Raw genomic sequence first — 55,187 nt, 5'->3', positions numbered from 1 at the left:
TGTCTGCGTGAAGACCTTCCGCCTCACCTGATGCGGGACGACGGTATGCCGCTCGGCTGGCCTGACAAATCAAACCGCCCTACATAATCGTAAAGATCAGCTCTCCCCTGTCAGTCATCGCCATGCCGTACTTGAGTCTGCCCAAGTACTGCTCGTGCATTGAGTAGACCCAGTCATCGATGATTCTGAAAATCATCGTTGTTTCCGACCAGATATTGCCGTCCACCGCCCGCCTGCCGAGCCTGGCATTGCGCGGACCGTAAACCTCATCCGCCGTTGTGGTGCATTTCATGACCTCTCCTTGGTGATGCCCCAGCTCCTGCTGGCTGCGTGGACCATAGCAGCGATCAGAGGCAACTGCCTGATATCCCCTTCCCTACAGAGCCTGCCGGCGATCGGCGGGCGAGGACTACACATGCCTACCATGCAAATGGCCTACATCATCCCTGCTGCGATCAAGTGTCCGAACTGCGATTGCAAGGGGCACGGCCAGCTTATTACGACCCGCGCCGTTTACTGCCCTCAATGCTTCGACGACTTCATCCGTCAGCACGCACCCGTACTTGTGCCAGACCCCGATGGCAAACCGTTCGACCCCAACAGCCTCACCGTCAACCTATAACCCCTTCCGCCGCCCAGCGCGGCCCGCATTCATTTCATATCTAAAAATGGCAGTCCTGAGCGGACTGCAGGAGCTACTAATGGACGAAATTCACTTTCTGTCGCACGAAGAGGTATGCACCCTGACCGGTGCCAAAACGAAAGCCGGGCAAATAACAGTGTTAAAGCGAAACGGGATTCGGCACACGATTAAAAGAAGTGGTTGGCCGTGCGTCATTGCATCGGCGCTGACTGGCGAAGCCGTGACCACCACGACTGCAGGCAAACCTAAATGGCAGCCACGGCTGGTGGGATAAATGGGAAGAAAGCCGATTAATCCCGACAGCGTCACACGGCTCAGAAAGCGTAAACAGCGCAGCGGGGTCGTCTATTACTACTATGACATCGGAGGTTCACCGCGAAAGGAAATCCCACCTGGCTCTGACTATGGCATCGCGATCGTCGAGTACGCCAAGTTAGAGAAAAGCCGAACATCCTCGGCTCTCGTGCAGCAGGTACTGACCTTCGCGTACGTCGCGGAGAAGTACATGACTGAGGTCGTGCCCACCAAAAGCCCGGCAACACAGAAAGACAATGCCAGGGAGCTGAAGCAACTTATGAAGTTCTTCGACGATCCGCCAGCACCGCTGGAAGCGATCGAGCCTCAACACGTCGTGCAGTACCTGCGCCAGCGCGGCAAGACTGCCCCTGTACGAGCAAACAGGGAGAAAGCGCTACTGAGTGCTATCTGGAATTTTGCAAGGAGCGCCGGCTACACGGCGCTGGCCAACCCATGCGCGGGCGTCAAGGGTCACAAGGAAGTTGGGCGAGACCATTACATAGAGGACGAAATGTTTGCTCTGGTTTACAGCCACGCAGAACAGCCGTTGCGCGATGCTCTGGACCTATTCTATCTGACCGGGCAACGGATCGCGGACACGCTGAAAATGGATGAGCGCGATATACGAGACGGCCGGCTATGGGTTCAGCAAGGCAAGACGGATGCAAAAAGGAGGATTGAAATTACAGGTGAGCTGAAGGTGGTCATTGACCGCATTATGACCAGAAAGGAAGGACACAGGATCCGCACATCGAGGCTGATCGTCATGGATAACGGCCAGCCCATGACGAGCAGTATGTTGCGGGGAAGATTTGACGCGGCACGCGAGGCGGCCGGTGTGGAGAAGGGAGAATTTCAGATGCGAGACCTGCGAGCGAAAGCCGGCACGGACAAGGCTGAGTCGAGCGGCGATATCCTTCAAGCCCGCGATCAGCTCGGGCACACCACCGTGGTGATGACCGAGAACTACATTCGCAAAAGGATCGGGAAAAAAGTCACTCCAACCAAGTGAATTCTGCACCGCAATTATTTTTACCCCCTTGAATTTAAAGGGCTGCAAGGCAGGTAACTAACGTGTCATGCGGTGCAGGATTATTGCTAACCATCTGTTTATAAAGGATAAATTTACGGACTTAAAATCCCTCGTCCTTTGGACGTGCCGGTTCGACCCCGGCTCGGGGCACCACATATATGAAGGGCTTACCGGGTATTTTGCCGGGTAGGCCCTTTTTGTTTTGATCCGCAACAACAGTCGTGGTCCGCAATTCACACGTGCATTGCCATCCTTCAGCGTGGGCACCTGTACCTTACTCACCATTGACGGTATACGTCAGCGGCACCTCAGCCGGATGAATGATGCGCTCTGCCGTTGTCTTTCCATCGCATACGATTGTGACTGTTCTTCGCTGCGAAGACTGCGCAACATTGATATGAAACGCGTTCATGACCGTGCTTCTGATGCGGTTATTATCGAGCTTGAAGCGTAGCGTTTCTGTAGGCGATGCTACCCACAACTGGCAATCGGTAGTGGTAAGCGTTGCGCTGTCGTCTGCGTAAAGAAATCCATAGGCGCCGTGCAAGGCAGGGTAAACGTAGCTCCTTAATTCTGTGTGTGGGTCGTAATAGCCGACGATTGTCGTGACCGGAACGCCAAAGGCCTGTGGCGACCGTTCGATACTGGTGTCAGCGAGCTGAGTATAATAATTCCACCGTAAACCGTCCGACATAAAATACAATACGGTGCCTTTAAGCACCGGGGTTAGTAAACCGTTTATTGTAAGCTCGGTGGCATACGTCGCTTGCTGGTCAACAATGATGATGCATTTATTATTGGTCTGTGACGCAGGAGGAACCTGAATGGATGCAGCCCAGTTCCCGTCCCACATTGCGATACTTACCACGTGGTATTTATTCAAGAAGCCCGTCAAATCCGACTGACTCAATTCACTATTGGGGACTGTCACACGACGCATCTCACCGTCCAGCAATATACATTCATTCCAGGCATAGCCGCTGGACAGGTAGGTTTTTGCAAAACCACGCGAGACGGGGATTAACTGCCCGTTGATAGTGAGCTGGCTGCCATATCCAGCGTTGCTGTCGATAGCAACAATACTTTTTTTGTTGGACGGTGACGCCCGTGGTATATGAATGGATGGGCTCCAGTTACCATCCGCCATAGAGACCTTCACCAGCATGCTTTTGCTAAGCAGCATTGAAATAGTCTCCTCACTTAAATCGTCGTTGGATGCCAGTGTCGGCCTGACTATGTCCACCCTGTGAGAATAGGGCACCATACATTTGCTATCAGGGTCCCACTGACGAAAACCGGTGGATGAGTCCTGAGCGAAGACGGGTTTACTCTCGAGAAACTTTTGTGTGATGGCCGCCGTGTAAGGCGTGTGTAACGTAAACTGATTTAGCAACGACATGGGGGATCCACTGGCCATTGTATCCGTTCCGAAGGATCGTCCGAAAAATGGTGCTTGGCATCTGCCCTCAAGGCATGTTTCTGCGTGGCTGATATCAGGTCTGAAATTAGGGAAAAACAAGTCTAGATCCATGTCCCAGCCCCAGGTTGAATTGGGACCGTCGGCGTCCTGGTGCACTGAGCCGTCAAAGCCTCCGGGATAATGCCCTAACCCGTAATTGTGCCCCAGCTCATGACTGAATTCATTACCCGTTGAGCTATCGAGAGTGACCATCCCTGCCCCGCCCGACCCGCCGTGCACCTGGATACCGTTAGCGTATTTTCCACGGCTGTTATGCGCGGTAAGTTGAGCAGTGACGTAAGGCGTCCACTCCGCCTCACCTTCAAAACAGTTGATGCCGTAGTTGGCATGGTTGATGCCCAGTGAGACCAACTCCTTGCCGATTCTCTGGCGCATCGTACCGGTATGCCATCCTCCTTCGCTCGGATCAAAATCGGTCAGCAACGTACCGTCTGGCAACATGACCTCGCTCAAGTAAAGCGATTCATAATTATTAACCACCATGCGCGTGACCGGAATGGTCTGGAAATACTCTCGGTGCAACTCAGGTTTAACGGCAAATGGGTAGTTATTACGTGGCACGACCAGCATCCCGATGTCGATGGTGTTGATCAGAAGCTCGGTAGTTCCACTGACCTGTAAAGTCGTCAACCTTCCGCTGGCGTGGTCACTTTCAAAGTGCATGGTAATACCCGGCTTGATCCACTGTGCCGGAATCACAACGCTCCAGGTATTCTCTGCATAGACAAGTGCTTTGTTTCCCCACTCGACGTCGCTGATCCACGCCCCTGAGAAACATTTGAATCGACAGGACTCGCCTTTCTGGACGGATAATCGCCGCCCACTGAACAATACGGTCAATGGACCGTCCGCAGTTGAATGGACGTTGACTACGCTCCCATTAAAGGTCGTGCAGGCGGGCAGATAAATCTCATCCACCCGACTACCGTCTTTGGTTTCAATATCAATCTGTTCATACTGTTGCAGTTGCTCGCGCAGAAATGCACCTGAAGGGTCACTCAGCTGACTGATCTCACTGCATTCTTTCAGTACGTGTACGGCCCCTGTCGAGGCGTTGAAATCCAGGTCACGTGTGGGTGACTCAGCGTGATAGGCTGTTACGGGCAGCTGATGGGGCTTGTTCAAATTTAAAGAGCCCAGCACACCACCGTCACTGTCAAGAACCGTCACCTTCAAGGCAGTGATGCTGCCTTGCGGCTTTACCATCAGTAACGCTTTCCGCTTCGCCGTTAGATAAGGCTGGCTATCACCAGCCCTGGGCGTGGCAGGAAAAATCTGACTCTGGGCAAATTGAACACTGGCTTCCAGTGAGCCGTGTAGATCGTTTAACCTTTCGCGAGTATTGAACACCTGACTGAACTTGCGAATACCCGTTGAGCCATCCCCCTGATACACCAGGTTAAACCGCTGAGCCAGGTCACCCTCGACGAACGCCTTGGGTTGTATGCCTGAATCTGTCATTTCGATAACAACAGGATAGTATTTGCTATGAAAGACGCACGAGCCATCAGAATAAAATTTCATAACAAAAGATTGAGCCTGATTACCGACGTAGGTGGATGCCCAGATGCTGGATGTCGTCATGGAGACCACCACAGCTTCATATTGATTTCGAATACCCACAGAACCATCGCCCTGCAGTAAAATATTAAAACTTTGCGTCGGCAACCCGGCATAAGGCCTGGCTTGAAACCCGCCCGCCACTAGTGTGAACACGATGTCATCACTCATACACTGACTTCCTGTCTGGAAAGTTACGGATGAAGGCACATGCCGAGCTTCAAACTTCATTACTTGCATCGAGCAATTCACGTGCATGTGCCAGGCATAACCGGGAGAGCATAAAACTCTAATGCTGCCTTATCTAACCGATAGAGATTTTACGCTACAAAATCGACATCAAACGCCTGATAAAATGCTTTATCGGTTTCGGCTACGATCCAGACAAGAAGAATGACATGATGCCCGCGCTTACCTTTAGGTAGTCTTGCTGTTGTAATGACTTTCGGCTGAAGCTTATCACGGTGCTGATCGAAAGGACTCAAATCCGAGATATCGCTCCACATCAACCCGTCCTGACCGTCTGCTGTGAAGTGCTTATCAATGACATGGTTCTTTTCCTTGAAAGACTCCCGGGTAATACGCTTGCTATCGTCCCAGCCTTCCTTGGTAATAAACCATCGATATCCGCGTGTCACATGCTCGGCGGCATAATTCCACGTTACTGTAAATTCTTCCCCGCCGCTCACAGGCTTTCGGGGCCAGCCGGTGGATTTCGTTGTCGGTTTCAGGATTTTTATTTCTTCAACGATCTCACTATCCGTGTAATTCAAGCATTTCCGCCGATCACCTTGCCCTCCACACAGTATGAGCCCGTCTTGTGGCGGGTCAGCCAGCGGCGGCGCCGACGGAAGCGGATCGAGATTAATAGGCTCATCGATGCCAGGGAAGTCGTGTGCAAGACCAAATGTCGGGTCTGGAAAGTTTTTGCCTCCTTCCATAGCGACCACCTCCCATTCCAGCAACAGCCCTTGCGATATAGCATAAGAACCACGGGACTCAGGTTTGATTACCATACCGTGTTTGGGTTGCGCGTCAGCAGATTCACTCATGTCCCTATCCTCAATTATTAAATCAGGCATACCTTGCCTGTTACCCAATTGAAGACCTGCTTTCATGAACGGAATAGCTAGCAGTTCAGCGAGTAGATTTTTCCGTAAAACCCTGAAACAAGGGTGCGGGAAGCTAGCCCGCTCGCCACTCCATACTCGGCAGCAGCGTTTCAGAGCATCACGTTTATGCGAAAGACGTTCTGCTCAGGGTCCAGCAGCACGGCCTGATACCAGTTGTAATAGGTCAGGTACGGTTCCTTGATCAGTTTCGCGCCCTGCGCCACTGCCAGCGGCACGAGTCGGTCCACCTCGGCTTGGTCGGACAAGTCGATGTTCAGCAAAAACCTGCACCCCGTGCTGCCTGCAAATGCTTCCAGGCCAAGCAGCTCGTACGCATCCAGTGCGTTGAAACCAATGCAGGACTTGCCGGTGTCCAGCCCGCGAAAGATTGGTGACCTGATAGCCTCGATTTCGCGAAAGCCGAACAGGTTCGAGTAGAACGTGCTCAGGCGGACGATGTCCTGCGCGAACACATTGACGTAAGACAATGAGTTCATATCAGGCCACCTTGCTGCCGCCAAAAGTGGTCTGCTTGACGAACTTGGACAGCAAATGATCGCCTGATGTGACCGGCGCATGCCGAGGCGTGGCGCCAGGCTGCAGGCAGCCTGGCAGGCATTGAATCAACGTGTCGTAGTTGGGTTGATGGAAGAACACCAGAGACTGTCGACGGTTGTCCTGCTCGCTGGTCATCGGCGGGTTGACCACTCGATGCAGCGTGGAAATCCACTGGTCATTGGTCCACTGCATCATCAGGTCGCCAATGTTGACCACAAAACCATTCTCGACATACGGCACATCGACCCACTCGCCTTGACGATTACGTACTTGCAAGCCGCCCAGCGCGTTATCGGGGCGCACGATGGTCAGGCTGCCGTAGTCGGTATGCGCACTCGCGCGTAACTGGCCAGCCTCGACTTCGGTCTTGATATCCGGATAACTCAGGCTGCGGAACATGCTGATATGCCGGTCGATCTTGTCATCGAAAAAACACTCATCCAGTTCCAATGCCAGGGCAAACAGGCGCATCAGCGATTGGGCCAATTCGCTCATGGCATCGAAATAGGCCTGATAAGCCTCCTTGAATCCGGGCAGCAGGTTTTGCGCAGGCCAGACATTCGGTGCGAAGTGCGAGCCGGCCTGGGCATTGTGATAATAATCTTCATCCGGCACATCGCTCGGCCCGATGGAGAAAGACTCCTTGAGATCCCCCGGCGCACTTTCCTCCAGAGAATAGGAAAGGCTCTCCTCGGCCACCGCACTGTACCCCCGCACCATCTCCGGGCTGGGCCGATCTACCTTGCGCTTTTCCGCCAGCGGCAAATCAAAGAATTGGCGGGTCAAACGCGAGACCCTGTCGATAAGCTCTCCGGGAATCTGATGCTCGGTGATGACCAGAAACCCGATGTCCCTGCACGCCTGATTGACTGCTTTGGCTACAGCGGCCTTGCCGTCCGGGTCTTCTGAAAAATAAGGGGCCAGGTTGATAATGGGCACATAGTGCAGAGTCATACGGCTGTTTCCTCTCGCTGACACGCTGCTGAAAAGGCTCACCTACAAGGGTGAAGATCAGCGAGGCAAGAGCAGAAAGCATGCCACTGGAAGAATTCATCGTTCATACAAGCAGTTAGCTGGTTCGACGGTTAAAGCCGGATCAAATGGTCTGAAACAGAACGCATGGTTTGAATGCACAGGTATGAAAAAACGGGCCAGAATTGCGCACATTCGACCCGCTGTTTTCAGGCGCTTGCAATACGCTCGATGACGTCGGCGGTCGTCGTTACCTCGCCGAACTCATAGGCAATCGTCGTCAGCGATATTCGCTGTACCTCTTCGGCTGAAACAGCGCCGAACCCGACGTCCGGGTAGTCCATCGCAGCATTCGCGTCGCTCAGGGCGATGACTTTGTATTCTCGGTGAACCCCGTCCCTGATCGTGGTTTCACAACACACATTGGTGACCGTACCGCAGACAATGATCGTATCGACATCCCGCGCACGCAGCACGGTGTCCAGGTCCGTGTTATGAAAGCCGCTGTAAAACAGCTTGTCGACAATCACGTCACCGGGCCGAGGCGCGAGCGCTTCGATAACCTCAACGTCCGGATCATGCCGTGCCAGTATCTGGTCCACATTCGGATAAAGATCACGCATGCGCCCGGTATCAGAACCATCGCCGCGCACGATATGGCGAAGATAAACCACCGTCACCTGCGCAGCCCGCGCGGTTTGCAGCAGCTTCTGGATAGGCTGGATGATGTCCGCAGTACTTTTTACGTACAACGCCCCGGTGGGCTCACAAAATACCTTTTGCATGTCTACAACGATGACCGCCGTTCTGCGCGGATCGATCGGCCAGCGGACAAGGGGTTTGCTCATGGGACTTACCTCGATTGAGCCTGACAGGCTGGATAGCCTTGCCAAGCAATAATCGTGCTGTAGGTCTCCATAGCATCTGCAGGGAAGAACTATGCACCGTTCACACGGCACTGCAACGTATGTGCCTCATGCGCCTGAACTGCCGTCCTAAACGCATCGAAAATACAAGGAACGTTGTTATGAAGCCGAGTTTCGTAGAGCAAAAACCGTCAGGCAGGTTTCATCTGAAAACCCATGGCATGCTACTGCTGGCACTTGCCTTGACCGGATGCGGAACGATCAACACCACGTTTAGACCCGATTCCGTCGCAGGTGAAAAGCTCACTGACTGGAAATCAAATTGCTCCTCCATTCCGCGCGTTTACAGCGGAGTTATGCTCGATTTCTGTGAACTGAACGCCGAGCCCAAACAGAGTAGTGCTTATCAGAAGACCAATGCGCCTGAGTGGGTTTTACTGGACATGGGCTTATCAGGCATCGCAGATACATTGCTCCTGCCCTACACGATTTATCAGCAAAACCAATACGGCTACATCAACGCAAGCCGCTTTAAATAGCGGCTGAGCTCGGCTTTCGGAACCCATCACTTTCATCGCGCCCGATAAAAAACCCCGCAGACGTTAATCTGCGGGGCTTTTGAATGGTGGGAGCACAGGTGGGAATCGGATCTGCAGAAACGTGTCAATTGCGCAAAAAACATCAAACGAAAGCTCAGGAATCCTTGAAGTTCTTCAACTCCATTTTGGCATTGGCTATCAGGTCAGGCGTCATTGGCCTTCCCTGCCTGTCCAGAAGTACCGGGGTGCATGCGCATCGACAGCGCACGCGGTTATCACCTTCTGCCCACCAATCGAGCATCTGCTGCCCCGTGAATAACTCGCCATGTCGTTCGATATGATGCTCCCGACTGGTGGTCGTCAGGGCGGACAGGTGCATGAATTTCACAGTCATCCCGAGACGCTCTGAATCGGCGATGTCGTTCTGCAACTTGCGAATCCGCATTTCATGAAGTTCGGAATCAGAAATTCTACCGACCAAGGCTGAGCCCTCGTTAAAACACACATGAAATTAATAGACCACTCAAGCAACTCGCGCCACTTTCCAATCGTGTATGAGCCAGTTCTTTTCCTGGCTGAGCGCGGTGCCTATGAATGATTTCAGTGTCCCGGAGTTGTCCTGATCAGATGGAAAAATACAAATCTGCGCCCAATAAAAAACCCCGCAGACGTTAATCTGCGGGGCTTTGAATAGTGGAGGCCGAGGTCGGAATCGAACCGGCGTAGGCGGATTTGCAATCCGCTGCATAACCATTTTGCTACTCGGCCTCAAACGAAAGATGCTTCACTTGAACATCAAACGTGTTTTGATTTCGCGGGAAACCTGTATTTCTTTGGCTTCCAACCCATTGAATCTAAAGGGTTTTTTTCAATTCCTCGCTCAGGAATGGACGCAATTCTGTACTGGTTCGCATGCCATGTCAAGAACGAGGAGAAAATAATTCGCCCACGCTGTATCGCTGCAATAGCTACTGCGCCTGATGTTCCAGGGGCGTATAGGGTTTGAAGAACCCGCTGCCCATCCATTGTGGTGTTTTTTCTGTGGTCAGCGGCTGGGCGCGCTGGTAGCTGTTTGCGTTTTTCGCGTAGCCCTTGTGGTCGTACTCGGCCATGAACGGGTACGGGAAGACCTTGCGAGTACGTCCGCGATTGCCCACGTTTTCCTTGACCATGGACGCCGGCAGTGACTGTGCCAGCGGTCTCTGCCTGTTGCCGGCCTTGTCGGGGCCTGCCTGTCGGACAACTATGGCGTCCGGGGCCCGGCTTTTTTCGACCCAGGCCATGATCGGTGTCAGCAGATCGACCAGGCTTGGCCCTTCCCCGCCGCCGCAGTGATAGACGCCGGGCAGCATGTACAGCCTCGAGAATGCCTCGGTGCGGCTCTTGCCCATCTCAGCCTCAAGCGCCTCGTGATACGCCAGGGTGTTGAGCGGTGAGACGTTCGGGTCGGCCCAGCCGTGCCAGAGGATCAGCTTGCCGCCGCGGCTGGCGAATGGCGAGAGATCGGGGTTGGTGGCGTCGTATAGCGCATGCAGCGGGCGTAGCTGATCAAAGGTTTTCTCGTCGAAGTTCAGCGCATTCAAATCGAAACTTGCAGGCGGGTTCTTCTCGAACACGACATTGCGAATGGCCTCCAGCGCCGCCTTTTCGCTGTACACAGTCTGATCGGCGCTGATCGGCACGAACACGCCAGCCCAGGCCAATTCCGAGCCCGGCTGCGGGCCGCCCTGGGTCAACCGCTCGCCACTGGCTGCGTCTTTCGGGCCTTCGTAAAAGCGTCTGACCGTGGCCACCTCCTCTGCGCTCAGGCACGTGGCGGGGTCGGCCGACGCCTTGCATTGCAGCGCGGCGGGATCGAAGTGGCAGATACGCGGATCCGCTATCAGGCCGTCAATCTGTCCGTCCAGCACATCGCATTGGTCAAGTACGGCCTTGTGCAGCAACGGCAGTCGTGAGGCGAGCAGGATAGGCTTGCCGTCTGCGCCGCGGTTGGAGCGCGCCATCCAGCCGTGATACAGGGTTTTCTGCACTTGAAAGTTGAGCGCCGGGGCTCCGGCAATGATGCCGTCGAAATCGTCCGGATAACGCTGTGCTTCGATCAACGCCTCGCGACCGCCGTCCGAGCAGCCACTGAAGTAGGCGTATTCTGCTTTGCGGCCATAGAACGCGGCGATCAGTTTCTTCGAGGCCAGCGCAGTGAGGTGCACACCACGATGGGCGAAATCGGCGCGCTTTTGCGGGTCATCGCCAAAATGCTCGTCTGCCGCCTGATGGCCCATATCGGTGGACGCCACCGCGAATGCGCCAGTACTCAGGGATGTGCAGCCATCAGCGGCGCGCACGGTCGAGTTGACGTTGCCACATAATCCGCCGCAGCCGACTTGGAGGTAACGCTGCTCCCAGGTGCCGGTTGGCAGCTCAAGCCTGAAATTGATCTCCGGCGCCAGCTGGCCTTCCACGGCGCACACCGCAACACCATCACGGGTCGACTCACTGGCCGCCAGCACACGACTGCCCTGCCCGCCGATGTCACTGAGTTCCACGCTGCTCAGTGCAGCACAATTGCTGACCGGTTTGACCACTGCAAGCCGGGCTGTATTGTCGGCGGTCGCCGCGGATGCCATACGGGCCAGAGCCGGCGTCTGAATGCTGAGTGAAGTGACCAGCAGCAACAAGGCGTGGGCGTACTTCGGCTGGGAGGGTTTCATGAGAACTCCTGTTCATGAAGGATCAAAACCACAGTGCAAACCTGAAAGTGGCCGCACTGTGGGCAAGGGTAAAACGTTTAGGCCCGGCGATTATTCAAAGGCTAGTAGAAAATACCATCACCGATTCCATCCGCCGCCCATGACCTTGTAGAGCGTGACCCGGTTGCTTTGCTCTGTCAGGCGCAGGGAAATCAGGTCCTGCTCGGCACTGTACAGCGAGCGTTGCGACTCGAGTGCCTCCAGATAACTCTGCGACCCGCCGCGGTACAGGGCGTCGGCCAGTTCGTAGCTTCTACGACTGGCATCGGTGTAGGCCTGCTGCGCGGCAAGCCGCTCATCCAGCGTGCTGCGCACCGCCAAGGCATCGGCCACTTCCTTGAATGCAGTCTGGATCGTCTGCTGATAGGTCTGAATCTGGATCTGGTTCTCGACCTTGGCCGAGTCAAGCGTGGCCCGATTGGCGCCGCCGTCGAAAATCGGCACGCTGATACTCGGCGCAAAGCTCCACGCGCCGGTTCCGGACTTGAACAGACCTGAGAGGCTGGTGCTGGAAGAGCCTGCACTGGCAGTCAGGGTGATACTGGGGAAGAACGCCGCACGCGCTGCACCGATATCGATGTTCGCGGCTTTGAGTGTGTGTTCGGCACTCAGCACGTCCGGGCGACGTTGCAGGAGGCTGGAAGGCAGGCCATCCGGCACCTGCACCAATTGCGCCACCGACTGCATGTCGGCATCGGGCAGCAGCTCCTCCGGCAGATCGCTGCCGACCAGCAGACGCAGGGCATTACGGTCCTGAAGAATCTGGCTTTTATATTGCGCCACATCGCCCCTCGCCGATTCGACCGTTGTCTGCGCCTGGGCCACTTCCAGCCCGGAAGAACCGCCCAGCGCATGACTGTTTCTGGTCAGGTCGTAGCTTTTCTGCTGGCTGGCCAGCGTGTCTTCGGCAAGTTTCAGAAGCTGGTTGTCGGCGGCCAGGGTCAGCCAGCCGGTCGCCACTTCGGCGATCAGGCTGATCTGCGTACTGCGCCGTGTTTCGGTCAACGCAAGGTAATCTTCGAGCGCCTCGTCCTGAAGGTTCTGGATACGCCCGAACACATCCAGCTCATAGCTGCTCAAGCCCAACTGCGCGCTGTACTCGTGGCTGATCGACGACTTTCCGGTCATCGAGGTCGATGACGGCGTGCGTGTATGCGTGCCGCTGCCACTGGCATCAATGGTCGGCAGGCTCGCCGCTCGTTCGATGCGATATTGCGCCTGCGCTTTCTCGACGTTGAGGCTGGCCAGGCGCAGGTCGCGGTTATTCACCAGCGCCAGGTTCTGCAGGCGCACCAGGCGGTTATCGATGAAAAAATTCTGCCATTCGATATCCGTGGGCACACTGCCCGACGCAGCCGGTTGGCCAGCCTTCGCTGGCAGCCATTGGCTTGAGACCGGCGCTTCAGGGCGCTGGTAATCCGGGGCCAGGTTGACGCAGCCCGCAAGCAGCGCCGTGACAGCCAGCGAAGGCCAGAAGAGACGCATCATGCTTCACCTGTAGATGTGGGTTGAGCCGCCGGAGCATTGCCTGACGAACGACTGAAGCGGCGACGCACTTCCACGAAGAACAGCGGCACCAGGAAAATCCCCAGCACGGTGGCGCTGAACATGCCGCCCAGTACGCCCGTGCCGATCGCGTTACGCCCGGCCGAGCCTGCACCGCTGCTGAGGGCCAGCGGCAGCACACCGAACATGAACGCCAGCGAAGTCATCAGAATCGGACGCAGTCGTTGCCGGGCGGCAAGAAGGGTCGCTTCATGCAGGCTTTTGCCCTGTTCCTGAAGATGTTTGGCGAACTCGACGATCAGGATCGCGTTTTTCGCCGCCAGTCCCACCGTGGTCAGCAAGCCCACCTGAAAGTACACGTCATTGCTCAAGCCACTGATCCGCGTCGCCAGTACCGCGCCGACCACACCCAGCGGCACCACGAGCATGACCGAGAACGGCACCGACCAGCTCTCGTACAAGGCTGCCAGACAGAGAAACACGAACAGCACTGAAATGGCGTAGAGCATTGGCGCCTGGGAGCCGGACAGGCGCAGTTGGTAGGACTGCCCGGTCCACTCGTAACCGATGCCTTCGGGAAGTTGCTTGATGATGGCTTCAACGGCATCCATTGCCGTGCCCGAGCTGACACCTGGCGCAGGATCGCCCACCACTTCAAGTGACGAGCTGCCGTTGTAACGCTCCAGCAACGGCGAACCATAGCTCCAGCTGCTGCTGGCGAACGACGAGAACGGGACCATTTCGTCATTGCTGTTACGTACGAACCAATGGTCCAGATCGGCTGATTGCATGCGCGAAGCAGCCTCGCCCTGCACATAGACTTTCTTCACTCGCCCCTGATTGAGGAAGTCATTGATGTAGCTGCCGCCCAGCGCAGTGGACAGGGTCGAGTTGATGTCACTGGTGGACAGGCTCAGCGCTCCGGCCTTGCGGTCGTCAATGGTCACTTTCAACTGCGGAGTGTCGTCCAGGCCGTTGCTGCGCACGCCCAGCATGCTCGAGTCCTTTCTCGCCAGCTCGATAAACTGCTCGCGTGCCGCCACCAGTGCCTCATGCCCCACACCGCCAAGGTCCTTGAGTTGCACATCGAACCCCGAACTCTGCCCCAGGCCCCGTACCGCAGGGGGCTGCATGACAAACACACTGGCGTCGCCGATGCTCGCCAGGGCCAGCGTCGCGCGCTGTGCCACCTGCGCCGCACCCTGCTCCTTGCCGGACCGCTCGCTCCAGTCCTTGAGCTTGATGAACGCCCTGGCGGTGTTCTGACTGTTACCGCCCATCCCCAGCCCGGAAATGCTGATCAACGCCTCGACTTCCGGCTGTTTGAGCATGTAAGCCTCGAACTGCCGCATCACCGCTTGCGTACGGCTGTCGGTAGCGCCCACCGGCAGCTGGATCTGCGCCATCAGCGCGCCCTGGTCTTCATCCGGCAGGAACGAGGTGGGCAGGCTGACGTAACCCACCGCCATGACCACCAGCACCAGCGCATACACCAGCAGGCCCCGTCCGCGATGTTCGATGACTCCGCCCACGCCTCGCTGATAGCGATCGGCGCTGCGGTCGAACGTGCGGTTGAACCAGCCGAAAAAGCCACCGCGCTTTGCGTGCAGTTGCGCATCCGAGGCTTTGAGCATCGTTGCGCACAACGCTGGCGTCAGGGTCATTGCAACCAGCACCGAGAGCAGCATGGCCGAAACGATGGTCACCGAAAACTGCCGGTAGATAATCCCGGTGGAACCGCTGAAAAAGGCCATCGGAATGAACACGGCGCTCAGCACCAGCGCGATACCGATCAGCGCGCTGGTAATTTCATCCATTGATTTGCGGGTCGCCTCCAGCGGGCTCAGGTGCTCTTCGCCCATGACCCGCTCGACGTTTTCCACCACCACAATGGCATCGTCGACCAGCAGGCCGATGGCCAGGACCATCGCGAACATGGTCAGCGTGTTGATCGAATAGCCGAACAGCGCCAGCACGCCGAACGTGCCCAGCAGCACCACCGGCACGGTAATCGCCGGAATCAGCGTGGCGCGCAGGTTCTGCATGAACAGAAACATGATCAGCACCACCAGCGCGATCGCCTCACCCAGCGACTTCACCACCTCCTTGATCGACAGGCTCACGAATGGCGTGGTGTCATAGGCAATGACTGTTTTCAGTTGCATTTGCGCGGGGTAGAACGGTTCGAGTTCCTTGAGCTTGGCCTTGATCGCTTCACCAACGCTCAGCGCGTTTGCGCCTGAGGCCAGCTGAATACCCATCGCCGCAGCAGGCCTGCCATTGAGCGCCGAGTTGATGTCATAGCTTTCGCTGCCCAGCTCCACCCGCGCCACATCGCGCAAGAGCACGACCGCGCCGTCACTGGAAGATTTGACGACCACGTTCTCGAACTGCTCGGGCGTCTGCAGCTTGCTGCGGGCACTGATGGTCGCATTCAACTGCTGACCTTCCACCGCGGGCAAGGCCCCCAACTGGCCTGCCGAGACCTCGGTGTTCTGCGCCTCCAGGGCCGAGCTGATGTCGGAGGGCATCAGTGAGTACTTTTCCATCTTCGCCGGGTCCAGCCAGATACGCATCGCGTACCCCGACCCCAGGGTCTGCACGTCGCCGACACCATCCACACGGCTCAGTTGATCGAGCAGCGTGCTGGAAATGTAATCACCGATCTGCGTACCGGTGACGCTTTCGTTATCGGAGGCCAGGGCGACCAGCATCAGGAAGTCGGAACTGCCCTTGGTCACCGTCAAGCCTTCGCTCTGCACGCTTTGCGGCAGGCGCGACTCGGCCTGCTGCAGCTTGTTCTGCACCTGCATCTGCGCCACGTCAGGGTCGGTGTCTGCGGCGAAGGTCAGGCTGATGCTCGCACTGCCCGCAGAGCTACTGGAGGCAGACATATAAGTCAGCCGGTCCAGCCCCTTCATCTGCTGCTCGATGACCTGGGTGACGGAGTCTTCGACCGTCTTGGCCGATGCGCCGGTGTAGGTGGCGGAGATCTTTACCGTCGGCGGCGCGATATTGGGGTATTGCTCAAGTGGCAGCTGGCTGATGGACAGCCCGCCGGCGAACATGATGCAGATGGCAATGACCCAGGCGAAGATGGGCCGATCAATGAAGAAACGAGCCATGTTCAGCCCTCCTTCACGGTAGCGGCAGTGGCCGCAGTACCAGACGCTGGCGAATCGGCGTTGTCAGCGCTCTGCACGGTAACCTCGGTGCCTACAGGGGTTTTCTGTCCGCCTTCGACCACCACCTGATCATTGGCCTTGAGCCCGCTGCTCACCCACCACTGGTTGCCCACCGTGCGGTCGACGCTGATCACCCGCTGCTCGATCTTGCCGTCAATCACCAGCAACACCGTGGTCTGACCACTGGCACTGCGGGTGACGGCCTTTTGCGGTATCAGGATGGCATTCTGATCCTGCGCCTGTTCCAGCACCGCCACCACGTACATGCCAGGCAGCAACAACCGCTCCGGGTTGGCAAAGCTGGCACGCAGCGTCACCGTGCCGGTGCCTTCATTGACGCTGACGCCGCTGAATTGCAGGCGGCCATCCTGGTTGTAGGTGCTGTCGTCATCCAGCTTGAGGGTGATTCGGGCTTCCCCGTCGCTGTTGGTTTGCAGCTTGCCGCTGGCCAGGTCGCGCTTGAGACGCAGCAACTCAGTGGTGGACTGGGTGACATCGACGTAAATCGGATCGAGCTGCTGAACCGTGGTCAGCGCGGTGTCCTGCTGGGCCACCACCAATGCACCGGGGGTCACCGTCGAGGTCTCGATGCGGCCGCTGATAGGCGCGGTAATCCGTGTGTAAGCCAGATTGATGCGTGCGGTCTGCACATCGGCCTCCGCCACTTTCACCTCGGCGGCGGCAGTCAGCAGGCTGGCCTCGGCGTCTTCTTTATCCTGCTGGCTGATGGCATCGATCCTGGCCAGTTGCACATCGCGTTTGGCGGTGGCCTGTGCGGACTTGAGCGTGGCACGGGACTTGGCGAGCGTGGCCTGCGACTCTGCCAGAGCCGCCTGGTAGGTCGCGCTGTCGAGTTGGTACAACGGCTGACCAGCCTTGATTTCGGCGCCTTCGACGAACAGTCGCTGCTGCACGATGCCACTGACCTGAGGCCGTATCTCGGCAACCATGAACGCTTTGGTGCGCCCCGCCAGCTCGGTGGTCAGCGATTGGCTGCGCGGTTTGACGGTGACCACCGACACGGTCGGTTTCTCCGCAGCAGGCGGCGCATTGCCGTCTGAACAACCGCTCAGAAGACCGATAAGGGCTGCGTAGATGACAAAGGTCAAAGTCATCAGGTATTTGGCGAAAATCTTGCTCGACATGATTGCCTCAGGACGTTGTGGCGAAAGCCTGACGTCAGAGTGCGAGGCAAATGTGCAGGAAAATTGAAGATTGCCGCGTTCACTTGAAACTTGCCGTCGCGAAGGCCTAAATGGACGCCGTCTTCAGGGAAACCCCGAGCCTTCATGAAATCGAGCATCTCCACCAAACTCTTTGTCGCGGTACTGGCCAGCGTGCTGTCAGTGATCCTGATCATGGGCCTGACCGCGAACTGGAGTTTTGCCCGCGGCTTTCTGGGTTACCTCAACGAACAGGCCATGCAGCGCATGTCGCCGGTCCTGCCACGGCTGGCCGCTGCCTATGCGCGCGAAGGCAGTTGGGAATTCATGCGTGACAACAAGGATCGCTGGTTCGAAGTGATGCGTCCGGAGCCGGCACAGGATTTCGCCATCCCCGGGCTGGCGACACCGCCTACCTCCGACCTGACCGGCGCGGTGTTCCGGATCGCGCTGCTGGATGCGCAGAAGAACCTGGTGATGGGCTTTCCAGGGGTCCATGACGATGAGTTCATGCGCCCGGTGGAAGTCGACGGCAAAATCGTCGGCTGGATGGCGGTCACGCCCTTTCAAAGTGTCAGCGAAGCCGGTGGCGAGCGCTTTCAGCAGTACCAGTTGCGCGCCAGCCTGGCGATGGGTGTGCTGTCGCTGCTGCTGGCGGTGCTGATTGCCTGGTGGATCGCGCGCACCCTGCTCGATCCGGTCAAGCGTGTGGCTGCGGCAACCCATCGCCTTGCCGCAGGTGAATACGCCAGCCGCGTGGCGGTTTCCTCGAACGACGAGGTCGGTCAACTGGCGCGCGACTTCAACCAGCTGGCGTACACCCTGGAGCGCAATGAGAAGATGCGCCGCGAATTCATGGCCGACGTGTCCCATGAGCTGCGCACCCCGCTGTCGGTCCTGCGTGGCGAACTGGAAGCCATCGAGGATGGCGTGCGCACACTGGATCAGGCGTCGATGAAGTCCCTGCAGGGCGAAGTCGGCATGCTCAGCAAGCTGGTGGATGATCTGTATGAGCTGTCCCTGGCGGATGTGGGCGCCCTGACCTACCGCAAGGTCGACTGTGATCTGGCGGAGCTGCTGACGAATATCACTGACATGTTCGAAGAGCGTTGCGCAGCCCGTCAGTTGCATTTGCAGCTGGAGCTTGCTGGCGGAGCTCTACCGGTGCACGCAGACCCAGGACGCCTGCAGCAATTGATCAGCAACCTTCTGGAAAACTCGGTGCGCTACACCGATGCCGGTGGCACAGTGCACGTGCGTGCCGCATTGCAGGGTGATGAAGTGCGCGTCGATGTGATGGATTCCGGCCCCGGCGTCGACCCGCAGCAACTGCCCAGACTGTTCGAACGCTTCTATCGCGGTGAAACCTCACGTAACCGCGCCAGCGGCGGTGCGGGTCTGGGGTTGGCGATCTGTCACAGCATCGCCCTCGCCCACGGCGGCACCCTGAGCGCCGACCACTCGCCTACAGGCGGCCTCTGGCTGACCCTGTGCCTGCCAGGACACCTGCGCCCATGACCGCTGCAAGCCTCGAAACACCGATCCTCATTGTCGAAGACGAGCCCAAGCTGGCGTCGCTGATGCGCGACTATCTGATCGCGGCCGGGTATTCGACCCACTGCCTGAGTAACGGGCTAGACGTTGTGCCCGCTGTCAGAGCGAACGCGCCACAACTGATCCTGCTCGACATCATGCTGCCTGGCCGCGATGGCATGGACATCTGCAAGGAACTGCGCAGCTTCAGCGACGTGCCCATTGTGATGATCACCGCACGCGTCGAGGAAATCGACCGATTGCTCGGCCTGGACCTCGGTGCCGACGACTACATCTGCAAACCGTTCAGCCCACGGGAGATGGTCGCTCGCGTCAAAGCCATCCTGCGTCGGAGCTCCTCCAGCGAGACGCACACGCCCAAGGGTTTGCAGGTGGACGAAGCGCACTACCAGGCCTCGTTCAACGGGGTCACCCTGGACCTGACCCCGGTGGAACTGCGTCTGCTGGCGACCTTCGCCCGCTCACCGGGCCGGGTCTTCTCCCGTGACCACTTGCTGGACAGGCTCTACTCGGATCACCGCGTAGTGACCGACCGCACCGTGGACAGCCACATCCGCAACCTGCGCCGCAAACTGGAACAGGCCTGCCCGGGTCAGGACCCGATCCAGTCGCTGTACGGGGTGGGCTACAAGCTGGAGTTGTGACCGGTACTGTGCGGAGCATGGGCACGATAGTTACAGGACTATCGTTCCTCACGCTCCCGTGTGGGAGTGCCGGCCGCCTGCGCGACGACAGTCATCACACTTCAGGCACTTTCCGTTTGCCGGTTGCGCTGCAGCGCAGCCAGGTCGCGGAATACGGCACCCGGATGCCCCGCTTCCAGGCGCGGCCCATCGCCAAACAGCTTTTCGCGCAACGTGCCCTTGGCATATTCGGTCTTGTAGACGCCGCGCTTCTGAAGCTCCGGCACCAACAGCTCGACCGCATCGATGAAGGTTTCATGGGTCAGCGCGTACGCCAGGTTGAACCCGTCGACGTCGGTTTCTTCAACCCACTCCTGCAACAGGTCGGCCACGGTTTCCGGGCTGCCGACAAACAGCGGGCCGAAGCCACCGATGCCGACCCAATCGGCCAGTGCCTGCGGCGTCCATATGGTGTTCGGGTCTGCCGTGGAAAAAGTCTCGACGGCCGACTGAATGGCATTGGTGTGAACGTGGCGCAGGGGTTCGTCGGGCTTGAACTGGCTGAAGTCGATGCCGGTCCAGCCGGAAATCAACGCCATCGCGCCCTCATAGCTGACCCAGCTTTTGTATTCCTCGAATTTGGCCCTGGCCTTGGCATCCGTCTCGCCGAGGATCACCGTCTGCAAATTGAAAATCAGCACCTTGGACGGGTCGCGACCAGCCTCTGCGGTGCGCCGGCGGATATCGGCCACGGTCTTTTTCAGCAGGACTTTCGAGGGGGCTGCAACGAAAACGCATTCGGCGTGCTCGGCGGCGAACTGCTTGCCGCGGCTTGATGCGCCAGCCTGATAGAGCACAGGCGTGCGTTGCGGCGACGGCTCGCACAAGTGGATGCCAGGCACATGGAAGTGTTTGCCGACATGGCGAATCTCGTGGATTTTGCTCGGATCACTGAATACGCGGCGCTCCCGGTCACGCAGAATCGCGCCGTCTTCCCAGCTGCCTTCCCAGAGTTTGTAACAAACCTCCAGATACTCCTCCGCGTAGTCGTAGCGCGCGTCGTGTTCGGTGAGGGTTTTCTGGCCCAGGTTCTTCGCGCCGCTTTCCAGATACGAGGTGACGATATTCCAGCCTGCGCGCCCCTTGGTCAGGTGATCCAGCGTCGACAGGCGACGGGCAAACGGATAGGGATGTTCGAACGACAGCGACGCGGTCAGGCCGAAGCCCAGGTGTTCAGTCACCAGCGCCATGGGCGGGATGAGCTGCAACGGGTCGTTGACCGGCACCTGAGTGGCCTGGCGAATCGCCGCCTCGCCGTTGCCGCGATAGACGTCGTAAATACCCAGCACATCGGCAATGAACAAACCATCGAACTTGCCGCGCTCGAGAATTTTCGCCAGATCGGTCCAGTATTCGAGGTCCTTGTACTGCCAGGAGCGATCACGCGGATGCGCCCAGAGGCCCGGCGATTGATGGCCGACGCAGTTCATGTCAAACGCGTTGAGGCGGATTTGGCGAGGCATGCACTTACTCCTGAAGCTGTGGCGGAACCACGCCGTTGAGGCGTTGATTGCCGATAACCTGATAGTGCCAGCGCAGCGGCTCACGACCGGCCGGGGCTGGCAATGACGAGCGCTGCCCGGTCAATTCGTATTGAATGTTGCCCACCGCCTGCAAAGCCTCGGCGCTGGCAATGACCGCCTCGCTGCTGGCGATCAGACGTTGCTCGGCGGAAGCGTCCAGCCGCCGGGCGCGCTCCAGCAGCGCGGCGGCGACGTCCAGACGAATCTGCAGGTCCCCGACCTTGCTGATCACATAAGGGTCATCGACCACGCGCTGCAGACCACTGAGCGACCAGGGCTGACCGTGCTCACGCAGGTAATCGAGGGTGTGTCGCAGGCCTTGGCGCGCCTGATCAAGGTCTTCGGTGGCGAACGCCAGTTGTGCGGTGATAGCGGGATGCGTCATGGGCATACTCCTTGATCAGTTCCAGGCGTGACGTGGCGGTGCAATACCGTTGAGCACCTGATTGCCGATCAGGTGGTATTTCCAGCGCGCCGGGTCATGCAGCGTGTGGGTCCGCGCGTTGCGCCAGTAACGGTCGAGATTGAATTTGCCGAGCACCGAGCGGGTGCCGGCCAGTTCGAACAGCTGGGTGCTGGCGAGCAAGGCAATCTGCGCCGACAGCACCTTGGCCTGGGCGACGATTACCGAGGCCTGCGCGACGCTGGCTTCGCTGGGTTCGGCCAGGGCATGGTCGATGGCCTGCCCGGCCTTGGCGAGGATCGCGTCGGTGCCGTGCAGCCGCCACTGCAAATCGCCGATGGCGGCAATGCTGAACGGGTCCTGCCAGCCGAAATCCTGCTTGCTGTCGATCCATGGTCGGGCCAGCCGGGCGTGCTTCAGGGTTTCCTCGAACGCGCCGTGAGCAATGCCGGTGTCCACCGCCGCCTGAATGATCTGCGAAATCGGCCCATGGGCAGTCGGTTCGTCGAAAGCACGATGCGCCGGGATCACCGCACTCGAGGGTACGCGAACGGCTTTTAAAACAGCCCCGCCGCTGGCCGTGGTGCGCTGACCGAAACCGTCCCAGTTATAGATGATGGTCAGCCCCGGTTTGTCGCGCTCGACGAAAGCGATGAACACCTGACTCTGCTCGTTGACGCCTGAAACCGGCACGATGTGCGCGAACAGTGCGCCGGTGCAGTAGAACTTTTCGCCGTCCAGCACTGCGTGCTCGCCATCGAATCGAATCCGGGTCTGAAAGGCGCCGGCGTTCTTGCTTTTCGACTCGGAGAACGCATTGCCGAAGCGGTAGCCCGCCAGCGCCTTGCCGAAGTAGTGGCGCTTCTGCTCCTCGGTGCCGGTCTGCAAGAGGATATCGAGCACGCCCAGGTGGTTCTGCGGAATTTGCCCGAGTGAAGGGTCGGCGGCAGAAACAAGCTTGATCACTTCCGCGACGGTGACATAGGAAACGCCCGCACCGCCGTAGGCCTTGGGTACGGTAATGGCCCAAAGTCCGCTGGCGGAAAACTCATCCAGCTCGGCGACTGGCAGACGCCGTTCGCGATCACGCACTGAAGCTTCTTCAGCGAAGCGACCGGCCAATGCTCTGGCCACTTCAAGGGCTTCGGCGTCCGAGCCAATGACGTGCGCTGCGGGAGGTGCGGCAGTTGAAAGGGAGGAAGGAAAACTCATGGACAGGCTCCTGCTCGTTGGCGACAGGTTGAAAACACTCAACACGCTTGACCCTGAACATTGCACAGCCCGTGCCGAAAAATATTTCTCTTTAAAAGCAGTCAGTTGCGAAGCAACGCTCTTGAATGGCCGCACCCTGCAGCGCAAAATGTTCGATCGCTGTTGCTGGCCGAACAGCGGCGCACTCACAGCGCATCCAGTGCAGACACAGGTATTTCAGGGCTCATGAGGTGCCGACATGGCTGACGACGCGGTGGGATTTGCCAGCCAGCGCTCATGCCACTGTTGGCTGATCAACAAGAAAACCATCATCCAAAAAATAAATCATTAAAATCAGTCGGTTACATTAAGGCACAAAGCATGCAGAGAGTCCGGCGAACCTTCCACCGGCCCTCGTGCCGATCTCTTCGCGCTCAGGAGTACTGCATGACTCAAACAACCGGCTCAAACCCGCTCTCGCTGGGGACCGATTACGAAACCCTGGCCAACCGATTTCGCCCGATCTTCCGTGAGATCGGCGCTGGCAGCGTCGAACGCGAAAAAGCCCGCGCCCTGCCCCATGAACCGATTGCCTGGCTGCAGAAAGCCGGTTTCGGCGCTGTACGTGTACCCACCGAATATGGCGGTGCGGGTGCTTCGATCACCCAGCTGTTTCAACTGCTGATCGAGCTGGCCGAAGCCGACTCGAACATTCCGCAAGCCCTGCGCGCGCATTTCGCCTTCGTCGAAGACCGCCTGAATGCACCACCCGGCGCGGACCGTGATCAATGGTTCGCGCGCTTTGTGGCCGGGGATCTGGTCGGCAACGGCTGGACCGAAGTCGGCGCGGTGAAAATTGGCGATGTGATTACCAAGGTCAGCCCGCAAGGCGATGGTTTCGTGCTCAATGGCACCAAGTTTTACAGCACCGGCAGCATCTTTGCCGACTGGATAGACGTCTACGCCCAGCGCTCCGATACCGGCGCCGATGTGATCGCGATCGTCGACGCCAGGCATGCCGGCGTGCGTCACAGTGACGATTGGGACGGGTTCGGCCAGCGCACTACAGGCAGCGGCACCTCGGTCTACGACAACGTACCGCTGCCGGCCACACACGTCATACCGTTCGAGCAACGCTTCAAATACCAGACGGCGTTTTATCAATTGGTGCTGCTGGCGGTGCTGGCCGGTATTGGTCGAGCGGTCGAACGCGACATCGCTCAGGAAGTGCTCGATCGCAAACGCGTCTTCAGCCATGGCAACGCCGGGAGCGTCAGTCAGGACTCACAAGTACAGCAAGTGGTCGGTCAGATCGCCGCTCAGGTTTACGCCGCAGAGGCTGCAACGCTACGCTCCGCCGAGCCGTTGCAGCGTGCGTACGTGGCACGCTTCGGCAATGACCCACAGCGGGAAAAAGACGCCAATATCGCCGCGGAAATCGAGACCGCCAAGGCCCAGGTGATCGTCTCGGAACTGGTGCTGCGCGCTGCCAGCGATCTGTTCAACGCACTGGGCGCTTCAGGTGTCAGCGTCAACAAGGCGCTGGATCGCCACTGGCGTAATGCGCGCACAGCGGCATCGCACAATCCGCTGATCTACAAGGCGCGTATTGTCGGTGACTGGCGCATCAACGGCACCGAGCCGCCGTTTGTCTGGCAGATCGGCAGCGGTAAAGGCAACGCGTAAAGAGCACTCACGCCGCGTTACGCAGCAGGTGGCGACTGGTAAAACTGAACACCAGCACCAGAAAGATCAGCGCCCCGGTCGCAACCTGCTGCCAATAGAAGTTCCAGCCGATCAGCAACAGGCCATTGGCGATCATGTTGATGAACAGCACACCCAAAAGTGTGCCCGGAATATTCGGACGCCTTTGACGACTGAGCGTCGTACCGATGAACACGGCGCCGATGGCATTGATCAGGTAAGCGTTGCCTGACATCGGCACGTAGGCGTTGACCGTCGAGCTGAGCAGGATACCCGCCACCGCACAGGCCAGCGCGCTGGCGAAAAAGACCTGCACGGCAATGCGTCGCGTGGGCAGGCCCGAGTAATACGCCAGTTGCGGCTGCGTGCCCAGGGCAAGGATTTCACGCCCCAGACGTCCGCGCGCCAGGATCAGCCCGTAAAGCCCTGCCAGCAACCCGACCACCAGCAGCGGCAATGGCACGCCGAGGATCGACACAGCGCTGATCCCCGGTAATACGCCCTGAGCGATATAGATCGGCTGGCCACCGTCGGATAACAACTGTTGCACGCTGGTGCCGATAAACAGCGTACCCAGCGTCGCCAGAAACGGCGAAATGCGCAGCCCGGCGATCAGCATCGCGTTGAACGCCCCGGCGATGCCCCCTGCCAGCACAGCGACCGCAATGGCCGCGCCCAGACCATGACCTCCATTCAGCGTGGCCACGAAACCGAGGCTGGCAAAGTCCAGCGCCGTTCCCACCGACAGATCGATACCGCCAGCCGCAACAGCCCAGGTCATGCCGATTGCGACGATGGCCAGCAACACGAAGTTGTTCAGCACCAGACTCGACAGGTTGCCCCAACTCAGAAAGCCCGGTGCATTGATCGCGAAAAACAGCAGGATGATCAGCACCAACAGCGGCAGGACCGCTGGCAAAAGGCGCGGCAGCACCTTGACCAGCGTCGAAGAGGTGCTCAGGGTCAGCGTACTCATTGTTCACCCTCCCGGCGGCCGAATGCCCCGGAAAATGCCACCACCAACAGAATCAACACGCCTTGCACGCCGTTGACCCAGAAGCTGGAAATGTTCAGCAATTGAAAGCCGTTGATCAAAAAGCCCAGCAGCAGCGTCGCCAACAGCGTGCCGGGAATGTTGGCGGTCAGACGCCGCGAGAACACCACGCCAAGAAAGGCAATGGCCACCACTGACAACAACATGTCGCCGGAACCGGTCGTGCTGCCGCTGAAAAACGCTGCGGAACAGAATGCAGCCAGTGCAGCGCAGCCACCGGCAATCAGATAACTGGCAAACACATAGCGCCGCAGATTCAACCCGGCCGCCTCGGCTGCTTGCGGGTATTCGCCAATGGCGTACAGACGCAGGCCGAACGCGCTGTGCTGAATCAACAGCCACAACAGCGCCGCGACTCCCAGCAGCACCCAGGCCAGCGCTGGAACACCCAGCCAGACGCCGGACGCCAGGCTGTCCAGCAATGCCGAGTCGGTCGCCAGCACAGTGTTCTGGGTCAGCACCAGCTCAAGCCCGGCAATCAGGTTCATGCTCGCCAGCGTCGCCAGTAACGGCGGCAAGCGTAAAAACACCACCGCCAGGCCGTTGAACGCGCCGACCAACAGGCCGCAGCCGAGCGTCAGGCCAATCGCTTGCCAGGCATCGAACCCGGCATTGTTCAGGCTGCTGTAAACGGCCGCACACAGACCGAGATTGGCCGCCAGCGACAGGTCCAGGCCGCCGCTGACCACATTGGAACCACCACCGATAACCACGCAGGTCAGGCCCAGCGCGAGTATGCCGAGCGTTGCTGACTGGGCGAACACGTTGCTGATGTTGCCGATGCTGAGGAAGTTAGGCGCACTGACGGCAAAGCCGAGCAGAATCGCCAGAAACACCAGCAACGACCCGCGCTGCGCCAGCTGCATGCGCCAGCGTTGCGCTGGATCGCCAGCCTGTGCGATTGATAGATCAAGCGCGGACATAATGGGCCTCCGCAGGGAGTGCTTGGCTGTCATGGTCGCTTTCACTGGCGCCCGTGGCGCAGGCCAGCAGCTGGTCGCTGTCGGTGCTCAGTGAGTCGAATTCGCCTGCAATGCGTCCTCTGTGCAGGACCACAATGCGCTGAGTGATGCCGATCAGCTCCGGCAAGTCCGACGACAGCACCAGCACCGCCGCGCCGCCCTCGGCAAGCCGGGCAATCAATCGGTAGATCTCCACCTTGGCGCCGATGTCGACGCCAACGCTGGGCTCGTCCAGCAGGTATAACGTCGAATGGCGGCTCAGCCATTTGCCCAGCGCAACCTTCTGCTGGTTGCCACCGCTGAGCGCGTGCACGGGCGCATCATGGCCTGAGGTCTTGATTGCCAGTTCATCGATCAGGTGTTGGCTTTCCCCGGCCTGCGCCGCAGCGTCGAGCATTCCCCAGCGGCTGAAGCGCCCCAGGCTGGCCAGCGTGATGTTCTCCAGCACCGAAAGCGCCGGTGCCACGCCATGCGTGCGGCGCTCCTCGGGGACCAGCGCGATGCCATTCCTTACCGCGTCACGCGGTGATTTCAGCTGCAACGGCTGACCGTTCAACAACAGTTCGCCGCGATCCGGCTTGAGCAGCCCGAACAGGCTCTTGAGCAGCTCCTTGGCACCCGAGCCGACCAGCCCGGTCAGGCCCAGCACTTCGCCACGCCGCACGCTCAGGTCAACGCCGTTGTAAAAGCGCCCTGCCGCCAGCCCGCGCAGTTGCAGCACGGGCGTGCCGGGTGATGTCCGGGCACGAAAATATTGCTCGCCGACCTCCCGATTGACCATCAGCCGGGCGATCTGCGCAGTGCTGGTGAGTGCCGGATCGACCACCGCCACATCGCGGCCGTTACGCAGCACGGTGACCTGATCACACAGCGATTCGATCTCTTGCAAGTAGTGGGAAATGTAGACAATGGTCAGCCCTTCATCGCGCAGGCGTCGAACGATGTCCAGCAAGCGGTCCACCTCCTGCTTGACCAGTGACACACTCGGCTCGTCGAACACCAGCACCTTCGGCCTGGCCAGCAACGCGCGAGTGATCTGCAGTATCTGTCGCTGGGCGCTGTCCAGATCGCGTACCAGCGCCGCGGCGGGCAGGCGCATGGCAAAGTAATCGTCCAGAAGTCTTGCCGCCTCACGCTCTTGGGCGCGGCGATCGACGAAGGGGCCACGCTTGATTTCCTGCCCGAAAAACAGCGCCTCTCCGACGCTGAAGCTGCCCGGCAGCAGTCGCTCCTGATGAATGAAATGCACGCCTGCGGCCTCGACCTGACGCGGCGTGAAACTGTCGAACGGCTGGCCATGAATACTCAAGCGGCCGGCATCGGCGCGATGAATACCGGCGAGAACCTTGATCAGGGTCGACTTGCCCGCCCCGTTTTCACCCACCAGCCCGTGAATCGTTCCGGCCTCGACCTTAAGGTTTACGCCATCCAGCGCCTGGGTGGCGCCAAAGCGCTTGCTGATACCCTTCAAGTGCAAGGCCGGTGGCAGCGCCGCAACGTCTGCAATCGCTGATCTCATGATTGATCTCCCGCGTCAGTTATCGCCTCTGAGCTTTTGCACGTCCGGCAGATTGGCGGCCGTGGTCAGCAAGGTGGGCACCTGGGTCTCCTTTGGCAGATCGTGCTGTCCGGCCAGGTAACGGGCGACGTTCTGCACCGCGGTCTTGCCGATCAATGCAGGCTGCTGGGCAACCACGGCACCCACCGGCGAATCTTCGCGGCGCATCAGCTCGAGCACTTCCGGCGTGCCGTCGACGCCGTAGGTCTTGATTTCGGTTCTGCCGGCATCGATCAGTGCCTTGCTGGCGCCCAGTTGCGGGATGTCCCAGGCGGCCCAGATCGCCGAAACACTGCCTTTGGGGTACTTATTGAGCAACGCCGAGACTTGCGAGTAGGCGTCCTGAACCGTGTTGGGAATGACATCGCGCAACTCGGGCTCGATGATTTTCAGCTGCGGATGATCCTTGAGCGCCAACTTGAGCTGGTCATAACGAATGGCGCAGACCGGCACGCCATAAAAGCCATTGAACACCAGCACGTTACCCTGGCCACCTGCGTCCTTGATCAGTTGCCCGGCCAATGCCTTGCCGGTGGCCACGTTGTCGGACGTGGTGTTGTTGAGGCTGTATTGCGAGGGCGCATCGATGGTGAACAGCGGAATACCCGCCTTGCTGATGCGCTTGAGCCAAGGGTCGATAACACTGAGGGTGCCGAGGGTCTGGATCACCGCATCGGGCTTTTGCGTGACCACAGTCTGCAATTGATTGACCAGATTCTTGTCGTTGCGACCGGCATCGAGCGTGATGGGCGTGCCGCCCAGGCGCTTGACCTCATCCACCTGCGCCTGGAAGGCCTTGATATCGAAGTAGTGACTGGTGCCGGTCATGCTGATCGCTATGCGTTTGCCGGCCAGCGAAGGCACGTCGCTGTCCTCGGCATACGCGGTTGCGACGAGGCTGGTGGCCAACAGGGTCAGCACCAGAGTGTGCCCTATTGCATGCAGGCGGTTGGTCTTGGAGGTCGGGACGGCATCAGGCATTCGGGTGGCTCCGCTGGCTCAGGAAAACAATCCTGATCGGCAGTGCACAGGTCATGCCCAAAGCTTTGCGCTGCGCCTTGCGATGGCGCGAGGCCCGGCGCCAGGCGGTTTCAAGCTGTTGCGCTGGATGGTGTGGGTGCGCAGTAGCCAGGTTTTACCGGCGCAAACGCCGAACACATTGTCGGTTCGCTGTTGCCCGGACAACAGCGAATCGATGCGGGAGCGTGCTTGCTACAGGAGCGTGTTATCTGAGCTTGAACTGCCCCAGCGTAGTCGTCAGGTCACTCGCCAGCTCGGCCAGCGACTGGCTGGCACTGCCGGTCTGGCTGGTGCGCACCGCTGATTGTGCCGACAAGTCACGAATGCGCACCAAGTTGCGGTCCACTTCCCGCGCAACCAGCGCTTGTTCTTCGGAGGCGCTGGCGATCACCGTGTTGCGCTCATCGATGACCATGACCGAACTGGCGATGCTGGCCAGCACAGCGTTGGCCGACTCGGCCTGTTGTTTGGTGCGTTGCGCCTGGTCGGTACTGACTTCAAGCGCGACCAGAGTACTTTTGGTGCCCTGCTGGATGTGCCCGACCATGGTTTCGATCTCGCGAGTCGATTCGCTGGTACGGTGGGCCAGAGCGCGCACCTCGTCGGCGACCACGGCAAAACCCCGCCCGGCATCGCCCGCGCGTGCCGCTTCGATGGAAGCGTTGAGGGCCAGCAGGTTGGTTTGCTCGGACACTGCGCGAATAACATCCAGAACCTTGGTGATATCCAGCGTGCGGGTTGCCAGCGCCTGCGCCTCGACGGATGCCGTACCAACATTTCGGGTCAGTTCAAGGATCGACTGGACGGTTTGATTGAGCTCTTCCTGACCTTCGCGGGCCGACACCGAAGAGGCTTTGGATTCCACCGAAGTGGTCACCGCATTACGCGCCACTTCATCGACCGCCTGACTCATCTCGGTGACTGCGGTGGCGGCCATTTCGATTTCGCTGTTCTGCACCACCAGATCGGCGTTGCTGTTGACCATCAGGGCGCTCATTTCTTCCGTGGCCGACGCCAACTGGTGAGCGGCATCGCCCACCTGGGTCAGGGTCTGGCTCAAATTGCCGCGCATGCGCTCCATCGATTGCAGCAACAGGGCCGCCTCATCAGTGCCCTCACGGTTGATTGCGCTGGGACGCAGGTCGCCCGCGGCAATGGTTTCCGAGCTGTGCAGCGCCTGACTGATCGGCACTGCGAGACTTTTGGTCAGACGCCAGGCAAGCAATCCGGTCAACAACACCGTCAGAAACATGACCCCATAAGTGACGATCAGGGCGTTCTCATACACCGACGTCGCTGCAGCGCTGGATTCGGCTTCGGAGTCATCATTGATCTTTTCCAGCTTGCCCAGGGCGGCTTCGATGCTTTCCGCCATGGCCTTCATCTCGCCCCAGACGAGCGCCCTTCCGGCCTCTGCCTGGTTCTCGTTGATCAGCGTATAGACCTTCTCGGCACGCTCGATGTAGCCCTGATAAGTGCTCTTCAGTCCCTCGACGAGTGCGCGCTCGTCATCCTCGGTGATGAGCGGGTCGTAGGCCTCTACGGCCTTTTGGAACCCGGCCTTCTTTTCAAGGAGCTCGGTGTGAGCCAGAGCCACCTGCGCAAGATCATGCGTGGCAAGCATTTTGGCCACGGTGGTGCGGGTTTTCTCGACCGCCAGGGCAATATCGTCACCCAGCGCAATCCCTGGAAGCGCGTCGTTTTCGATTTCAAGCGATTGCTCACGAATACCGTGCAATTGCTGAATGCTGAAAATACCAAGCCCGAACACCAGCACCACCATCAACGCAAAGCAGGCGGAGGTCCGCGCGGCTATTTTCAGCTGTCTCAGCATCTTCAATCCCCTTCCCGTGACCGGTAAATAAATGAGTACCGTCATTCCTATCGGCAGAACAGGAAAAAGGATGAAGATGCTCCGGACAGCGAGGTGCCACTGTTATCAAGGCCCACCCGAATCGAAGCTTATGGTAGGTTTCGCGACGCTCGATAATCGCGAGATGGACGGATCTTTCCCCCTTCAGACTGACTTCCTGGAGCTGCCATGAAACATTGCTACGCCGCTGCACTGCTTGCTTTCTCACTGCCTGGCCTCGCTTGCGCAGGCGACGCGCTACCCACCTACTCCGCCATCACCCAGGCGTTGAACACTGGAGAATCGGTCGCTGTGGTGATCGATCTGGGACAATGCAAATCCTCGATCGCCGGTGCCGAGCCGTCCAAAACCAAAGGCGGCAAACGCATTGATGCTTACCGCATCACCCCAGACGGCACCCTGGCATTTTCGGACACCCACTTCAGCCTCGATCGCGATAACAAGCCCATCGAGCAATTCATTCGTTATCAGATACGCCCAAACGGCACCGCCACATTCAGCATGACCACGCTGAATGTTCCTGGTTATCAACAGGTGGGCACTCCGGTGAGTTATGAGTGTGCGGTCGGCAAGGGCTTGAGCTTTTTTGCCGGATGAGCCGGCTCATGACATGACCGCATAAGACACAAAGACGTCGGCGTGGGGGAAAGACCAGCCTCACGCCGTCGAAAATAAAGCTCGCTGCGCTTCTTCACATCAGCTGTTTTTTTCAATGTCTGCTTGCCGGTCGTTGACCTGAAAAATGCTGACACGCAGGCTGTCATCCCCCGACTTGATGCTCACCCTGCCGACGTACAGATTGCGCTGCAAGTGATCATGCGCACCGGTAGGTACGCTGAACTGCTTGCTGCATGTAAAACGCGATTCGGTCAAAGGCGCCCGGTCCGTTTCATGCCCTGCCAGGAGTCCCTCGCCCACTACCTCTATGTTTACTCCGTGATCAGTGAACAAGGTGTAGTACAAGCTGACACGCGCAAGGTCGTCGCCCTGGGGCACCAGATAAAGACTGCCTCCAGGAAGTACCTGCCCCTGCAATCGCTCGCCACGAAACTCTCCACCCCGTATTTCACAGCTGCTGCGCTGCATCTTCGAAGGGTCGCAAAGCAATTGCGGCTTATCGATACGCAGGTGAATGGTCAATATTTCATGCAACTGCATCGTCTCTATCCCCTACGTCCCATAGTGCATGTGAAGACTGGTGACTCGTTCATAACTGTACCAAGGTGTATGTTTTAGCCCGGACGCTTGGAAACTGTCAACTTAAGCGAACCATTCGGTACTGTTATAAGGGGTATAGGAAGGAATGCATTCAAAGCCTTTCGCTCACCGCCCAGGCCTCCTGCGTTCATGACGCCGCCGCACCGCCACCCTGCTGGTACTCTCGCGGCGTGCAGCCGAACTCGCGACGAAACACGGTGTGCAGGTATTGCGCAGACCGGAAACCACAATCACGGGCGATCTCGGCAATGGCCAGCCCGGTGTTTTCCAGTCCGTTAGCAGCGGCGGCCAGTTTGAAACGCAGGATCTCGTCATGCACGCTGCAGCCCCTTACGCGGCGAAAGTGTGACTCCAGTGACGAGCGCGAAACGCCCACGTAAGCGGCTACCTGTGCAGTCTTGATGCCTTGGCACGCATACTGCCGGATAAACAGCAGCGCCTGCATGACATAGGGGTCACCCAAGGGCTGATGCAGACTCGAAGCCTGCACGTTGACAGTGTCCGGCGGTATCAGAATGTGTGTACCCGAGGACGGCATGCCGTGCAGCATCTGGTGCAGCAGACGTGCAGCGGTGCGACCCATGGTGTCGGTGCCTTGAACGACCGAGCTCAGTGGCACGCGAGTGAGGGTCCTGGTCAACGGATCATTGTCGATGCCGATCAGGGCCACCTGTTCGGGGACGGCAATTCCGGCGGTCAGGCAGGCCTGCAATAGCTGACGAGCGCGGGCGTCGGTCACGGCGATGATGCCGATCGGCTTGGGCAGGCTTTGCAGCCAGGCAATCTGCTGTTCTACGGCGCTGTCCCAGAGCGGCGCGCTGGTGCCCAGGCCACGATAGACCTCGGCGTGCAGGCCGTCGCGTTGCAGCAAGCGGCGAAAGGCCTGCTCGCGCTCCTGGGCCCAGCGATTGGCTTGCGCTTCTGGCAGGCTGAAGCAGGCAAAGCGCGTCAACCCGGCCTCGATCAGGTGCTCGTAGGCTGCCTTGATCAAGGCATGATTGTCAGTCGCCACATATGGAATGCCCTTCGGGTAGGCGCGCTCGTCCTGATAGGACCCGCCCACCGCTACCACCGGCAGTTTGATCCCGGCCAATGCCTCGCCGATCAGTGGGTCATCGAAATCGGCAATGATCCCGTCGCCCTGCCAGCGCTCGATGCCTTTCAGGCGACAGAGGAAATCCTCCTCGAGGAACAGGTCCCAGGACACCCGGGTGCTGCTGAGGTAGTTGCCGATGCCACTGATGATGCCGCGGTCATAAATCTTGCTGCCGTTGAACAACAGCGCGATGCGGTGAACGGGAGGTACGGTTTTCATTGTTTTTATGCCGATTCGATAAGCACGACGACGTGGGCCGCAGACTAGGCCACTGACCGACGAATCTCAACACTCAAAATCGCACTGTACGTTGACGATTTTCATAATCAGCGCATGCAGGGCCGTTGCTAGTATCCAGACACCGCCAAGAACAATAAGGAAAACGCTCATGCTGTACTTCCCCGACGTCGACAGGGTTCGCTATGAAGGCCCTGACAGCGACTCGCCCCTCGCCTTTCGCCACTATGACGCCGACAAGCTGGTCCTCGGCAAACCCATGCGCGAGCACTTGCGCATGGCGGCCTGCTACTGGCACACCTTCGTATGGCCGGGCGCCGACATGTTCGGTGTCGGCACCTTCAAGCGCCCATGGCAAGGTTCCGGTGACCCGATGCAACTGGCCATCGGCAAGGCCGAAGCGGCGTTCGAGTTCTTCTCCAAGCTCGGCATCGACTACTACAGCTTCCACGACACCGATGTGGCACCGGAAGGCGCCTCACTCAAGGAGTATCGCCACAACTTCGCGCACATGGTCGATCATCTTGAGCGCCATCAGCAACAGAGCGGCATAAAACTGCTGTGGGGCACGGCCAACTGCTTCAGCAACCCACGCTTCGCCGCAGGCGCTGCCAGCAACCCGGACCCGGAAGTGTTCGCCTACGCCGCGACCCAGGTGTTCAGCGCAATGAATGCCACCCAGCGTCTCAAAGGGTCCAACTACGTGTTGTGGGGCGGTCGCGAAGGCTACGAAACCCTGCTCAATACCGACCTCAAGCGTGAACGCGAACAACTCGGTCGTTTCATGCGCATGGTCGTTGAACACAAGCACAAGATCGGTTTCAAGGGTGATTTGCTGATCGAGCCCAAGCCACAGGAGCCGACCAAGCATCAGTACGATTACGACAGCGCCACGGTGTTCGGTTTTCTGCAGCAGTACGGCCTGGAAAACGAGATCAAGGTCAATATCGAAGCCAACCACGCCACGCTGGCCGGACACAGCTTCCACCACGAAATCGCCACAGCGGTCTCGCTGGGGATCTTCGGCAGCATCGACGCCAACCGTGGCGACCCACAGAACGGCTGGGACACGGACCAGTTCCCCAACAGCGTCGAGGAGATGACCCTCGCCACCTACGAGATCCTCAAGGCTGGCGGCTTCACCAACGGCGGTTTCAATTTCGACTCCAAGGTGCGTCGCCAGAGCCTCGACGATATCGACCTGTTTCACGGCCACGTTGCCGCGATGGATGTCCTCGCCCTGGCGCTGGAGCGTGCTGCGGCCATGGTGCAGAACGATAAACTCCAGCACTTCAAGGACCAGCGCTACGCAGGCTGGCAGCAGCCATTTGGCCAATCGGTACTGGCGGGCGAATTCAGCCTTGCGTCGCTCGCCGAACACGCCTTCGCCAACGAGCTGAACCCGCAGGCCGTCAGTGGCCGTCAGGAACTGCTTGAAGGTGTGGTCAATCGCTTTATCTACGCCTGACAGGCTTAGCTGGACGTCGCCGTGACATTCAGGCGACAAATCTTCATACGCGACGTCCGGCAACGCTCTACAGTTCTATCGTTATCGCCCAGTCAAGAAGTGTCTCAAACAACAATAAAAGGACGCACCCTATGAACACCCTGAAACGTACGCTGCTCGCCAGCGCGCTGGCCTTGCTGTCCCTGCCGGTGATCGCTGACTCTGCGCACCCGAAAATAGGTTTTTCCATTGATGACCTGCGTCTGGAACGCTGGTCACGCGACCGTGATTACTTCGTTGCGGCGGCGGAAAAGCTCGACGCCAAGGTCTTCGTGCAATCGGCGGATGCCAATGAGCAGAAACAGATTTCGCAGATAGAAAACCTCATTGCTCGCGGCGTCGATGTGATCGTCATCGTGCCGTTCAACGCCACCGTGCTGACCAATGCCGTTGCCGAAGCCAAGAAGGCCAGGATCAGGGTGGTGTCGTATGACCGGCTGATCCTCAATGCCGATATCGATGCGTACATTTCCTTCGATAACGAAAAGGTCGGCGAGATGCAGGCCAACGGCGTCCTGAAAGCAGCGCCCAAGGGCAATTACTTCCTGCTGGGCGGCGCGCCCACCGATAACAACGCCAAGATTCTGCGTGAAGGCCAGATGAAAGCGCTACAACCGGCTATCGACAGAGGTGATATCAAGATCGTCGGCCAGCAGTGGGTAAAGGAGTGGAACCCTACCGAAGCCCTGAGCATTGTTGAAAATGCCCTGACGCGTAATAACAACAAGATCGATGGCATCGTCGCCTCCAACGACGCCACTGCCGGCGGCGCGATCCAGGCCCTCGCCGCACAGCAACTGGCCGGCAAAGTCCCTATCTCGGGCCAGGATGCGGACCTCGCGGCGGTCAAGCGGGTCATCGATGGCACCCAGACCATGACCGTCTACAAGCCGCTGAAACTGATTGCCAGCGAAGCCGCCAAGCTTTCAGTGCAACTGGCACGCAACCAGAAACCCGATTTCAGTTCGCAATACGACAATGGCAGCAAGAAAGTCGACACCATCCTGCTGACGCCTACAGCGTTGACCAAGGACAACATCGACCTGCTGGAAAAAGACGGGTTCTACACCAAGGCGCAGATTGACGGGCAATGAGCCTCGATCGTTGATACGTCGCTGAAAGCCAGAGCACGACCCTGCGGTTAGGCAGAGTCGTCGCTCAGGCCAAGCCATCACACCTTCGTAGAGCCCTGCGCCATGTCTGACTACCTGTTGCAAATGAATGGCATCGTCAAATCCTTTGGCGGTGTGAAAGCGCTCAACGGCATCGATATCACAGTGAAGCCCGGCGAATGCGTCGGCCTGTGCGGCGAGAACGGCGCGGGCAAGTCGACATTGATGAAAGTCCTTTCGGCGGTCTATCCCTACGGCACCTGGGAGGGCGAGGTTCTGTGGGACGGCCAACCGCTCAAGGCACAATCGATCAGCGACACGGAAGCGGCCGGGATCGTCATCATCCATCAGGAGCTGACGCTGGTCCCGGACCTGTCAGTGGCCGAAAACATCTTCATGGGTCACGAGCTGACGCTTCCCGGCGGGCGCATGAATTATCCGGCCATGATCCACCGCGCCGAGTCGTTGATGCGTGAACTCAAAGTGCCTGACATGAACGTGGCACTGCCGGTTTCCCAGTATGGCGGCGGCTACCAGCAACTGGTGGAAATCGCCAAGGCGCTGAACAAGAAGGCGCGCCTGTTGATTCTCGACGAGCCCTCCTCGGCCCTGACCCGTTCCGAAATCGAGGTGCTGCTGGACATCATTCGCGACCTGAAGGCTAAAGGGGTCGCGTGCGTGTACATCTCGCACAAGCTCGATGAAGTGGCCGCCGTGTGCGACACCATCTCAGTCATCCGCGACGGCAAACATATTGCAACCACCGCAATGGCGGACATGGACATTGCGAAGATCATCACCCAGATGGTCGGACGCGAAATGAGCAACCTCTATCCCACCGAGCCGCATGATGTCGGCGAGGTGATCTTCGAAGCGCGGCATATCACCTGCTATGACGTCGATAATCCCGGGCGCAAGCGGGTCGACGACGTATCGTTCGTCCTCAGGCGCGGGGAAATCCTCGGCATCGCCGGGCTGGTGGGCGCGGGCCGTACCGAACTGGTGTCAGCCCTGTTCGGCGCCTATCCCGGTCGATACAGCGGTGAAGTATGGCTGGATGGCCAGGCTATCGATACGCGCACGCCGCTCAAATCGATCCGCGCCGGCCTGTGCATGGTCCCCGAAGACCGCAAGCGCCAGGGCATCATTCCGGACCTGGGTGTCGGCCAGAACATCACCCTCGCGGTCCTCGACAGCTACTCGAACATGACCCGTATCGACGCTGAAGCCGAGCTGGGCAGCATCGACCGGGAAATCTCGCGCATGCACCTCAAGACCGCCAACCCGTTTTTGCCGATCACCAGCCTGTCCGGCGGCAATCAGCAGAAAGCCGTGCTGGCGAAGATGCTGCTCACCCGCCCACACGTTCTGATTCTCGACGAGCCCACCCGCGGCGTCGATGTCGGTGCCAAGTACGAGATCTACAAGCTGATGGGCGCGCTGGCAGCCGAGGGCGTGTCGATCATCATGGTGTCCTCAGAACTGGCCGAAGTGCTGGGCGTGTCCGACCGTGTACTGGTGATTGGCGACGGTCAGTTGCGCGGCGACTTCATCAACCATGAACTGACTCAGGAGCAGGTGCTCGCCGCTGCACTCAGCCACTCCGATGCCCCTCACAATAATGCCCGGAAGACCGCGTAGATGAACCAGGTCAAACAGTTCTTCACCCGCTATAAAATGCTCGCGCTGGTGATTGCCATAGCCGTTATCTGGCTGTTCTTCAGCTGGCAGACCGAGGGCGGCTTCCTGACGCCGCGCAACTTGTCCAACCTGCTGCGACAGATGTCCATTACCGGGATTCTGGCCTGCGGCATGGTGCTGGTGATCATCAGCGGCGAGATTGACCTGTCGGTGGGCTCATTGCTTGGCCTGCTCGGTGGCCTGGCGGCGATTCTGGATGTGGTTTACCACGTGCCGCTGCTGGCGAACCTGAGTGTGGTGGCCCTGTGCGGCCTGATGATCGGCCTGGCCAACGGCTACATGACCGCCTACCTGCGGATCCCCTCGTTCATTGTCGGGCTGGGTGGCATGCTGGCGTTTCGTGGCGTCCTGCTGGGGATCACCGGCGGCACGACCATCGCCCCGGTGTCGCCGTCGCTGGTCTATATCGGTCAGGGCTATCTGCCACATGCGGTAGGCACCGGGCTCGGCATTCTGCTGCTGGCGCTGACGCTGTTCCTGACCTGGAAACAACGGCGCAACAGAGCGCTGCACGGGCTGGCAGCGCATTCGCTGATTCGTGATGTGTTGCGCGTGGTGTTGATCGGCGCGGTGCTGGGCGGCTTTGTCTATGTGCTCAACAGCTACGACGGAATCCCCGTTCCGGTGTTGCTGTTGCTGGTCCTGCTCGGCGTGTTCAGTTACGTCACCAGCCAGACGGTATTCGGACGCCGCGTCTACGCCGTCGGCAGCAACATGGAAGCCACGCGCCTGTCCGGCATCAACGTACAGGCCGTGAAACTGTGGATCTTCGGCATCATGGGCGTGATGTGCGCGTTCGCCGGGCTGGTCAACACCGCACGCCTGGCCGCCGGCTCGCCCTCGGCCGGCAACATGGGCGAACTCGACGCCATCGCCGCATGCTTCATCGGCGGCACGTCCATGCGTGGCGGTTCAGGCACTGTCTACGGCGCCCTGCTCGGCGCACTGGTCATCACCAGTCTCGACAACGGCATGTCGATGCTCGACGTCGACAGTTACTGGCAGATGATCGTCAAGGGCGGCATTCTGGTGCTGGCGGTGTGGGTGGACGTGAGTACCCGCGCCGGGCGGCGCTGATCGCGGCCCGGATCAACATTACTCGAAACCCAAGGCCCGGACGAAAGTCACCGCCCATTGTCAGCACGGTCTTTTGAGCATAAGGTGTAAAAAACCTATACAAGACTATTAGCGATGTACAAGAAATTTGAATGGCCGCTGACACTTTACTTTGATGGTGACTGCCCGCTCTGCGCCCGAGAGGTCAGAACCCTGCGCGCCCATGCAAAGCCTGAGCGGCTTTTGTTCGTGGATATTCGTGATGACGCCTTTGACGCCACTTCTCTGGGATTCACACTTGAGGATATGGAGTCGTTACTGCACGCCAGATTCAACGATGGCACGTGGGTCAAGGGTCTGGACGCGACACTCTGGAGTTGGCGAGCGGCCGGCCTGGGTGCGTGGGTCGCGCCGCTGTCGTGGCGATTCATGAGGCCCGTGTTCAACCTGGGCTACCGGCTTTTTTGCCGCTCGCGCCCTTACCTTGCCTGGCTGCCCCACCCTGACGGCAGCCGCCGTTGCAGTAGCAACAGCTGTGCGGTCCCGGACGCAAAACCAGCTTCGGCCAAGCGGAATTCCAGTACGGAAAGGTAAACAAGGACTGCTTACCGCAGAAACGAAAAAAGACGCCTGAGCGTCTTTTTTTGCTGACTCACTAAGCCCGGAGGGTTCAGTAAATCAATATTTGGAGCGGGAAACGAGACTCGAACTCGCGACCCCGACCTTGGCAAGGTCGTGCTCTACCAACTGAGCTATTCCCGCATTGTCTTGATGACGGGCGCTATTCTAGCGATTCAGATAGCGGCGTCAAGCCTTTGATTCAAAAACTTATTTTTTTTCTGCAGTCGTCCTGAGGTGCGGCCATGCGGCCCTCAGGTATTGCACCATGGACCAGAGTGTCAGCCCCGCAGCGATAAGCAGCAGCGCATAGCCGAGAATGACCCAAACGGTGATGGCGGGCGGGTTGCCGAGCAGAATGACCAGCGCGAGCATCTGCGCCGCCGTCTTCCATTTACCCATGTTGGAAACGGCAACCTGCGCACGCGCGCCGATTTCCGCCATCCATTCGCGGAGTGCAGAGATTACGATTTCACGGCCGATGATCACCGCTGCGGGCAGCGTCAGCCATAGATTGGCATGCGCCTGAACCAGCAGCACCAATGCCACGGCCACCATCAGTTTGTCTGCTACCGGATCGAGAAAGGCGCCAAAGGGCGTGCTTTGTTCAAGACGGCGGGCCAGATACCCGTCGAGCCAGTCGGTCGCCGCAGCGAACGCAAAGACTGCACTGGCCGCCATGTAGCTCCAGTGATAAGGCATGTAGAACAACAAAATGAAGATCGGAATCAGTAAAACGCGTAGTACGGTGATCAGATTAGGGATATTCATCGGCACAACTGGCTACGAGGTGAACGAGCATTCTACTCGCTGTGCAGGTTTGCATAAATCGACTCTGCCAGCTTTTTGCTGATTCCGGGTGCTTTTGCTATTTCATCGATGCTGGCACGGGACAATTCCTGCAATCCGCCGAAATGTTTGAGCAGGTCACGACGCCGGGTCGGCCCGACACCCGCCACGCCCTCAAGGGTTGATGTACGCCGGGTCTTGCCGCGGCGGGCACGGTGGCCGGTGATTGCGAAACGGTGTGCCTCGTCGCGAATCTGCTGAATAAGATGCAGGGCCGGAGAGTCGCCGGGCAGCGTGAATTCATGCGCCGAGTCGTTCAGGTACAACGTCTCGAAACCTGCCTTGCGCGTAGTGCCCTTGGCAACACCGAGCAGGATGAGTTCAGGAACCTGTAATTCATTGAGCACGTCGCGCGCCATGGACATCTGCCCCTTGCCGCCGTCCACCAGCAGCACGTCAGGCAACTTGCCCTCCCCGGCCTTGATGCGGCTGTAACGCCGGGTCAACGCCTGGTGCATGGCGGCATAGTCGTCGCCCGCCGTTACGCCTTCGATATTGAAACGCCGGTAATCGGACTTGATCGGGCCTTCGGGGCCGAACACCACGCAGGACGCTACGGTCGCCTCACCGCTGGAGTGACTGATGTCGTAGCATTCCAGACGCATCGGTGGGTCTTCGAGACCCAGCACCTTGGCCAGCGCTTCGAACCGCGACGCAACGTGCTGACGGTTGGCCAGACGCGCGGTCAGTGCCTGCTCGGCATTGGTGACAGCCATTTGCTGCCAGCGCGCCCGGGTGCCGCGCACGCGATGACTGATGACCATCTCGACGCCGCGCAGCTCCTCGACGGCGTCGACGAACGCAGGGAAATCGTCGTTGATGACATTGACGATGACTTCGCCGGGCAGCTCACGGTCGATGCCGCCGAGGAAATACTGAGCCAGGAATGCCGACATTACTTCGCCGACCTCCTCTTCTATGCCCACCTGCGGAAAGAAGTTCTTGCTGCCCAGCACCCGCCCGCCCCGCACGCTGATCAGGTGCACGCAGGCACCGCCAGGATTGACGAATGCGGCGACCACATCGACATCGCCGGTGCCGCCGTCCATGCTTTGCTGATCCTGGACGCGGCGCAACAAGGCGACCTGATCGCGCAACTCGGCTGCGCGTTCGAAATCGAGCGCCATCGCGGCTTTTTCCATGGAGGCGTTCAGTTCGTCGCTCAGCGCATTGCTGCGCCCTTCGAGAAACATCACCGAGTGACGTACGTCCTCGGCATACACCTCAGGCTCGACCAGCCCGACACATGGCCCTTTGCAGCGTTTGATCTGATATTGCAGGCAAGGACGCGTACGGTTCTTGAAGTAGCTGTCCTCGCACTGCCGCACCTGGAAAGTCTTTTGCAGCAGGCTGAGGCTCTCGCGAATCGCGCCTGCACTTGGGTAAGGCCCGAAATATCGACCCTTGGCCTTCTTGGTGCCACGATGAATGCTCAGCCGCGGAAAGGCGTTATCGGACAGAAACACATAGGGGTAGGACTTGTCGTCACGCAGGAGAATGTTGTACGGGGGCCGCCACTCCTTGATGAGGGTCTGCTCCAGCAACAGCGCTTCGGTTTCGTTGCCCGTGATGGTGGTTTCGATCTGGGCGATGCGCGACACCAGCGCTCCGGTCTTGGGCGCGTGCCCGGTCTTGCGGAAGTAGCTGGCAAGACGCTTCTTGAGGTTCTTGGCCTTGCCGACGTAAAGCAGTGTGGCTTCGGCGTCGAACATACGGTAGACGCCAGGGCGACCGCTACAGGTCGCGAGAAATGCACTTGGATCAAATGTCTGGGTCATGTTCAGGCGCTGGCATCAACCATGCCGTGACGTACAGCGAGCAAAGCCAGTTCAACATCACTGCTGATCGAGAGCTTTTCAAAGATACGGTATCGGTAGGTATTAACGGTTTTCGGTGAAAGGCACAGCTTGTCCGAGATGGTCTGGACTTTCTGGCAGCCGACAATCATCAGGGCAATCTGGATCTCGCGCTCGGACAGCAGATCGAACGGCGAATTGTTGACTTGCGGCTGAAACGACTTCAACGCCAGCTGCTGGGCAATCTGCGGGCTGATGTAACGCTGACCGGCAAACACCAGGCGAATGGCCTGGACCATTTCGGCAAGCCCGGCACCCTTGGTCATGTAACCGGCAGCGCCAGCCTGCAGCAAACGGGTCGGGAAAGGATCTTCTTCACAGACGGTAACAGCGACGACCTTGATATCAGGGTGGCTGCGCAGCATCTTGCGCGTCGCTTCCAGCCCACCGATGCCCGGCATCTTGACGTCCATCAATACGACGTCAGGCTTTAGCTCGCGCGCTTTCTTCAGGGATTCCTCGCCGGAATCGGCCTGCCCGACAACCTGCAGACCATCAATGTCGGCCAGCATGCGTGTGATGCCTGTCCGGACAAGATCATGGTCATCGACAACTAGCACCTTAATCAAGCAGACACCTCGCGCAACGGTCATAACGAATGCCAATCACCATAACAAAAACAACGAGTCAGACCTAGCACTGCGAACACCGTCTCACATCAATATGATGGCAAGCGCATGCGGGAGGGCTGCAAAAGTCTTGGCAGGACGGCAGAGCTGTGCGCGTCCCGGTCTTGTATCAGTTGCCCGATGGAAGCTTTGCAGTGCCCGGTGATGGCGCCGAAAGCTCGGCAATAGTGGTTGTCAGGCGCCTGATAGCGTCCTGATCTTCCTTGCCCAGCACCCGGTAATTGCCGAGGATCTTTTCTTCGATGAGACTGAGGTTGTCGATCGGCACTGGCGTTCGCGTCCCCGTTAACACATAGAGTACGTCAACACCTTTGGCCGCAACCGCAGCCAGATAATCGGCCTTCGGCGCGCGATCACCATTTTCGTACTTCCCTTGGGCGTTGGCCTCGACCCCTCCTATCTCACCAAATGTACGCTGAGACATCCTCAGGCGCTCTCTTTCCTTTCTCAACCGGCAACCGATTCCACTCATTTGAACCTATGATCCTGTTGTAGCCATCCTAACGAATGTTAGAATCCCGCGGAATTGAATAGATTTGAACGGTTTTGAACTATGCCCGGAATACGCACCGCCGCACAAGCCAGGGCCTGGCTGGATCAACAGGGCAAATCTGTTCAGGAGTTCGCTCGTGAAAACAGCATTGATCCCGCGACCACTTACCAGGTACTGGCAGGACGCAAGAAAGGAAGGCGTGGTGAAGCGCATAAGGTAGCTGTACTGCTGGGCATGAAGATCGGGACGATCCCCGACACGGAAGCCCTGCATGAACAAGCACGTGAAGAATAGCCGTTATTGGCTGGCGACAACGCATCCCGGACAAAACGCCAAAGCCGTTGCCTGATGATTAAGGTATACAGGGTTGCGGGTAAAATAGCCCGCCCGGATGCCACATGCCATCAACCGTTGAGCGGTTCGCTGTCGCTACAGGGAATCCACCTGCCTGCCTTCGCAGAAATCGATAATCCCGCTGATTGAATTTTCCAATTGTAGGCGCCTGCTTTCCTGAAGTAAGCTTGCCCTCAATCTACGGAGACCCACCATGCTGCAATCCACTTCACCGCTACTCGACGTTGCCAACGGCATTGCTTGCCGCGCGCGCGACATGGCTGTGCAGACGGCTTCGGTGAGCGCATCCGTTGATTCTTATTATGGGTATTGGTTTAGCCACTGGCGCGCCTGATACCCATCCGGCGCCCATGTTAAGGGGACGCCAACCAGAGAATTCTCTACCCCCGGTCGGCTTCCCGACCGGGGGTTTTGTTTTTTCAGGGCCACGTATTTCAACGGTCTGTTCCAGAACAGCCGTAAACAATCAATCTGCATTGCATCGAGGATCACGACATGAACTACGCCACTTATTACCGCAACGACATCGATTTTGCCTGGCGATTTAGCCACCTCCGTTCGGGACAGCCTGCCGCCTCCGTTCGGTCACTGCCAGGTGGCAAGCACATACCTCCGGTTCTAGAAAGCCTTTGTCGAACACCCCAGTAGGGTCTGCGCGGGAGCGTCCCGCCAGCCCAGGAAGCCAGAACATGAATTCGTCCGTTGCCGTAACCCCGTCCGACCTGTCCAGCCACGCCGTCAAGCTGGCAGACAACAGCCCCGCCTCGAAACGCCTGCCAGGTACTCTGGAATTGAAGATGCGTCTGCCCCTCGGCGCAGCGCTCACCGAACAGGTTGTCGCCCATCGCCGCGCCGTACGCGCCATCCTTGAAGGCCAAGACTCGCGACTGCTGGTCATCGTCGGCCCCTGCTCGATCCACGACCCTCGATCCGCCCTTGAATACGCTGAGCGACTGGCCGACCTTGCCGCGCAAGTCAGTGATCAGATGCTGCTGATAATGCGCGCTTACGTCGAAAAACCGCGCACGACCGTGGGCTGGAAAGGCCTGGCTTACGATCCGCGCCTTGACGGCAGTGACGACATGGCCGAGGGCCTGACGCTGTCGCGGCAATTGATGCTGGAGATGCTGGGGCTGGGCCTGCCGATCGCCACCGAGATACTACAACCCATGGCGGCGGGCTACTTCGACGATCTGCTCAGTTGGGTCGCGATTGGCGCTCGCACCACCGAATCGCAGATCCATAGGGAAATGGCCAGCGGCCTGCCCATGGCTGTCGGGTTCAAGAACGGTACTGACGGCGGCGTGACGGTGGCCAGCGACGCGATGCGTTCGGCTGCGCATCCACATCGCCACTTTGGCATGGACCGTCATGGCCACCCGGCGATTATCGAGACACAAGGCAATCCGGATACGCACATTGTGCTGCGCGGCGGTCACGGCGGCCCCAATTACGATCAGCAGAGTGTGGCCAAGGTCCAGGCGAGCCTGAGCAAGAATAATGTCGCGTCGCGAATCATGGTCGATTGCAGCCACGCCAACAGTGGCAAGGACCCGCTGCGTCAGCCAGGCGTGTTCGAGGACGTGCTGGAACAGCGCTTGTCAGGCAACACCTCGCTGATCGGCATGATGATCGAGAGCCACCTGTTCGACGGCTGCCAGGCATTGGGCGGAACGCTGCAGTACGGCGTTTCGGTCACCGATGGCTGCCTTGGCTGGGAAGGCACCGAACGCCTGCTGCGTCGTGCGGTTGACCGCCTGCGTTACAGATAAACAGAGCGAAGGAACTTTGTCGGGAAATACCGCACTGAATCCGGTAGGCTGTTTCTTTTTTTTCACAGGAGATTATTCCCCATGGCTAAAGCCACTGCCCGCCACATCCTTGTTTCGAGCGAAGAAAAATGCAACGAACTCAAGGCGCAGATCGAAGGCGGCGCTGATTTCGCTGAAATCGCCAAGGCCAATTCCAGCTGCCCGTCGAGCCGTCAAGGCGGTGACCTGGGTTCGTTCGGTCCAGGCCAGATGGTCAAGGAATTCGACACTGTCGTATTCAGTGCTCCGGTGAACACCGTTCAGGGTCCGGTAAAGACTCAGTTCGGCTATCACCTGCTGGAAGTGACCAGCCGCCAGGACTGATCCTGTCGCGCCGGGTGCCAGACGGCTCATCTTCGGATGGGCCGTTTTTGTATGTGGTCGTTTCAACGACACAGTGGCCCAGCCTGCGCGCAGTGGCTTGGCGAAGCGCTCATTTGTCTGTAGAAGATAGCGCGATGCAGAGGCATGAGCTCTGTCATGATTTTTGTCACCGCTGTACAGCCAGTCGCCTTTAACCCTGACATTCGCTTGCGAACGTCAGTCAGGATTCGAGTCATGCGTTTTGTTTTTTCATCGTTGCTCGCCTTGACGCTGACCTTCGTTGGCGCTGCCCAATCGCTGTCCGCAGCCCCGCAACACGCTCTGACCGTTTACGGCGAAGCGCCACGCTATCCCGCCGACTTCAAGCACTTCGATTACGTGAACCCGGACGCGCCCAAAGGTGGCAGCATGCGGCGCTCGGCCATCGAAATCGGCCAGTTCGATCATCTGATGCCGTTCACCGACAAGGGCATGGGCGTTTCGCAGATCAATGGCATGCTCTACTCCCCACTGGCCACGCGCTCGATGGATGAGCCCTACACCGTCTACGGGCTTGTCGCCGAGAAAATGGAGCGTGGCGCGGATGGCCTCTCCCTGCGCTTTTACCTGAACCCGAAGGCACGTTTCGCGGACGGTACGCCGATTACCGCCAGCGACGTGAAGTACACCTACGAGCTGCTGATGACGCAGGGCAACCTGCAATACCGGACCCAGTTTGAAGCGGTCAAGGGCGTGGAGGTCGAATCGCCTTCGCAGGTCCGCTTCGACTTCAAGCAGAGCGATAACCGCACCCTGCCCCTCGACCTGGCTTCGTTGCCGGTATTCCCCGAGCACTGGTGGAAAACCCGTGACTTTGCCAGCGGTGCCGGCTTTGAGATTCCGCCGGGCAGCGGGCCCTATCGGATCAGCCATGTGGACCCGGGCCGCACCGTCACCTTCGAGCGCGATCCACACTGGTGGGGCAAGGACCTTCCGGTCAGCAAAGGCCTGTATAACTTCGACAGGTTCAGCATCGAGTACTTCGGCGACATCGATGTCGCACGTACGGTGCTCAAGGGCGGCGCCTACGACTACAACCGCGAGTTTTCGGCCACCGGCTATTCAATTCGCTATGACGGCCCGGCCCTCAGCGACGGACGCCTGCAGAAAGCCCAATTGGCCAGGGGCGCGGTGCAAAGCTCGCAGGGTTTCGTCTTCAACCTGAGCCGCCCCATGTTCCAGGACCGCCGCGTGCGCCAGGCGCTGTCGCTGCTCTGGGACTTTGAATGGACCAACCGGCAGATGATGCGCAACATGTACATCCGCCAGAACAGCTTCTTCTCCAACTCGGAGCTGGCCGCCAGCGAACTGCCCACGCCGGCCGAACTGAAAATCCTCGAGCCACTGCGCGGCAAAGTCCCCGATCAGGTGTTCGACAGCGTGTTCGAAACGCCCAAAACCGATGGCACAGGCTTCATTCGCGATAAGCAGCTGCAAGCGCTGGCCCTGATGAAGGAAGCAGGCTGGACGCCAAAGGGCGATGAGCTGGTGAATGCCCAGGGCGAACCGTTCAGCTTCACCTTTCTCAATGCACAAACAGGTTTCGAGCGGATGCTGCTGCCCTACAAACGCACCCTGGCGCAGATCGGTATCCACTTCGACATTCGCCGCATAGATGCCGCGCAATACCTTAACCGCGTCATGGCCCGCGATTACGACATGATTGTCACCGGCTACCCGGTCTCGACATCGCCCGGTGCCGAGCTGTACAGCAGTTTCGGCTCCAAGGTGGCGATGGACCCTGGCTCGAGTAATTACATGGCGCTGCAAGATCCCGCCGTCGATGCGCTGATTGCCGGCCTGCTCAAGGCCGACAACAAGCAGACCATGACCGACTATGCCCATTGCCTGGACCGGGTACTGCAGTGGAACTACTACTGGATTCCCAACTATTATCCGCCAGGCTCTTCAACCGTCTGGTGGAACCGGTTCGGCATCCCGAAAATTCAGGCCAGCAACAATGAGGCCATCGAAACATGGTGGGAAATCAGCCCGACACCGCTGACCAATGAACAATTCGCTGAAAAACGCGGCGCGTCAGCCACCGTTTCGGAGATGCAGTGAATGCTCGGTTATATTCTGCGGCGCCTGCTGCTGATCATCCCTACCCTGCTGTGCATTCTGCTGGTCAACTTTTTCATCGTGCAGGCCGCTCCGGGTGGACCTGTCGAACAGGCCATCGCTCGCCTGCAAGGGATTGGCGGTGCCACCGTGGGCGCGGGTGCCAGCGAGTCCGCAGGGGGCCACTCCAAGGCGTCGCGGGGGCTGGACCCGGCACTGATCAAGCAGATCGAACGCCAATACGGTTTCGACAAACCGCTGCACGAACGTCTCTGGCTGATGCTGAAAAATTACGCACGACTGGATTTCGGCAGCAGCTTCTTTCGCGGCGCAACGGTGACCGACCTCATTCTGCAGAAAATGCCGGTGTCGATATCGCTGGGGCTCTGGGCGACATTGCTGACCTACCTGGTGTCGATCCCGCTGGGGATTCGCAAAGCGGTCAAACACGGCAGCCAGTTCGATATCTGGAGCAGCACCGCCATCATCATCGGTTACGCCATGCCAGCCTTCCTGTTCGCCATGCTGCTGGTGGTGGTGTTCTGTGGCGGCACGTCGCTGAACTGGTTTCCAGTACGCGGACTTGTTTCGGACAATTTCGAGCAACTGACCACGATCGGCAAGATCGCTGACTATTTCTGGCACCTGGCGCTGCCGGTCTCGGCGCTGGTCATTGGTGGTTTTGCCACGCTGACCCTGCTGACCAAACACTCCTTTCTCAACGAAATCACCCGCCAGTACGTGACCACGGCCCGCGCCAAGGGCATGAGCGAACGGCGTGTGCTGTATGGCCATGTGTTTCGCAATGCCATGTTGCTGGTGGTGTCGGGCATTCCGCAGGCGTTCATCAGCGTGTTCTTTGCCGGTTCGCTGCTGATCGAGGTGATCTTCTCGCTGGATGGCCTGGGCCGCATGAGCTATGAAGCCGCTGTGTCGCGGGACTATCCGGTGGTGTTCGGCTCGCTGTTCATCTTCACCGTGTTCGGCCTGCTGATAAAACTGATCGGCGATATCTGCTACACACTGGTCGACCCCAGAATCGACTTCAGCGCGAGGAATGCATGATGCGCAGCCTTTCGCCGCTGGCCCGTCGTCGCCTGGAGCGCTTTCGCAGCAATCGCCGCGGCTGGTGGTCGCTGTGGCTGTTCTGCGGACTGTTTGCCCTGACCCTGGGTGGCGAACTGATCGCCAATGACAAGCCGCTGCTGGTCAGCTATCAGCACTCACTCTATTTCCCGGTGTTCAAGCGTTATACCGAGCAGCAATTCGGCGGCGAGCTGCCCTTCCAGCCCGATTACCGCAGCGACTACGTACGCACACTGATCAGCAAAGGGGACGGCTGGATGCTGTTCCCGCCCATCCCGTTCAGTGACGACACGCCCAACTATGACCTGAAAACCCCGGCACCCAGCCCGCCCTCTGCAGAAAACTGGCTCGGCACCGACGATCAGGCTCGCGACGTCATGGCGCGGGTGATCTTCGGCGCCCGGGTGTCGATCCTGTTTGCGCTGGCACTGACCTTTATCAGCGCGTTGATCGGCATCAGCGCCGGGGCGTTGCAGGGCTATTACGGCGGCTGGGTCGACCTGTTCGGTCAGCGTCTGCTGGAGGTCTGGTCGGGCCTGCCGGTGCTGTACCTGCTGATCATCCTGTCAGGCTTCGTCGAACCCGATTTCTGGTGGCTGCTGGGCATCATGGCGCTGTTCTCCTGGCTGACCCTGGTCGATGTGGTACGCGCCGAGTTTCTGCGCGGCCGCAACCTCGAGTACGTCAAGGCCGCTCGCGCGCTCGGTCTGGGGGATCGCAAGGTGATCCTGCGCCACATCCTGCCCAACGCGATGAATGCGACATTGAGCTATCTGCCGTTCATTCTTACCGGCGCCATCTCGACCCTCACCGCGCTGGATTTTCTGGGCTTCGGCATGCCTGCCGGCAGCGCGTCGCTGGGCGAACTGATCGCCCAGGGCAAGCAGAACCTGCAGGCGCCCTGGCTGGGGCTGACGGCGTTCTTTGCCCTCGCGTTGATCCTGACGCTGCTGGTGTTCATAGGCGAGGCGCTGCGTGATGCCTTCGACCCGAGGTCCTGACATGTCGGAAAACCTGATCGAAATCCGCGACCTGAGCGTCGCCTTCAACGGGCAGAAAGTGGTCAGCAACCTGAGCCTGGACGTGCGCCGCGGCGAGTGTCTGGCGCTGGTCGGCGAATCCGGTTCCGGCAAGTCCGTCACCGCCCATTCAATCCTCCAATTGCTGCCACGCAGCGGCACCCTGACCACAGGCAGCATCACCTACCGGGGTCAACAGCTGGTGGGGGCCGACGACCGCACCCTTCGCGAGCTGCGTGGTAACCGGATTGCGATGATTTTCCAGGAACCGATGACCTCGCTGAACCCGCTGCACAGCGTAGCCAGGCAAATCGGCGAGACATTGTTGCTGCATCGCGGCGTCAGTGGGCGTGAAGCGCAGAAACGCATTGTCGAGCTGCTGGAGCTGGTAGGCATTCAACAGCCGGAGAAACGCCTGAAAGCCTATCCGCACGAGCTGTCCGGGGGCCAGCGCCAGCGGGTGATGATTGCCATGGCACTGGCCTGCGAACCGGAACTGCTGATTGCCGACGAGCCGACCACTGCGCTGGACGTCACGGTGCAACGCAAGATCCTCCTGCTGCTCAAGGAGCTGCAGCAGCGCCTGAACATGTCGCTGTTGTTGATCAGCCATGACTTGAACCTGGTGCACAGCGTCGCGCAGCGCGTCTGCGTGATGCGCGCCGGCGAAATCGTCGAGCAGTCCGATTGCAAGTCGCTGTTCAAATCACCTCAGCATCCTTACAGCCGCCTGCTGCTGGACGCCGAACCTGCCGGCGAGCCGCTACCACGCGACACCCGGGAAACGGTGCTGCAAGTCGACAACCTGAAGGTCTGGTTTTCCCTGACCGGCGGCATCCTGCGGCGGCACAAGGAATACCTCAAGGCGGTGGATGACATCAGCCTGAGCATCGAGCGCGGCAAGACCCTCGGCATCGTCGGTGAGTCGGGTTCCGGCAAGTCGACACTGGGCCAGGCGATCCTGCGTCTGCTGGAGTCACGCGGCAGCATCCGCTTTCGCGGACAGGCGCTGGACGGCCTGAGTCAGAAACAGATGCGCCCGTGGCGTAAAGAGATGCAAGTGGTCTTCCAGGACCCTTACGGCAGCCTCAGCCCGCGCATGTCAGTGGCGCAGATCATCAGTGAAGGACTGGAGGTGCACAGCCAGTACAACCCGGCGAAATGCGATGCAGAGGTCATTCGGGCGCTGGAAGAAGTCGGTATCGACCCGCAGAGCAGGCACCGCTACCCCCATGAATTTTCCGGCGGTCAGCGTCAGCGCATCGCCATTGCCCGGGCGCTGGTGCTGAAACCCGCACTGATTCTGCTCGATGAGCCGACATCAGCGCTGGACCGCACCGTGCAGAAACAGGTCGTGGCACTGTTGCGCGAACTTCAGGAAAAGCATGGCCTGACGTATCTGTTCATCAGCCATGACCTGGCAGTGGTCAAAGCCCTCGCCCACGACGTGATCGTGGTCAAGGATGGCAAAGTCGTCGAGCGTGGCGCCAGCCATGATGTCTTCGAGGCGCCGCAACATCCCTACACGCAGGAATTGCTGGCGGCCGCGCATCCTGAATGATCTGACCCACAACAAAGCTTGTGCCCGGAGGGCGTAGGCGCGTCTCCGATTTACGCCTGCGGACCCGGCTCGTCATCATCGACCAGCCCCCACTCGGCGGTGCTTGCCGTGCTGCTGCCGGTCGGGGCCGGCGGCGGTGTGGTCAGGGTCCCGGCGCCGCCTTCACTGTGCAGTTTGAGGCGCAGGCGCACGTTGTTTTGCGAGTCAGCGTTCTTGAGGGCCTCTTCTTCGCTGATCGCACCTTCGACGGCCAGATTGAATAGAGCCGTGTCGAACGTCTGCATACCGAGGCTGCCGGACTTCTCCATGATGCCCTTGAGTTCGGTCAGTTCATTGCGCTGAATCAGGTCGCGAATGGTCGGCGTGCCCATCATCACTTCCACTGCAGCACGACGCTTGCCATCCGGGGTTCTGACCAGTCGCTGAGAGACGAATGCCTTGAGGTTGTTGCCCAGGTCATGCAGCAACTGCGCGCGACGCTCTTCCGGGAAGAAATTGATGATCCGGTCCAGCGCCTGGTTGGCGTTGTTGGCGTGCAGTGTCGAGATCGCCAGGTGGCCGGTGTCGGCAAACGCCAGCGCGTGCTCCATGGTCTCGCGATCGCGAATCTCGCCGATCAGAATCACATCCGGCGCCTGGCGCAGGGTGTTCTTCAGTGCCGCATGGAAGCTGCGGGTATCCACCCCGACTTCGCGCTGGTTGACGATCGATTTCTTGTGGCGATGGATGAACTCGACGGGGTCTTCAATGGTGATGATATGGCCGCTGGCATTGCGGTTACGGTAGTCGATCAGCGCCGCCAGCGAGGTCGATTTGCCCGAACCGGTGGCCCCTACAAACAACACCAGACCGCGCTTCTCCATGATCACGTCGAGCAGCACGGGCGGCAGGAACAGGTCTTCGAAACGCGGGATGTCCAGCTTGATATTCCGCGCGACGATGGACACCTCGTTGCGCTGCATGAAGATATTGATCCGGAACCGGCCGATACCCGCCATCGAAACGGCGAGGTTCATCTCCAGTTCGCGCTGAAACTCGAGCTTCTGCTCATCGTCCATCAGCCCCTGGGCAATGACTGCGACCTCCCCCGGCTTGAAGGTTTCGCTGCCCAATGGCTTGAGCACACCATTGAACTTGGCGCACGGTGGCGCTCCGGTGGAGAGGTACAGGTCCGATCCGTCCTGACTGGCCAGAATCTTCAACAGCGCCGGGAAATCCATAATCAATACCGTACAAAATGAAGTAAAAAGACCAAGGCCGTCAGGACGGCACGCGTGACGCGCGGGCGTCGCTCAGCAAGAGCAGGCATAATGGCAGCCTTTTGCAGCAGGTGATATTGCGACATGAAAGCCCAAGCCCGCCATATTCTGGTGAAGACCGCCGAAGAGGCCGAACAGCTCAAGCTGCGCATTGCCAAGGGTGAGGCGTTTGACGTGCTGGCTAAAAAGCATTCTAGCTGCCCGTCCGGCAAACGTGGCGGCGATCTGGGCGAAGTCAGGCCTGGGCAAATGGTCGGCGCCATCGATCAGGTGATCTTCAAAAAGCCGCTACGCGTCGTGCATGGGCCGATCAAGAGCAAATTCGGCTATCACCTGGTGCAGGTGTTCTATCGCGACTGAAGCACCGTTCAAAAGCTGAAAAACCCCGAACCGAGCGCGGTTCGAGGTTTTTCGGGCATTGATCAGCGTGGCAATCAGTTCGGCGAAATGGCGCCGTCTACCAGCACTTGAGCTTCTGCCACCAAGCGCTTGAGGTGATCTTCGCTGACAAAACTCTCGGCGTATATCTTGTAGATGTCCTCGGTGCCTGAAGGGCGCGCGGCAAACCAGCCATTCTCGGTCATGACCTTCACACCACCGAACGCCTGATCGTTGCCCGGCGCGTTGCTCAGCACTTGCTGAATAGGCTCGCCCGCCAGTTCAGTGGAAGTGACCTGCTCCGGCGACAGCTTGCTCAGCAGTGCCTTCTGTTGCGGGTTGGCCTTGGCATCGACGCGGGTCGAGAACGGCTCGCCCAGCTCTTCGGTCATGGTCTTGTAGATCTGGCTTGGATCGCGACCGGTGCGCGCGGTCATTTCCGCAGCCAGCAAGGCCGGAATCAGACCGTCCTTGTCGGTGGTCCAGACCGTACCGTCGCGGCGTAGGAACGAGGCGCCGGCACTTTCTTCACCGCCAAAACCCAGCGAGCCTTCAAACAGGCCTTGTGCGAAATACTTGAAGCCGACCGGCACTTCGTACAGGCGACGGCCCAGGCGCTTGGCCACCCGATCAATCATGCCGCTGCTGACCACGGTCTTGCCGACCGCTGCATCGGCACGCCACTCAGGACGGTTCTGAAACAGGTAGTCGATGGACACGGCGAGGTAGCTGTTGGGCGTCATCAGTCCGCCAGTCGGGGTCACAATGCCATGACGGTCGTGATCCGGATCACAGGCAAATGCAACCTGATAACGATCCTTGAGGCCGATCAGGCTTTGCATGGCGTGGCTGGAGGACGGGTCCATGCGAATCTGGCCATCCCAGTCGACGGTCATGAAGCGGAACGTAGGGTCGACAAATTTATTGACCACATCCAGATTCAGGCCGTAATGCTCGCCAATCGCCGACCAGTAGCTCACCCCGGCACCGCCAAGCGGGTCGACACCAAGATGCAGGCCCGAGTTGCGGATGGCGTCCATGTCGATCACGTTTTTCAGGTCGGCCACATAGGTGTTGAGGTAATCATGGCGGTGAGTGGTATCGGCACGCAGCGCTTTTTCATGGCTGATGCGTAAAACGCCAGTGACTTTCTCGGCCAGCAGTTCGTTGGCCTTGTTCTCGATCCACTTGGTGACATCACTGTCGGCCGGGCCGCCATTGGGCGGGTTGTACTTGAAGCCACCGCTTTGCGGCGGGTTGTGCGACGGCGTAATGACGATGCCGTCCGCCAGCCCGGAAGTACGACCGCGGTTGTAGCAGATGATCGCGTGGGAAACCGCAGGCGTCGGGGTGTATTCGTCACCTTGCGAAATCATCACCTGCACGCCATTGGCGGCCAGCACTTCAAGCGCAGTGGCCGCGGCCGGGGTCGACAGCGCGTGGGTATCGGCCCCCAGAAACAAGGGGCCGTCGATACCTTTGGCCTTGCGGTACAGGCAGATCGCCTGACTGATAGCCAGCACGTGCCATTCGTTGAAACCCAGGTCAAACGATGTGCCACGGTGCCCGGAAGTGCCGAACGCAACACGTTGAGTGGGCACCGATGCATCGGGCTGGCCGGTGTAGTAAGCCGTGACCAGTCTCGGAATATCGACCAGTAACTGCGCAGGTGCCAGCTTGCCGGCGAAAGGACTGAGACTCATACAACCTCCACGAAGAAATGAAATACGGAGAAAA

The 55,187-nt window shown here is 59.0% G+C and carries 50 protein-coding genes, 2 tRNA genes and 1 pseudogene; 23 read left to right on the top strand and 30 right to left on the bottom strand.

What is annotated here, in order from left to right; genetic code table 11:
• Positions 1–79: 79 nt before the first annotated feature.
• Positions 80–292, bottom strand: coding sequence for a hypothetical protein (locus LIX91_RS06590; protein WP_226488196.1), 213 nt, complete (start codon positions 290–292; stop codon positions 80–82).
• 123 nt (positions 293–415) lie between these two features.
• Here LIX91_RS06590 and LIX91_RS06585 point away from each other — a divergent pair, with 123 nt between their 5' ends.
• The 3 genes from LIX91_RS06585 to xerC all read left to right on the top strand — a co-directional run bounded on the left by LIX91_RS06585 (position 416) and on the right by xerC (position 1,952).
• The gene (locus tag LIX91_RS06585; protein ID WP_410524746.1) at positions 416–622 is read left to right on the top strand and encodes a hypothetical protein; all 207 of its coding nucleotides are present in this window, start codon (positions 416–418) and stop codon (positions 620–622) included.
• A 79-nt stretch (positions 623–701) separates the two neighbouring features.
• Positions 702–917, top strand: coding sequence for a DUF4224 domain-containing protein (locus LIX91_RS06580; protein WP_226488195.1), 216 nt, complete (start codon positions 702–704; stop codon positions 915–917).
• Complete coding sequence (xerC, locus tag LIX91_RS06575; protein ID WP_226488194.1) at positions 918–1,952, top strand: tyrosine recombinase XerC; 1,035 nt, start codon at positions 918–920, stop codon at positions 1,950–1,952.
• Positions 1,953–2,247: 295 nt separating this feature from the next.
• Here the strand turns inward: xerC and LIX91_RS06570 are convergent, their stop codons facing one another.
• The 5 genes from LIX91_RS06570 to LIX91_RS06550 form a co-directional block, all read right to left on the bottom strand.
• Complete coding sequence (locus tag LIX91_RS06570) at positions 2,248–5,184, bottom strand: M66 family metalloprotease (protein WP_226488193.1); 2,937 nt, start codon at positions 5,182–5,184, stop codon at positions 2,248–2,250.
• 149 nt (positions 5,185–5,333) lie between these two features.
• Positions 5,334–6,095 carry a lytic polysaccharide monooxygenase auxiliary activity family 9 protein gene (locus tag LIX91_RS06565; protein ID WP_032702914.1) on the bottom strand — a complete coding sequence of 254 codons (762 nt, stop codon included), beginning with the start codon at positions 6,093–6,095 and terminating at the stop codon, positions 5,334–5,336.
• 140 nt (positions 6,096–6,235) lie between these two features.
• Complete coding sequence (locus LIX91_RS06560) at positions 6,236–6,622, bottom strand: glyoxalase (protein ID WP_226488192.1); 387 nt, start codon at positions 6,620–6,622, stop codon at positions 6,236–6,238.
• A 1-nt stretch (position 6,623) separates the two neighbouring features.
• A complete protein-coding gene (locus LIX91_RS06555) occupies positions 6,624–7,637 on the bottom strand; it encodes an isopenicillin N synthase family dioxygenase (RefSeq protein WP_003410796.1) in 1,014 nt (337 codons plus the stop codon).
• Between the two features lie 227 nt (positions 7,638–7,864).
• Positions 7,865–8,503 (bottom strand): isochorismatase family protein, encoded by a 639-nt coding sequence (locus tag LIX91_RS06550; protein WP_103688588.1) that lies wholly within the window; start codon positions 8,501–8,503, stop codon positions 7,865–7,867.
• Positions 8,504–8,682: 179 nt separating this feature from the next.
• Between LIX91_RS06550 and LIX91_RS06545 the strand changes: the two genes are divergently transcribed.
• The gene (locus LIX91_RS06545) at positions 8,683–9,060 is read left to right on the top strand and encodes a YceK/YidQ family lipoprotein (RefSeq protein ID WP_003410800.1); all 378 of its coding nucleotides are present in this window, start codon (positions 8,683–8,685) and stop codon (positions 9,058–9,060) included.
• Between the two features lie 154 nt (positions 9,061–9,214).
• Here LIX91_RS06545 and LIX91_RS06540 read toward each other — a convergent pair whose 3' ends face one another.
• The 6 genes from LIX91_RS06540 to LIX91_RS06515 form a co-directional block, all read right to left on the bottom strand.
• Entirely contained in the window at positions 9,215–9,505 is a 291-nt protein-coding gene (locus tag LIX91_RS06540; protein WP_032698585.1) for a hypothetical protein, read from the bottom strand.
• Between the two features lie 249 nt (positions 9,506–9,754).
• Positions 9,755–9,828: transfer RNA gene (locus tag LIX91_RS06535), tRNA-Cys, on the bottom strand.
• Between the two features lie 200 nt (positions 9,829–10,028).
• On the bottom strand, positions 10,029–11,768 hold the full coding sequence (locus tag LIX91_RS06530; protein WP_226488191.1) for a tannase/feruloyl esterase family alpha/beta hydrolase: 1,740 nt from the start codon (positions 11,766–11,768) through the stop codon (positions 10,029–10,031).
• 117 nt (positions 11,769–11,885) lie between these two features.
• Complete coding sequence (locus LIX91_RS06525; RefSeq protein ID WP_226488204.1) at positions 11,886–13,292, bottom strand: efflux transporter outer membrane subunit; 1,407 nt, start codon at positions 13,290–13,292, stop codon at positions 11,886–11,888.
• The gene (locus LIX91_RS06520) at positions 13,292–16,438 is read right to left on the bottom strand and encodes an efflux RND transporter permease subunit (RefSeq protein WP_226488190.1); all 3,147 of its coding nucleotides are present in this window, start codon (positions 16,436–16,438) and stop codon (positions 13,292–13,294) included. The genes LIX91_RS06525 and LIX91_RS06520 overlap by 1 nt, the downstream gene beginning before the upstream one ends.
• A gap of 2 nt (positions 16,439–16,440) precedes the next feature.
• Complete coding sequence (locus LIX91_RS06515; protein WP_003416981.1) at positions 16,441–17,643, bottom strand: efflux RND transporter periplasmic adaptor subunit; 1,203 nt, start codon at positions 17,641–17,643, stop codon at positions 16,441–16,443.
• Between the two features lie 144 nt (positions 17,644–17,787).
• Between LIX91_RS06515 and baeS the strand changes: the two genes are divergently transcribed.
• Positions 17,788–19,179: a sensor histidine kinase efflux regulator BaeS gene (baeS, locus tag LIX91_RS06510; protein ID WP_226488189.1), complete on the top strand. Its 1,392-nt coding sequence runs from the start codon at positions 17,788–17,790 to the stop codon at positions 19,177–19,179.
• Entirely contained in the window at positions 19,176–19,859 is a 684-nt protein-coding gene (locus tag LIX91_RS06505; RefSeq protein WP_003314799.1) for a response regulator, read from the top strand. The genes baeS and LIX91_RS06505 overlap by 4 nt, the downstream gene beginning before the upstream one ends.
• A 101-nt stretch (positions 19,860–19,960) precedes the next feature.
• Here LIX91_RS06505 and LIX91_RS06500 read toward each other — a convergent pair whose 3' ends face one another.
• Genes LIX91_RS06500 through LIX91_RS06490 form a run of 3 tightly spaced genes read right to left on the bottom strand, consistent with a single transcriptional unit; the run spans position 19,961 to position 23,036 of the window.
• On the bottom strand, positions 19,961–21,361 hold the full coding sequence (locus LIX91_RS06500; RefSeq protein WP_226488188.1) for an LLM class flavin-dependent oxidoreductase: 1,401 nt from the start codon (positions 21,359–21,361) through the stop codon (positions 19,961–19,963).
• 4 nt (positions 21,362–21,365) lie between these two features.
• Entirely contained in the window at positions 21,366–21,806 is a 441-nt protein-coding gene (locus tag LIX91_RS06495; protein ID WP_226488187.1) for an acyl-CoA dehydrogenase, read from the bottom strand.
• A 15-nt stretch (positions 21,807–21,821) separates the two neighbouring features.
• Complete coding sequence (locus LIX91_RS06490; RefSeq protein WP_226488186.1) at positions 21,822–23,036, bottom strand: SfnB family sulfur acquisition oxidoreductase; 1,215 nt, start codon at positions 23,034–23,036, stop codon at positions 21,822–21,824.
• Here LIX91_RS06490 and LIX91_RS06485 point away from each other — a divergent pair.
• On the top strand, positions 23,035–23,265 hold the full coding sequence (locus tag LIX91_RS06485; protein ID WP_226488185.1) for a hypothetical protein: 231 nt from the start codon (positions 23,035–23,037) through the stop codon (positions 23,263–23,265). The two genes, LIX91_RS06490 and LIX91_RS06485, sit on opposite strands and share 2 nt — an antisense overlap.
• Before the next feature lie 197 nt (positions 23,266–23,462).
• On the top strand, positions 23,463–24,701 hold the full coding sequence (locus LIX91_RS06480; RefSeq protein WP_226488184.1) for an acyl-CoA dehydrogenase family protein: 1,239 nt from the start codon (positions 23,463–23,465) through the stop codon (positions 24,699–24,701).
• A gap of 7 nt (positions 24,702–24,708) precedes the next feature.
• On the opposite strand, the gene LIX91_RS06475 is transcribed toward LIX91_RS06480, so the two are convergent.
• From LIX91_RS06475 to LIX91_RS25710, 6 genes and pseudogenes are all read right to left on the bottom strand, one after another.
• Positions 24,709–25,695: an ABC transporter permease gene (locus LIX91_RS06475; protein ID WP_226488183.1), complete on the bottom strand. Its 987-nt coding sequence runs from the start codon at positions 25,693–25,695 to the stop codon at positions 24,709–24,711.
• Positions 25,692–26,639 carry an ABC transporter permease gene (locus LIX91_RS06470; protein ID WP_103697110.1) on the bottom strand — a complete coding sequence of 316 codons (948 nt, stop codon included), beginning with the start codon at positions 26,637–26,639 and terminating at the stop codon, positions 25,692–25,694. The genes LIX91_RS06475 and LIX91_RS06470 overlap by 4 nt, the downstream gene beginning before the upstream one ends.
• 43 nt (positions 26,640–26,682) lie before the next feature.
• A complete protein-coding gene (locus tag LIX91_RS06465) occupies positions 26,683–28,254 on the bottom strand; it encodes a sugar ABC transporter ATP-binding protein (RefSeq protein WP_226488181.1) in 1,572 nt (523 codons plus the stop codon).
• A 15-nt stretch (positions 28,255–28,269) separates the two neighbouring features.
• Entirely contained in the window at positions 28,270–29,274 is a 1,005-nt protein-coding gene (locus LIX91_RS06460) for a sugar ABC transporter substrate-binding protein (protein WP_226488180.1), read from the bottom strand.
• Positions 29,275–29,518: 244 nt separating this feature from the next.
• Entirely contained in the window at positions 29,519–30,688 is a 1,170-nt protein-coding gene (locus LIX91_RS06455; RefSeq protein ID WP_410524747.1) for a methyl-accepting chemotaxis protein, read from the bottom strand.
• A pseudogene (locus LIX91_RS25710) lies at positions 30,671–31,096 on the bottom strand (MCP four helix bundle domain-containing protein); the annotation flags it as partial. The gene LIX91_RS06455 and the pseudogene LIX91_RS25710, both read right to left, overlap by 18 nt.
• A gap of 258 nt (positions 31,097–31,354) precedes the next feature.
• Here LIX91_RS25710 and LIX91_RS06450 point away from each other — a divergent pair.
• Entirely contained in the window at positions 31,355–31,783 is a 429-nt protein-coding gene (locus tag LIX91_RS06450) for a VirK family protein (protein WP_003416999.1), read from the top strand.
• 99 nt (positions 31,784–31,882) lie between these two features.
• Here LIX91_RS06450 and LIX91_RS06445 read toward each other — a convergent pair whose 3' ends face one another.
• Positions 31,883–32,353 carry a DUF3237 family protein gene (locus tag LIX91_RS06445; RefSeq protein WP_100071751.1) on the bottom strand — a complete coding sequence of 157 codons (471 nt, stop codon included), beginning with the start codon at positions 32,351–32,353 and terminating at the stop codon, positions 31,883–31,885.
• Positions 32,354–32,531: 178 nt separating this feature from the next.
• Positions 32,532–33,719, bottom strand: a complete 1,188-nt coding sequence (locus LIX91_RS06440; RefSeq protein ID WP_003364299.1) for a XylR family transcriptional regulator — start codon at positions 33,717–33,719, stop codon at positions 32,532–32,534.
• Between the two features lie 169 nt (positions 33,720–33,888).
• Here LIX91_RS06440 and xylA point away from each other — a divergent pair, with 169 nt between their 5' ends.
• From xylA to LIX91_RS06415, 5 genes are all read left to right on the top strand, one after another.
• Positions 33,889–35,205 (top strand): xylose isomerase, encoded by a 1,317-nt coding sequence (xylA, locus tag LIX91_RS06435; RefSeq protein WP_103697096.1) that lies wholly within the window; start codon positions 33,889–33,891, stop codon positions 35,203–35,205.
• A gap of 131 nt (positions 35,206–35,336) precedes the next feature.
• Positions 35,337–36,338 (top strand): D-xylose ABC transporter substrate-binding protein, encoded by a 1,002-nt coding sequence (xylF, locus tag LIX91_RS06430; RefSeq protein WP_226488178.1) that lies wholly within the window; start codon positions 35,337–35,339, stop codon positions 36,336–36,338.
• A 102-nt stretch (positions 36,339–36,440) separates the two neighbouring features.
• Positions 36,441–37,997, top strand: coding sequence for a D-xylose ABC transporter ATP-binding protein (gene xylG / locus LIX91_RS06425; RefSeq protein ID WP_226488177.1), 1,557 nt, complete (start codon positions 36,441–36,443; stop codon positions 37,995–37,997).
• Entirely contained in the window at positions 37,998–39,134 is a 1,137-nt protein-coding gene (locus LIX91_RS06420; protein ID WP_003400873.1) for a sugar ABC transporter permease, read from the top strand.
• Positions 39,135–39,248: 114 nt separating this feature from the next.
• Positions 39,249–39,707, top strand: coding sequence for a thiol-disulfide oxidoreductase DCC family protein (locus LIX91_RS06415; RefSeq protein WP_032702917.1), 459 nt, complete (start codon positions 39,249–39,251; stop codon positions 39,705–39,707).
• A 92-nt stretch (positions 39,708–39,799) separates the two neighbouring features.
• Here the strand turns inward: LIX91_RS06415 and LIX91_RS06410 are convergent.
• The 5 genes from LIX91_RS06410 to LIX91_RS06390 all read right to left on the bottom strand — a co-directional run bounded on the left by LIX91_RS06410 (position 39,800) and on the right by LIX91_RS06390 (position 43,489).
• Positions 39,800–39,875: transfer RNA gene (locus tag LIX91_RS06410), tRNA-Gly, on the bottom strand.
• A 66-nt stretch (positions 39,876–39,941) separates the two neighbouring features.
• The gene (gene pgsA, locus LIX91_RS06405; protein WP_003410850.1) at positions 39,942–40,502 is read right to left on the bottom strand and encodes a CDP-diacylglycerol--glycerol-3-phosphate 3-phosphatidyltransferase; all 561 of its coding nucleotides are present in this window, start codon (positions 40,500–40,502) and stop codon (positions 39,942–39,944) included.
• Positions 40,503–40,534: 32 nt separating this feature from the next.
• Positions 40,535–42,358, bottom strand: coding sequence for an excinuclease ABC subunit UvrC (uvrC, locus tag LIX91_RS06400; protein ID WP_003400849.1), 1,824 nt, complete (start codon positions 42,356–42,358; stop codon positions 40,535–40,537).
• A gap of 2 nt (positions 42,359–42,360) precedes the next feature.
• Complete coding sequence (gene uvrY, locus LIX91_RS06395) at positions 42,361–43,005, bottom strand: UvrY/SirA/GacA family response regulator transcription factor (protein WP_002553344.1); 645 nt, start codon at positions 43,003–43,005, stop codon at positions 42,361–42,363.
• A 169-nt stretch (positions 43,006–43,174) separates the two neighbouring features.
• On the bottom strand, positions 43,175–43,489 hold the full coding sequence (locus LIX91_RS06390) for a helix-turn-helix domain-containing protein (RefSeq protein WP_003400847.1): 315 nt from the start codon (positions 43,487–43,489) through the stop codon (positions 43,175–43,177).
• Between the two features lie 129 nt (positions 43,490–43,618).
• Here LIX91_RS06390 and LIX91_RS06385 point away from each other — a divergent pair, with 129 nt between their 5' ends.
• From LIX91_RS06385 to LIX91_RS06350, 8 genes are all read left to right on the top strand, one after another.
• Positions 43,619–43,852, top strand: coding sequence for a DNA-binding protein (locus LIX91_RS06385; protein ID WP_032698596.1), 234 nt, complete (start codon positions 43,619–43,621; stop codon positions 43,850–43,852).
• Between the two features lie 253 nt (positions 43,853–44,105).
• Positions 44,106–44,246 carry a hypothetical protein gene (locus LIX91_RS06380; protein WP_226488176.1) on the top strand — a complete coding sequence of 47 codons (141 nt, stop codon included), beginning with the start codon at positions 44,106–44,108 and terminating at the stop codon, positions 44,244–44,246.
• Between the two features lie 355 nt (positions 44,247–44,601).
• Positions 44,602–45,684: a 3-deoxy-7-phosphoheptulonate synthase gene (locus tag LIX91_RS06375; RefSeq protein WP_226488175.1), complete on the top strand. Its 1,083-nt coding sequence runs from the start codon at positions 44,602–44,604 to the stop codon at positions 45,682–45,684.
• Between the two features lie 81 nt (positions 45,685–45,765).
• Positions 45,766–46,047, top strand: a complete 282-nt coding sequence (locus LIX91_RS06370) for a peptidylprolyl isomerase (RefSeq protein ID WP_002553340.1) — start codon at positions 45,766–45,768, stop codon at positions 46,045–46,047.
• Positions 46,048–46,281: 234 nt separating this feature from the next.
• Positions 46,282–48,150, top strand: a complete 1,869-nt coding sequence (locus LIX91_RS06365) for an extracellular solute-binding protein (RefSeq protein ID WP_226488174.1) — start codon at positions 46,282–46,284, stop codon at positions 48,148–48,150.
• Positions 48,151–49,212, top strand: coding sequence for a microcin C ABC transporter permease YejB (locus LIX91_RS06360; RefSeq protein ID WP_100071742.1), 1,062 nt, complete (start codon positions 48,151–48,153; stop codon positions 49,210–49,212).
• Positions 49,212–50,234 carry an ABC transporter permease gene (locus LIX91_RS06355; RefSeq protein WP_103688606.1) on the top strand — a complete coding sequence of 341 codons (1,023 nt, stop codon included), beginning with the start codon at positions 49,212–49,214 and terminating at the stop codon, positions 50,232–50,234. The genes LIX91_RS06360 and LIX91_RS06355 overlap by 1 nt, the downstream gene beginning before the upstream one ends.
• A gap of 1 nt (position 50,235) precedes the next feature.
• Positions 50,236–51,813, top strand: coding sequence for an ABC transporter ATP-binding protein (locus LIX91_RS06350; RefSeq protein ID WP_103688607.1), 1,578 nt, complete (start codon positions 50,236–50,238; stop codon positions 51,811–51,813).
• Between the two features lie 50 nt (positions 51,814–51,863).
• On the opposite strand, the gene LIX91_RS06345 is transcribed toward LIX91_RS06350, so the two are convergent.
• Complete coding sequence (locus LIX91_RS06345) at positions 51,864–53,033, bottom strand: PilT/PilU family type 4a pilus ATPase (RefSeq protein ID WP_103697104.1); 1,170 nt, start codon at positions 53,031–53,033, stop codon at positions 51,864–51,866.
• A gap of 123 nt (positions 53,034–53,156) precedes the next feature.
• On the opposite strand from LIX91_RS06345, the gene LIX91_RS06340 reads away from it, so the two are divergent.
• Positions 53,157–53,432: a peptidylprolyl isomerase gene (locus LIX91_RS06340; protein WP_002553334.1), complete on the top strand. Its 276-nt coding sequence runs from the start codon at positions 53,157–53,159 to the stop codon at positions 53,430–53,432.
• Between the two features lie 74 nt (positions 53,433–53,506).
• Here LIX91_RS06340 and pgm read toward each other — a convergent pair whose 3' ends face one another.
• Positions 53,507–55,153, bottom strand: a complete 1,647-nt coding sequence (gene pgm, locus LIX91_RS06335; RefSeq protein WP_103697105.1) for a phosphoglucomutase (alpha-D-glucose-1,6-bisphosphate-dependent) — start codon at positions 55,151–55,153, stop codon at positions 53,507–53,509.
• Between the last annotated feature and the right edge of the window lie 34 nt (positions 55,154–55,187).

This window comes from Pseudomonas sp. B20, from assembly GCF_020515755.1.
Lineage (GTDB): Bacteria > Pseudomonadota > Gammaproteobacteria > Pseudomonadales > Pseudomonadaceae > Aquipseudomonas > Aquipseudomonas syringae.
The sequence above is the reverse complement of the archived record's forward strand: the minus strand, read 5'-3'. Positions and strand labels throughout refer to the sequence as shown.

Bases quoted from the DNA above. Each gene is read 5' to 3' on its own strand.
- LIX91_RS06590 (WP_226488196.1), bottom strand. From the start codon at position 292: ATGAAATGCACCACAACGGCGGATGAGGTTTACGGTCCGCGCAATGCC.
- LIX91_RS06585 (WP_410524746.1), top strand. From the start codon at position 416: ATGCCTACCATGCAAATGGCCTACATCATCCCTGCTGCGATCAAGTGT.
- LIX91_RS06580 (WP_226488195.1), top strand. From the start codon at position 702: ATGGACGAAATTCACTTTCTGTCGCACGAAGAGGTATGCACCCTGACC.
- xerC (WP_226488194.1), top strand. From the start codon at position 918: ATGGGAAGAAAGCCGATTAATCCCGACAGCGTCACACGGCTCAGAAAG.
- LIX91_RS06570 (WP_226488193.1), bottom strand. From the start codon at position 5,184: ATGAGTGATGACATCGTGTTCACACTAGTGGCGGGCGGGTTTCAAGCC.
- LIX91_RS06565 (WP_032702914.1), bottom strand. From the start codon at position 6,095: ATGCCTGATTTAATAATTGAGGATAGGGACATGAGTGAATCTGCTGAC.
- LIX91_RS06560 (WP_226488192.1), bottom strand. From the start codon at position 6,622: ATGAACTCATTGTCTTACGTCAATGTGTTCGCGCAGGACATCGTCCGC.
- LIX91_RS06555 (WP_003410796.1), bottom strand. From the start codon at position 7,637: ATGACTCTGCACTATGTGCCCATTATCAACCTGGCCCCTTATTTTTCA.
- LIX91_RS06550 (WP_103688588.1), bottom strand. From the start codon at position 8,503: ATGAGCAAACCCCTTGTCCGCTGGCCGATCGATCCGCGCAGAACGGCG.
- LIX91_RS06545 (WP_003410800.1), top strand. From the start codon at position 8,683: ATGAAGCCGAGTTTCGTAGAGCAAAAACCGTCAGGCAGGTTTCATCTG.
- LIX91_RS06540 (WP_032698585.1), bottom strand. From the start codon at position 9,505: ATGCGGATTCGCAAGTTGCAGAACGACATCGCCGATTCAGAGCGTCTC.
- LIX91_RS06530 (WP_226488191.1), bottom strand. From the start codon at position 11,768: ATGAAACCCTCCCAGCCGAAGTACGCCCACGCCTTGTTGCTGCTGGTC.
- LIX91_RS06525 (WP_226488204.1), bottom strand. From the start codon at position 13,292: ATGCGTCTCTTCTGGCCTTCGCTGGCTGTCACGGCGCTGCTTGCGGGC.
- LIX91_RS06520 (WP_226488190.1), bottom strand. From the start codon at position 16,438: ATGGCTCGTTTCTTCATTGATCGGCCCATCTTCGCCTGGGTCATTGCC.
- LIX91_RS06515 (WP_003416981.1), bottom strand. From the start codon at position 17,643: ATGTCGAGCAAGATTTTCGCCAAATACCTGATGACTTTGACCTTTGTC.
- baeS (WP_226488189.1), top strand. From the start codon at position 17,788: ATGAAATCGAGCATCTCCACCAAACTCTTTGTCGCGGTACTGGCCAGC.
- LIX91_RS06505 (WP_003314799.1), top strand. From the start codon at position 19,176: ATGACCGCTGCAAGCCTCGAAACACCGATCCTCATTGTCGAAGACGAG.
- LIX91_RS06500 (WP_226488188.1), bottom strand. From the start codon at position 21,361: ATGCCTCGCCAAATCCGCCTCAACGCGTTTGACATGAACTGCGTCGGC.
- LIX91_RS06495 (WP_226488187.1), bottom strand. From the start codon at position 21,806: ATGACGCATCCCGCTATCACCGCACAACTGGCGTTCGCCACCGAAGAC.
- LIX91_RS06485 (WP_226488185.1), top strand. From the start codon at position 23,035: ATGGACAGGCTCCTGCTCGTTGGCGACAGGTTGAAAACACTCAACACG.
- LIX91_RS06490 (WP_226488186.1), bottom strand. From the start codon at position 23,036: ATGAGTTTTCCTTCCTCCCTTTCAACTGCCGCACCTCCCGCAGCGCAC.
- LIX91_RS06480 (WP_226488184.1), top strand. From the start codon at position 23,463: ATGACTCAAACAACCGGCTCAAACCCGCTCTCGCTGGGGACCGATTAC.
- LIX91_RS06475 (WP_226488183.1), bottom strand. From the start codon at position 25,695: ATGAGTACGCTGACCCTGAGCACCTCTTCGACGCTGGTCAAGGTGCTG.
- LIX91_RS06470 (WP_103697110.1), bottom strand. From the start codon at position 26,639: ATGCAGCTGGCGCAGCGCGGGTCGTTGCTGGTGTTTCTGGCGATTCTG.
- LIX91_RS06465 (WP_226488181.1), bottom strand. From the start codon at position 28,254: ATGAGATCAGCGATTGCAGACGTTGCGGCGCTGCCACCGGCCTTGCAC.
- LIX91_RS06460 (WP_226488180.1), bottom strand. From the start codon at position 29,274: ATGCCTGATGCCGTCCCGACCTCCAAGACCAACCGCCTGCATGCAATA.
- LIX91_RS06455 (WP_410524747.1), bottom strand. From the start codon at position 30,688: ATGGCGGAAAGCATCGAAGCCGCCCTGGGCAAGCTGGAAAAGATCAAT.
- LIX91_RS06450 (WP_003416999.1), top strand. From the start codon at position 31,355: ATGAAACATTGCTACGCCGCTGCACTGCTTGCTTTCTCACTGCCTGGC.
- LIX91_RS06440 (WP_003364299.1), bottom strand. From the start codon at position 33,719: ATGAAAACCGTACCTCCCGTTCACCGCATCGCGCTGTTGTTCAACGGC.
- xylA (WP_103697096.1), top strand. From the start codon at position 33,889: ATGCTGTACTTCCCCGACGTCGACAGGGTTCGCTATGAAGGCCCTGAC.
- xylF (WP_226488178.1), top strand. From the start codon at position 35,337: ATGAACACCCTGAAACGTACGCTGCTCGCCAGCGCGCTGGCCTTGCTG.
- xylG (WP_226488177.1), top strand. From the start codon at position 36,441: ATGTCTGACTACCTGTTGCAAATGAATGGCATCGTCAAATCCTTTGGC.
- LIX91_RS06420 (WP_003400873.1), top strand. From the start codon at position 37,998: ATGAACCAGGTCAAACAGTTCTTCACCCGCTATAAAATGCTCGCGCTG.
- LIX91_RS06415 (WP_032702917.1), top strand. From the start codon at position 39,249: ATGTACAAGAAATTTGAATGGCCGCTGACACTTTACTTTGATGGTGAC.
- pgsA (WP_003410850.1), bottom strand. From the start codon at position 40,502: ATGAATATCCCTAATCTGATCACCGTACTACGCGTTTTACTGATTCCG.
- uvrC (WP_003400849.1), bottom strand. From the start codon at position 42,358: ATGACCCAGACATTTGATCCAAGTGCATTTCTCGCGACCTGTAGCGGT.
- LIX91_RS06390 (WP_003400847.1), bottom strand. From the start codon at position 43,489: ATGTCTCAGCGTACATTTGGTGAGATAGGAGGGGTCGAGGCCAACGCC.
- LIX91_RS06385 (WP_032698596.1), top strand. From the start codon at position 43,619: ATGCCCGGAATACGCACCGCCGCACAAGCCAGGGCCTGGCTGGATCAA.
- LIX91_RS06380 (WP_226488176.1), top strand. From the start codon at position 44,106: ATGCTGCAATCCACTTCACCGCTACTCGACGTTGCCAACGGCATTGCT.
- LIX91_RS06375 (WP_226488175.1), top strand. From the start codon at position 44,602: ATGAATTCGTCCGTTGCCGTAACCCCGTCCGACCTGTCCAGCCACGCC.
- LIX91_RS06370 (WP_002553340.1), top strand. From the start codon at position 45,766: ATGGCTAAAGCCACTGCCCGCCACATCCTTGTTTCGAGCGAAGAAAAA.
- LIX91_RS06365 (WP_226488174.1), top strand. From the start codon at position 46,282: ATGCGTTTTGTTTTTTCATCGTTGCTCGCCTTGACGCTGACCTTCGTT.
- LIX91_RS06360 (WP_100071742.1), top strand. From the start codon at position 48,151: ATGCTCGGTTATATTCTGCGGCGCCTGCTGCTGATCATCCCTACCCTG.
- LIX91_RS06355 (WP_103688606.1), top strand. From the start codon at position 49,212: ATGCGCAGCCTTTCGCCGCTGGCCCGTCGTCGCCTGGAGCGCTTTCGC.
- LIX91_RS06350 (WP_103688607.1), top strand. From the start codon at position 50,236: ATGTCGGAAAACCTGATCGAAATCCGCGACCTGAGCGTCGCCTTCAAC.
- LIX91_RS06345 (WP_103697104.1), bottom strand. From the start codon at position 53,033: ATGGATTTCCCGGCGCTGTTGAAGATTCTGGCCAGTCAGGACGGATCG.
- LIX91_RS06340 (WP_002553334.1), top strand. From the start codon at position 53,157: ATGAAAGCCCAAGCCCGCCATATTCTGGTGAAGACCGCCGAAGAGGCC.
- pgm (WP_103697105.1), bottom strand. From the start codon at position 55,153: ATGAGTCTCAGTCCTTTCGCCGGCAAGCTGGCACCTGCGCAGTTACTG.